The sequence below is a fragment of the Trinickia sp. genome, from assembly GCF_057351765.1.
Window position 1 is genome coordinate 115,343 of record NZ_JBMRBK010000041.1, and the last position, 41,563, is coordinate 156,905.

The 41,563-nt window shown below is 64.6% G+C and carries 33 protein-coding genes, 1 tRNA gene, 1 pseudogene and 1 riboswitch (1 of these 36 only partly in view); of the genes and pseudogenes, 26 read left to right on the plus strand and 9 right to left on the minus strand.

Annotated features, from left to right (window positions below; genetic code table 11):
* Together ACO1XS_RS11660 and thiC are read right to left on the minus strand one after the other, a co-directional pair.
* On the minus strand, positions 1-882 hold the 5' portion of the coding sequence (locus ACO1XS_RS11660) for a DMT family transporter (protein WP_331573389.1). It extends 48 nt beyond the left edge of the window; the window shows 882 of its 930 coding nt (coding positions 1-882); the start codon lies at positions 880-882; its stop codon lies beyond the left edge, outside the window.
* A gap of 214 nt (positions 883-1,096) precedes the next feature.
* Positions 1,097-3,028 (minus strand): phosphomethylpyrimidine synthase ThiC, encoded by a 1,932-nt coding sequence (thiC, locus tag ACO1XS_RS11665; protein ID WP_331573391.1) that lies wholly within the window; start codon positions 3,026-3,028, stop codon positions 1,097-1,099.
* A gap of 84 nt (positions 3,029-3,112) precedes the next feature.
* A riboswitch (TPP riboswitch) is annotated at positions 3,113-3,237 on the minus strand.
* 331 nt (positions 3,238-3,568) lie between these two features.
* Here thiC and ACO1XS_RS11670 point away from each other — a divergent pair.
* Complete coding sequence (locus ACO1XS_RS11670; protein WP_486390749.1) at positions 3,569-4,462, plus strand: EamA family transporter; 894 nt, start codon at positions 3,569-3,571, stop codon at positions 4,460-4,462.
* Between the two features lie 240 nt (positions 4,463-4,702).
* Positions 4,703-5,500 carry a DUF4397 domain-containing protein gene (locus ACO1XS_RS11675; protein WP_440560509.1) on the plus strand — a complete coding sequence of 266 codons (798 nt, stop codon included), beginning with the start codon at positions 4,703-4,705 and terminating at the stop codon, positions 5,498-5,500.
* A gap of 40 nt (positions 5,501-5,540) precedes the next feature.
* Here the strand turns inward: ACO1XS_RS11675 and ACO1XS_RS11680 are convergent, their stop codons facing one another.
* From ACO1XS_RS11680 to ACO1XS_RS11710, 7 genes are all read right to left on the minus strand, one after another.
* Complete coding sequence (locus ACO1XS_RS11680; RefSeq protein ID WP_331573397.1) at positions 5,541-6,740, minus strand: MFS transporter; 1,200 nt, start codon at positions 6,738-6,740, stop codon at positions 5,541-5,543.
* A gap of 8 nt (positions 6,741-6,748) precedes the next feature.
* On the minus strand, positions 6,749-7,576 hold the full coding sequence (locus tag ACO1XS_RS11685) for a phosphodiesterase (RefSeq protein ID WP_486390750.1): 828 nt from the start codon (positions 7,574-7,576) through the stop codon (positions 6,749-6,751).
* A gap of 38 nt (positions 7,577-7,614) precedes the next feature.
* Entirely contained in the window at positions 7,615-8,688 is a 1,074-nt protein-coding gene (locus ACO1XS_RS11690; protein WP_486390751.1) for an ABC transporter ATP-binding protein, read from the minus strand.
* A 20-nt stretch (positions 8,689-8,708) separates the two neighbouring features.
* On the minus strand, positions 8,709-9,593 hold the full coding sequence (locus ACO1XS_RS11695) for an ABC transporter permease (protein ID WP_331573402.1): 885 nt from the start codon (positions 9,591-9,593) through the stop codon (positions 8,709-8,711).
* 7 nt (positions 9,594-9,600) lie between these two features.
* Positions 9,601-10,425, minus strand: coding sequence for an ABC transporter permease (locus ACO1XS_RS11700; protein WP_331573404.1), 825 nt, complete (start codon positions 10,423-10,425; stop codon positions 9,601-9,603).
* 96 nt (positions 10,426-10,521) lie between these two features.
* Entirely contained in the window at positions 10,522-11,499 is a 978-nt protein-coding gene (locus tag ACO1XS_RS11705; RefSeq protein WP_331573419.1) for an ABC transporter substrate-binding protein, read from the minus strand.
* 183 nt (positions 11,500-11,682) lie between these two features.
* Entirely contained in the window at positions 11,683-12,726 is a 1,044-nt protein-coding gene (locus ACO1XS_RS11710) for a substrate-binding domain-containing protein (RefSeq protein ID WP_331573406.1), read from the minus strand.
* A 243-nt stretch (positions 12,727-12,969) separates the two neighbouring features.
* Between ACO1XS_RS11710 and ACO1XS_RS11715 the strand changes: the two genes are divergently transcribed.
* The 24 genes and pseudogenes from ACO1XS_RS11715 to ACO1XS_RS11830 all read left to right on the plus strand — a co-directional run.
* Positions 12,970-13,800, plus strand: coding sequence for an undecaprenyl-diphosphate phosphatase (locus ACO1XS_RS11715; protein ID WP_486390752.1), 831 nt, complete (start codon positions 12,970-12,972; stop codon positions 13,798-13,800).
* 112 nt (positions 13,801-13,912) lie between these two features.
* A tRNA-Arg gene (locus ACO1XS_RS11720) sits at positions 13,913-13,987 on the plus strand.
* 120 nt (positions 13,988-14,107) lie between these two features.
* Positions 14,108-14,278: pseudogene (locus ACO1XS_RS11725) on the plus strand (integrase); the annotation flags it as partial.
* Positions 14,279-14,384: 106 nt separating this feature from the next.
* Positions 14,385-15,113, plus strand: coding sequence for a DUF3800 domain-containing protein (locus tag ACO1XS_RS11730; protein WP_486390753.1), 729 nt, complete (start codon positions 14,385-14,387; stop codon positions 15,111-15,113).
* A 753-nt stretch (positions 15,114-15,866) separates the two neighbouring features.
* Positions 15,867-16,532, plus strand: coding sequence for a response regulator transcription factor (locus ACO1XS_RS11735; RefSeq protein WP_331573412.1), 666 nt, complete (start codon positions 15,867-15,869; stop codon positions 16,530-16,532).
* A 15-nt stretch (positions 16,533-16,547) separates the two neighbouring features.
* The gene (locus tag ACO1XS_RS11740; RefSeq protein ID WP_486390754.1) at positions 16,548-18,488 is read left to right on the plus strand and encodes an ATP-binding protein; all 1,941 of its coding nucleotides are present in this window, start codon (positions 16,548-16,550) and stop codon (positions 18,486-18,488) included.
* Entirely contained in the window at positions 18,469-18,828 is a 360-nt protein-coding gene (locus ACO1XS_RS11745; RefSeq protein WP_486390755.1) for a hypothetical protein, read from the plus strand. The genes ACO1XS_RS11740 and ACO1XS_RS11745 overlap by 20 nt, the downstream gene beginning before the upstream one ends.
* 26 nt (positions 18,829-18,854) lie before the next feature.
* Positions 18,855-22,604, plus strand: a complete 3,750-nt coding sequence (locus tag ACO1XS_RS11750; protein ID WP_486390756.1) for a hypothetical protein — start codon at positions 18,855-18,857, stop codon at positions 22,602-22,604.
* A 96-nt stretch (positions 22,605-22,700) separates the two neighbouring features.
* Complete coding sequence (locus tag ACO1XS_RS11755; protein WP_486390757.1) at positions 22,701-23,849, plus strand: anthrax toxin-like adenylyl cyclase domain-containing protein; 1,149 nt, start codon at positions 22,701-22,703, stop codon at positions 23,847-23,849.
* A gap of 179 nt (positions 23,850-24,028) precedes the next feature.
* Entirely contained in the window at positions 24,029-25,045 is a 1,017-nt protein-coding gene (gene tssA, locus ACO1XS_RS11760) for a type VI secretion system protein TssA (RefSeq protein WP_486390770.1), read from the plus strand.
* A 46-nt stretch (positions 25,046-25,091) separates the two neighbouring features.
* Positions 25,092-25,658, plus strand: coding sequence for a type VI secretion system contractile sheath small subunit (gene tssB / locus ACO1XS_RS11765; RefSeq protein WP_331571070.1), 567 nt, complete (start codon positions 25,092-25,094; stop codon positions 25,656-25,658).
* 26 nt (positions 25,659-25,684) lie between these two features.
* Positions 25,685-27,193 (plus strand): type VI secretion system contractile sheath large subunit, encoded by a 1,509-nt coding sequence (tssC, locus tag ACO1XS_RS11770; protein ID WP_331571068.1) that lies wholly within the window; start codon positions 25,685-25,687, stop codon positions 27,191-27,193.
* A gap of 99 nt (positions 27,194-27,292) precedes the next feature.
* The gene (locus ACO1XS_RS11775) at positions 27,293-27,784 is read left to right on the plus strand and encodes an Hcp family type VI secretion system effector (RefSeq protein ID WP_331571066.1); all 492 of its coding nucleotides are present in this window, start codon (positions 27,293-27,295) and stop codon (positions 27,782-27,784) included.
* Positions 27,785-27,887: 103 nt separating this feature from the next.
* A complete protein-coding gene (tssE, locus tag ACO1XS_RS11780; protein ID WP_331571064.1) occupies positions 27,888-28,409 on the plus strand; it encodes a type VI secretion system baseplate subunit TssE in 522 nt (173 codons plus the stop codon).
* Positions 28,406-30,304, plus strand: coding sequence for a type VI secretion system baseplate subunit TssF (gene tssF, locus ACO1XS_RS11785; RefSeq protein WP_486390758.1), 1,899 nt, complete (start codon positions 28,406-28,408; stop codon positions 30,302-30,304). The genes tssE and tssF overlap by 4 nt, the downstream gene beginning before the upstream one ends.
* Positions 30,289-31,308, plus strand: coding sequence for a type VI secretion system baseplate subunit TssG (gene tssG, locus ACO1XS_RS11790; RefSeq protein ID WP_486390759.1), 1,020 nt, complete (start codon positions 30,289-30,291; stop codon positions 31,306-31,308). The genes tssF and tssG overlap by 16 nt, the downstream gene beginning before the upstream one ends.
* Before the next feature lie 11 nt (positions 31,309-31,319).
* Complete coding sequence (gene tssH / locus ACO1XS_RS11795; RefSeq protein ID WP_486390760.1) at positions 31,320-34,052, plus strand: type VI secretion system ATPase TssH; 2,733 nt, start codon at positions 31,320-31,322, stop codon at positions 34,050-34,052.
* 43 nt (positions 34,053-34,095) lie between these two features.
* Positions 34,096-34,485 carry a DUF4280 domain-containing protein gene (locus ACO1XS_RS11800; protein ID WP_331566975.1) on the plus strand — a complete coding sequence of 130 codons (390 nt, stop codon included), beginning with the start codon at positions 34,096-34,098 and terminating at the stop codon, positions 34,483-34,485.
* Between the two features lie 60 nt (positions 34,486-34,545).
* Positions 34,546-36,489: a type VI secretion system Vgr family protein gene (locus ACO1XS_RS11805; RefSeq protein ID WP_486390761.1), complete on the plus strand. Its 1,944-nt coding sequence runs from the start codon at positions 34,546-34,548 to the stop codon at positions 36,487-36,489.
* 8 nt (positions 36,490-36,497) lie between these two features.
* Complete coding sequence (locus ACO1XS_RS11810) at positions 36,498-36,764, plus strand: hypothetical protein (protein ID WP_486390762.1); 267 nt, start codon at positions 36,498-36,500, stop codon at positions 36,762-36,764.
* On the plus strand, positions 36,757-37,371 hold the full coding sequence (gene tssJ / locus ACO1XS_RS11815; protein WP_486390763.1) for a type VI secretion system lipoprotein TssJ: 615 nt from the start codon (positions 36,757-36,759) through the stop codon (positions 37,369-37,371). The genes ACO1XS_RS11810 and tssJ overlap by 8 nt, the downstream gene beginning before the upstream one ends.
* Positions 37,358-38,698 (plus strand): type VI secretion system baseplate subunit TssK, encoded by a 1,341-nt coding sequence (gene tssK, locus ACO1XS_RS11820; RefSeq protein ID WP_486390764.1) that lies wholly within the window; start codon positions 37,358-37,360, stop codon positions 38,696-38,698. The genes tssJ and tssK overlap by 14 nt, the downstream gene beginning before the upstream one ends.
* Positions 38,680-40,023 (plus strand): type IVB secretion system protein IcmH/DotU, encoded by a 1,344-nt coding sequence (gene icmH, locus ACO1XS_RS11825; protein WP_486390765.1) that lies wholly within the window; start codon positions 38,680-38,682, stop codon positions 40,021-40,023. Before tssK ends, icmH begins: the two co-directional genes overlap by 19 nt.
* A 102-nt stretch (positions 40,024-40,125) precedes the next feature.
* The coding region (locus ACO1XS_RS11830; protein ID WP_486390766.1) for a type VI secretion protein IcmF/TssM N-terminal domain-containing protein at positions 40,126-41,563 on the plus strand (1,438 nt) is incomplete at its 3' end.

Sequence of the window (41,563 nt, forward strand, 5' to 3'; positions counted from 1 at the left end):
ACCCGTGGCGAGGGCCGTTCCCACGAGCACGATCGCACAGCCGGCGAGCATCGCTGGCGAGACCGCTTCGTGAAGAAAGAGGGCGCCCCAGAGAATGCCGAAAACGGGGATGACGAACGTGACGGTCATGGCACGGGCGGGACCCGCCACGTTGAGCAAATGAAAATAGATGAAGTAGGCAACGCCGGTGCAAACGACGCCGAGGCTCAGCACGGCGCCCCAGGCGCTTGCCGAGACGGAGTGCGCGGGCCACGTGGCGATGGCGAACGGGATCAGCGCGAGGGTGGACCCGACCATGCTGCCCGTGGCGATGGCCATCGCATCGACGCCGGTCAGGCGGCGCTTCGTGTAGTTGGCGGCGATGCCGTAGAGGAGGGCTGCGCCCATGGCCGCGGCGGCTGCCAGCGCGGTCGCGAGCGGCGTGGGGCCCAGCGCGTCGTGACTCGAAGCGATCTGGTCCCAGACGAGCGTCACGACGCCCGCAAAACCGATAGCCATCCCGAGCGTACGCAGGACGGTCAGCCGGTCGCGCAGCCAGACGTAGGCGACGAGCGCGCCCCAAAGCGGCGTCGTCGCGTTGATGACGGAGGTCGTGCCGGCGGTCAGCGTGAGCTCGGCGAACGCAAAAAGACAGAACGGCGCGGCCGAATTGAGCACGCCCACGACGAACAGCGGCCATGCGCGCGCGCTCAATACGCGCAGCACCTCTTGCGGGGCGCCGCGCGCGACGGTCATGCCGAGCAGAAATAGGGCGCCGATCCCGACGCGCAAGGCCATGAGCGGCGCCACGCCGAATTCGGCGACGCCGACACGAATGAACAGGAACGACGCGCCCCAGACGGCGGCGAGGGCCAGAAGCTGCACGAGATGGCGGGGTTTCATCGAATGGAGCGCGCGTCGGCGCCTTCGGCAAGAGGACGAGCGGGCATGTTACCTCGGCGGTGGCGCCAGCGCCCGGCACAGCGAATGAGACAGCAAGCGGTACGGTTGAGCCAGCGGGATGGCGAGGCCGGTCAAAGGGGCCGAAGGGTGCAAAACGAAGGGGGCGCGAACACCCCCTTCGTTTATCCGGCCGGCAGACCGACTCGATAGGACCTTATTGACGCTGATAGATCTCCGCGCCGCTCTTCACGAATTCGACCGCTTTCACTTCCATGCCTTTTTTCAGTGCGGCCTCTTCGGAGACACCCTGCGCCGCCGCGAACTCGCGCACGTCCTGCGTGATCTTCATCGAGCAGAAGTGCGGGCCGCACATCGAGCAGAAGTGCGCCACCTTTGCCGAGTCCTTCGGCAATGTCTCGTCGTGGAATTCGCGCGCCTTGTCGGGATCGAGGCCGAGGTTGAACTGGTCTTCCCAGCGAAACTCGAAGCGCGCCTTCGAGAGCGCGTTGTCGCGCACCTGCGCGCCCGGATGACCCTTCGCCAGATCGGCCGCATGTGCCGCGAGCTTGTACGTGATGATGCCTTCTTTCACGTCGTCCTTGTTCGGCAGCCCGAGGTGCTCCTTCGGCGTCACGTAGCACAGCATCGCCGTGCCGAACCAGCCGATCATCGCGGCGCCGATGCCCGACGTGATGTGATCGTAGCCGGGGGCGATATCGGTCGTCAGCGGTCCGAGCGTATAGAACGGCGCCTCGTCGCACCATTGCAGCTGGAGATCCATGTTCTCCTTGATGAGCTGCATCGGCACGTGGCCCGGGCCTTCGATCATGACCTGCACGTCATGCTTCCAGGCGATTTGCGTGAGTTCGCCGAGCGTCTTCAGCTCGCCGAGCTGCGCTTCGTCGTTGGCGTCGTACACCGAGCCGGGGCGCAAGCCGTCGCCGAGCGAGAAGCTCACATCGTACGCCTTCATGATTTCGCAGATATCTTCGAAATGCTCGTAGAGGAAACTCTCCTTGTGATGCGCGAGGCACCACTTGGCCATGATCGATCCGCCGCGCGAGACGATACCCGTCATGCGGTTCGCCGTGAGCGGCACATAGCGCAGCAGCACGCCCGCATGAATCGTGAAATAGTCGACCCCTTGTTCGGCTTGCTCGATCAGCGTGTCGCGGAAGATTTCCCAGGTCAGGTCCTCGGCCTTGCCGTTGACCTTCTCCAGTGCCTGGTAAATCGGCACGGTGCCGATCGGCACGGGGCTGTTGCGCAGGATCCATTCGCGCGTTTCGTGAATGTGCTTGCCCGTCGAGAGATCCATGACGGTATCGCCGCCCCAGCGAATCGCCCACGTCATCTTGTCGACCTCTTCGCCGATCGAGGAAGTGACAGCCGAGTTGCCGATATTGGCGTTGATCTTCACGAGGAAGTTGCGCCCGATGATCATCGGTTCGCTCTCGGGGTGGTTGATGTTGGCGGGAATGATCGCCCGGCCACGCGCGACTTCCTCGCGCACGAACTCGGCCGTGATCTCGCGCGGCGCATCGGCGCCGAAGGCGGCGGCCCCAAATGCCTGGCCCGGGTGCTGACGGCCCATCATCTCGGCGAGCTTCGTGCCGGTCGGCCCGCTCGCGCGCAAGCTCTCGAGGTACTCGGCGCGCCGCTGATTCTCGCGAATCGCGATGAACTCCATTTCCGGCGTGATGATGCCGCGACGCGCGTAATGCATTTGGGTCACATTGGCGCCTGCCTTCGCGCGGCGAGGCGTGCGGTGAAGACCCGGAAAGCGTAGTTGCGCGGTGGCCGGATCGGCTGCGCGCTCGCGCCCGAACGCGCTCGTGAGCCCCGCAAGCGCTTCGGTGTCGCCGCGCGCCTCGATCCAGCGCTGCCGCAACGCAGGCAGGCCCTGGCGGATGTCGATCTCCGCCTGAGGGTCCGTATAAGGGCCCGAGGTGTCGTAGACGTAGATCGGCGGGTTCTTTTCGCCGCCGAACGCGCTTGGGGTATCCGACTGTGTGATTTCGCGCATCGGCACACGGATGTCCGGCTGCGAACCGTTCACGTAGATCTTGCGCGAGTTGGGCAACGGGGCGACGGCAGCCGCGTCGACGCGTGCTTCCGCTGAGATGAATTTCGGGTTGGCGTTCATGCAAATCTCCTGGCATAGGGTTGCTAAAGCAGGAGCAGGAGACGGAAGGGAGGTCGGGTGATCGAGGCGTCTGAAGGTCCAGCGCGGTCAAACCCGTACGCTTCCCTGCGCTGGCATTATCCAGATCAGGTTCAAAGGGTGTTTCTCACCCGCGCGCATTCTCGCATCGATGGATGCAACAACACGACGCAGGACCCCCGCGTTAGCACCGCAGAAGATACAACGGGACGGCGGGCTTGGCAACCGGGCGAAATCCGTGCCTGCGAGCCCTTCGCCCCGCGTCATTGTGCCCAAGCGCCGGCGCGGCGCGCGAAACACGTGACCGGGCATAATACGGGGACCTGTTCGGCGTGCGTTCGTTGGCCGCCGTTCGCCGCACAATCGATACTGGCCCGCAATCGCCGTTGCGCCTCTGATCACCTCTATGTCTTTCCCTGTAGCCTGCGAGGCCCGAGCCGTTCCTGCGCATTGTGCGCCGGCCGGCGCGATTGCCGGCGCGGCTTGCGCGCCGTCACCCATGCGAAGGGCGAGGCCGCCCAGATGAGGTTGCTTCGCTGGCTGCCGCGCTCCCGCGTCGGGCGCATCGGGCTTGCGCTCGCTGCGGTCTACCTCGCCTGGGGCTCCTCTTATCTCGCGCTGCATGTCGCGCTCGAGTCGTTTCCGCCGCTTTTGCTGTCCGGCCTGCGCAATCTTTTTGCCGGCATCGGCCTGTTCGTGTTCGCCGCGCGCCGCGCGAGCGCGTGGCCGACATTCGTGGAGGTCCGCAATGCGGGCATCGTCGGCACAATGCTCGTCGGCCTGTCCAGTGGGATGCTCACGTTCGGCATGAAGAGCGTGAGTACAGGCGCCGCCGCCGTCATCATCGCAACGGTGCCGCTTTTTGCCACTATCATCGCCGCGATCGCGGGGCGGCCCGTGGCACGGGGCGAGTGGGCCGCGATTGCGCTCGGGCTTGCCGGCATCGTCGTACTCAACCACGGCAACGCATCGAGCGCTCCGGCAAGCGGCAGCATCGTCATTCTCATGGCGGCGCTCGCCTGGGCCGGCGGTGCGCACCTGGCCAGCCGGCTCGCGCTGCCGGCCGATCTTTTTATGTCCACTGCGCTGCAGATCGGGCTCGGCGGCGCAATTTCGACGGCCGTGGCCTGGCTCGACGGCGAGCGCGTCGTCCAGGCCGGTTTTTCGGCGATCGCCGCCTTCGTCTATCTCATGCTGATTGCGACGATGCTCGCATACGTGGCCTATGGTTTCCTGATCCGCCACACGAGTCCCATCGTCGCGAGCAGTTGCATGTACGTGAACCCGATCGTGGCCGTGGCGCTCGGGGCCTTGATGCTTGGCGAGCCCGTCACCCGCTGGACAGTAATGGCGACGCTCGCCATTTTGCTGAGCGTCGCGCTCTCGTTCTGGTTCGATCGCCGCCGCGCGAGCTGACACGGTAATCTCGATCACCGTTGCGCGAAGGCCTGCGCTTGGCTGCCTGCGCGCACCTGCGCCCGGGCGTCGTCCGACTCGCCGCGCTAAACGTCGCAAGGTCCGCACCGGATATGGCGCCCTGGCATTCGTCTGTTGAATGCCGCGACGCTCACGCCCCGAGCGGCATACCGTTTGCTCCCTGAAAGTGCCAACACAACAAAAGGTAAATCAGGCGTGTTCCATTTCAGAGGTGCAACCATGAGGGTGATCAAAGGCATTGTCGCGTGCATTGGCGCGGCGCTCCTGCTGGCGGCGTGCGGCGGCGGCTCCGGCGACGTGGGCCAGGAACTTGGACTGCAAAATCCGCTGATGCATTTCATCAACGCATTCCCGGCGGGACCCAATCTCGATCTGCTCGTCAACGGCACGGCGCCGTCGGGGCAGACGAACGTTCCCTATAAGGGGGTAACCAATCTCACGAATGTCAACACCGGCAGCACCGTCGTGGCCTATACGGCGACGGGCACGATGTCGCCGCAGCTCGCATCGGGCACGTTCCCCGACGTCGCCAAAGGACACGAGTACACCGTCATTGCGCTACCGAGTACGAGCGGCTACGGCATAGGCCTGATCGACGATCCGTTCGACAAGGGCCTGCTGTCCTCCAAGGCGCGCGTGCGTTCGTTCAATGCGTCGGCAAACGCGTCGAATCTCGACATCTATATCGTCGCGCCCGGGACTCCGAGCGTCGTGGGCATGTCGCCGACGATGGCCGGCGTCTCGTACGGCAACGCCGTGCCGCCTTCGGGGCAGGATTCGAGCTATCTGTCGGGCGGCACATATATGGCCATCGTGACGACGGCGGGATCGAGCACGCCGATCTACGAGTCGGCGCCGTTCTCGCTCGGGAACAATGCGGACTGGCTGATCACCACCGTGCCCGCGAACACCTCGGTCAGCGCGCTGACGAACCAGCAGATTCATCTGCTCATCGCGCAGGCCGGCAATACATCGCAGCCGGCGATCGAATTGACGAATGCGTTGACAGGCCAGTGACGCGCGCGGCTGCGCGAGGACGGTTCCGCTTCGCGCAGCCCTAGCCGGCGGTTTTGCGCCCAGGGACATGGCGCGCCGCGGCGACGAGCGCGAACGCGAAGCCGGCCGCGCAGGTGCCGGTCCAGCCGAAGCGGCGCCAGGCCAGCGCGCTGGCCGCCGAACCGGTCGCGCCGCCGATGAAATAGCAGACCATGTACACGGTGTTGACCCGGCTGCGGGCATCGGCTTTGAGCGCATAGATGCGCGCCTGGTTCGAAATCTGCGCGGCCTGCACGCCGATATCGAGCACGATGACGCCGACGACCAGTCCGACGATGCTCGTCGCGGATAGACCGAAGACGACGAACGACAGCGCGACCAGCACGATCGAAAGCGAAATCACGGCGCGCGGCCCCCGCTTGTCGGCGAAACGGCCGGCGACAGGCGCCGCGAGCGCGCCGGCCGCGCCGACGATGCCGAAAAGACCCGCGGCCTGCGGGCCGAGATGAAACGGCGCGCGCGCGAGCAGCAGCGTCAGGACCGACCAGAACGCACTGAATGCAGCGAAGAGCGCGGCGCCCGTCAGCGATGCTTCGCGCAGCCCCGGGAGGTCGCGCGCAAGATGCCACATCGAGCCGAGCAGCTTGCCGTAAGACAGCGTGGAGGTCGGGCGGCTCTTCGGCAACCGCGCGATGACCACGGCAGCCAGCGCCAGCAGCGCGACTACCGAAGCCGCGAAGACCATCCGCCAGCCCAGATACTGAGCGATGAATCCCGCCGCGGTGCGCGCGAGCAAGATACCCAGCAAAAGGCCGCTCATGACCGTGCCGACCGCATGACCCCGTTCGGCCGGAGGCGCCAATTCCGCCGCGAACGGGACGGCCTGTTGCGCGATGGTGGCGAGCACGCCGATCGCGAAGCTCGCGACAGCCAGGATGGCGAGCGTCGGTGCGAGCGCGGCCACGCTGAGTGCGAGCATGAGGCCGGCGATCTGCATGAGGATCAGGCGCCGGCGATCGAAGCGGTCGCCGAGCGGCGCCAGCAGCAGCATGCCGGCCGCGTAACCGAGCTGAGTGGCCGCCGGCACCGCGCCGACCCACGCCGCCTCTTGCGCGTAGCTGGCGCGCAAATCGTCGAGCAGCGGCTGGTTGTAGTAGATGTTCGCGGCCGACACGCCGGCAATCGTCGCGAGCAGCATGAGCAGCCCGCGCGAATAGTGGCGCTCGGGCTCGTCGCGGGTCGAATCGGCTGAGGCGGACACGAGCGGGTTCAATCGATGAGCTTGCCGCTCGGTTCGTAAAACGGATAGGGACCCGCGCCCTCGTCGATATACGCGTGATGCGAGACGAGCCCCGCCGCGCGGGTGTACTGATGCAGTGCGAATGCGGCAGGTTCGAGCCGGAACGCCGACGGTGCGTTTTCCCGCAAGTCGAGCGCCACCTGATGTGCGGGAGAGGGCACCGACATGGCGATCGTACCCGCGAAGCGCGTGACGATCGGCCGATGCACATGCCCGCAGATCACACGCTCGATATTGTCGAAGCGGCGAATGATGTCGGCGAGCCGGGTACTCGAGGTTGGGTCGAGTCGCTGGCGATCCATGTGGTCGATACCCGAGAGGAACGGCGGATGGTGTAAAGCGACGACAACGGGCTGCGCACGCGCCGCTTCGAGCTGTGCTTCAAGCCATGCGAGGCGTGTCTCGTCAAGCATGCCGCCGCTTGCGCCGGGTGTCCTCGAGTCGAGCGCGACAAGCCGCAGCGGACCGACATCGACGGCGTACTGCAAGAACGTCTCCCCCGTGTGCAGATAGGCGTGATCGTCGAAGACCTCGCGCAGCGCCTCGGGTTCGTCGTGATTGCCGATCAGCAGGTAGTAGGGGATGGCGAGCGGCGCGAGCAGCGAGCGCAGGTGCCGATATTCCTCGACGGTGCCGAGGTCGACGAGATCGCCCGTGATCACGACGGCCTTCGGGCGCGGCGCCAGTGCGTTGAGCCGCTCGATCGTGCGCGCAAGCGCTGCGGCGGTATCGACGCGCCGATAGGCCAGCGCGCCGGGACGTTTGATGTGTAGATCGCTGATTTGAGCCAGCAGCATGACAATCCCGTGATAAAAAAATATTCGTACCGACGTGCTCAAGGCAGCGCGATGAGCCCGTCGGAGTTCAGTTCGATGCCGACGGCATCGCCGGGCGTGAGTGGGAAGCGGCCGCCCGCATCGATCACGAGCGCATCGGGCGCGGCGCCCGTCACGGTCACGCGGGTGCGTTCGCCGAGGAATGCAACCGTTTCGACGACGCCGCGCAGCGATGCCCGGTGGGGTGCCACGAGACGCGCATCCTCGGGGCGGAAGAACAGCTCGACCTCATCCGCATGAGTCGCGGCGGCTGGCGCACCGCCGCCGCTCGCGATCGATGCGGGCAGCACGATCGAACCGCCGAGGGTGTTCAGATGCCCGTCGTGGCGATGACCGGCGATCCGGTTGAGCGTGCCGACGAAGTGCGCGACGTGACGCGTCTCGGGACGGTAGTAGATATCGCGCGGCGTGCCCACTTGCTCGATGCGCCCGGCGCTCATGACGACGATGCGGTCGCCGAGTTCCATGGCTTCCGCCTGATCGTGCGTCACGTAGATCGTCGTCACGCCGAGACTGCGCAGCAGCGTATTCATTTCGCGACGCAACGTGTCGCGCAGCTTTGCATCGAGTGCCGTAAGCGGCTCGTCGAGCAACAACACGCGTGGTTCGCGCGCGAGCGCACGCGCCAGTGCGACGCGCTGACGCTGGCCGCCGGAGAGCTTGTCGATCGGCTTGTCGGCGTGCGCTTCGAGCCGCATCATCGCGAGCAGTTCGTCCACGCGCCGGCGCGCGAGCGAGGGCTCCGTTCTGGCGATGCGCAACCCGTAGCCGACGTTTCCCCGCACATCGAGATTCGGAAACAGCGCATAGCTTTGAAAAACCATGCCGACTTGCCGGCGCTCGATCGGCAAATGGGTGACGTCGTCGTCACCGAACGCGACCGTGCCGCCCGCATCGGGGGTTTCGAGTCCGGCGACGATGCGCAGCGTCGTGGTTTTGCCGCAGCCGGACGGCCCCAGCAGCACGACGGTCTCGCCAGCCTCGATCGTGAGGTCGATCGGCTCGAGAACGCGCGTGAGGTTAAACGTTTTCGCACAGTGCGTCAGCGTGATCGGGATGGTAGTGAATTTCATCGCGGCGAACGAGAGGAGGGTTAGCGGCGCGCGCCGGCACGCTCGCGCAGCGCGCGCTGACCGGTCGCATCGAGGCCGAGCCACTGCATGGCGACGAGCAACGGCATCGTCATGAGAAAAAAGACGATCGTATAAGCGCTGCCGATTTCGATACGCAGCGAGGCGTAGGTGTCGGCGAGCCCGACGGGCAGCGTCTTCGTCAAGGGCGTGTGCAGCATCCACGTGAGGTTGAATTCGCCGATCGACAACGTGACGACGGCAAGCGCGCCGGCCACGATCCCCGGGCGCAGGTTCGGCAGCACGATGGTTGCGAAGCGCTGCCAGAACGTGGCGCCGAGACTGGCGGCGCCTTCTTCGAGGACGCGTAGATCGGCGCTCGCGGCGACCGCCGCGACGGCGCGCACCATGAACGGCAGCGTGAAGACGACATGGCCCGCGACGATGAATGCGGCGCTCGTGCGAAACGGCGCATAGCCACCATAGACGATGATGAGGGCAAGTGCCGAAGCAAGTCCGGGCAGCGCGACGGGCAAGACGAGCAGTTCCTCGACGATGCGCGCCGCGCGCGTTTTGCTGCGGGCGAGCGCATAAGCTGCCGGCACGCCGGTGAGCAGCGTGATGACAAGCGTGGCGGCTGCCACTTCGAGCGAGAGGAAGACCGACGCGTGATACTGCGCCCAGACCTGGGCGACCCAACGCAGCGTCAAGCCGCTCGAAATGCCCCGAAAGTAATTGACGGTCAAGCCGGCCATGATCGACATGACGACGGGCACCACGAGAAAGGCCGTGAGCGCAAGCGTGACGGCCCATTGGCCGAGCGCGAGCAGATGCCGCGCGCCGATGCGTCGTGCCGTGCCGCGCGTGCCGCGCTTCGTGTCCGTTTTCGTATCGACGAGTGCGCTCATGCGGGCCTCACGCGGTGGCCGCGACGGTCGAGCCCGTCAATCTGCGTGCGAGCGCGAGGACGAGCCACGTCACGAGGCCGAGCACGATGGATAACCCGGCCGCCGTCACCATGTTCGCGTTGAGCGTGAACTCGGTGTAAATCGTCATCGGCAGTACGTCGATGTCTGTCGCCAGCGTGAACGCCGTGCCGAACGCGCCCATTGCCGTCGCGAAGCAGATCGCGCCGGCGGCGATGAGCCCGGGCGCGAGACCCGGCAGTACCACATCGCGCGTAACCTGCCAGGACGACGCACCGAGCGAGCGCGCAGCCTCCTCGAGCGCCGGATCGAGCTTCGTCGCCGATGCCATCACGGTGACGATCACGCGCGGAATCGAAAAATAGAGATACCCGCAAAAAAGGCCGGCCATGGAGTATGCGAAGACCCATTTGTCGCCCGTGAGCTTTTCGGTGAGCGCGCCGATGAGCCCTTGGCGGCCGGCCAGCATGATGACCATGAAGCCCACGACGACACCCGGAAACGCGAGCGGAAAGGTGAGCAGCGCGACGAGCGTGCCTTTTCCGGCGAACGTGCGGCGCGCGAGCAGCAGGCCAGCGATGACCGACAGTACGAGCGTAGTGAGCGTGACGGCTGCCGACAGCGCGACGGTTGCGCCGAGACTGCCCATGTAGCGCGGGTTGGCGAGTAGGGCGCGATACGTTCCAAAGGCGTGCCCATTGGCGCTCACCTGGGCGAGCACACCCATTGGCAGCAGCCAGAAAGCAAGGAAGATCGCGAGCGCAGGGGCGACGAGCGCGATACGCCAGTGCAGAGGGAAAGTGATGTCTTGCATGTCGAAAGCCGCGGTGAAGCGGCGCCATACCGCCGCACGGGCGTCGCGAAGAGCGGTGCGGCGCCCGTGCCGGATTGCCTGTGCGCGTCAGGCGCGTTATCTCGTTTTCAAGTAATCCTGACCGAATTGCTGCTGCTTTTCCGCCATTTTCGCGAAGTCGACCGTTTTGGCGCGCGCGTATTCACTGGCCGGCAGGAATTTGGCGGCAGCCTCCTTGCTCATCGCGCTCGCGCGTACCGGGCGCAGGTAGGCGTTGGCCCAAAGCCGCTGGCCTTCGTCGGACAAGACGAAGTCGAGCACTTTCTTGCCGTTTGCCTCGTGCGGCGCACCTTTGACGAGACTCATGACATAGGGCACCGTGATCGTCCCTTCCTTCGGGATCACGAAAGCCACGTTCGCGTGGTCCTTGTATTCGGCGCGATAAGCGTCGAAGTCGTAGTCGATGAGGATCGGAATCTCGCCCGAGAGCACGCGGGCATAAGCCGTTTGCTTGGGCACGATCGGCGCATTCTTCTTGAGCTTCTCGAACCAATCCAGGCCCGGCTTGAAGTTATCGAGCGTGCCGCCCAACGCCTGATTGACCGCAACGGCGCCGGCATAGCCGACGAACGCGCTCGACGGATCCAGATAGCCGACCATGCCCTTGTATTCGGGCTTGAGCAGATCGGCCCACGATTGCGGCACCGGCTTGCCTTCGAGCGCATCCTTGTTGACGAAAAAGCCGAGCGTGCCCGAGTGGATGGCGAACCAATAGCCTTGCGGATCCTTCAGCCCCGCGGGGATGTCGTCCCAATGGGCGGGCTTGTAGGGCTGCACGACGCCCTTGTCCTTGGCCTGGAACGCCGACGATACGCCGAGATAGACGACATCGGCGACGGGGCTTTTCTGCTCCGCGATGAGCTGCGCGATCGCCTGGCCCGAGTTCTTGTTGTCCGACGGCACGGTGATGCCCGTCTTTTCCTTGATCGCCTTGAGCTGGCTGGCCCAATCGGCCCATTCGGGAGGGCAGTTGTAGCAGATCGCGGTCTCTTCGGCCTGCGCCGTGGCTGCGAACGACAGTCCGAAAACGCCGATGGCCGCGGCGCTCGCGACGGCGAACCTTGCGAGTCTTGCCCGGACGGAAGCGGGACGACATTTCACGTGAGGTCTCCTTGCATGCAAACAGAGGGAAGGACGAAACACGCGCCTCGCGTGTCAAGCGAAGCGCGTCGTTCGAACGGATGCGCTCGATGTACTGGACGTACTCGATGTGCCCGGTCAGACGGCGGGTCGCTCCGGCAAGGAGGAGCCGCCGGTACTCGACAGCGCGCCGATCGTTCCGCCCATGCGCACCGAGTGCGGGAGCTGCAGCGAGAGCGATTCGCCGTCGTCGGCCCCTTCGATGCGGGCCATGAGACGCCGCCAGGCCGTGCTGCCGATGTCGCGGTTTGGCGTGCAAACGCTTGCGAGCGGCGGCGCGAGCAGCTCGCCGATGGCGAGGCCGTCGAAGCCGATGATCGACATGTCGCCCGGCACCATGAACGAGGCGCGCCGCAGCCCGCGCATGACGACCATCGCGAGCAGGTCGTTGCTGCAAAAGAGCGCTGTGGGGCGCTGCGCCCCCGAGCTCAGATGGGCCAATACGGATGGCGCGAGCTCGTCGGCATTGAAATCGACTTCGAGCGCCGGTGCCGGCGTGAGTCCGGCACGCAGCATCGCCTCCTCGTAGCCCCGAAAGCGCAGCCGCGCCCGGTCCGACTCGGCGAGGGTGCCCGCCAGCATGACGATGCGTTCGTGGCCGTGTTCAATGAGCATGCTGACAGCGTCGAACGCCGCGCGGCGATTGTCGACCGATACCGACGGCCGTCTCACGGTGTCGTTGTGCATGAGCACGTAGCGCATGCCGTCGCGGTCGAGCTCGTCGAGCAGCGGGTGGGTATCCGCGTCGGCCACGGTGAGTACGAGCCCTTCCACGCGCTGCGCGAGCAGCGTCTCGATGGCATGGCGCTCGCGCGCGGCGTCGTACTGAGTGGTCATCAGCATGAGCCGGTAACCCTGGCTGGAGGCGAGATCGTCGATGCCCTGAAGGCATTGCGCGAACACAGGGTTCGCGACCGTAGGCAGAACGATCCCGACGAGGCGCGTGCGCTCGCCGCGTAACTGGCGACCGAGGGGGCTTGGCCGGAATTGCAGTGCCTCGATCGCCTCTCGAATTTTCGCCAATGTCACACGGTTGACCGTGTGCGGTGCGTTGATTGCACGCGACACCGTCGCGATCGAGAAGCCGGCGTAAGCGGCCACATCCTTGATGGTATGTTTCATCGCAGTGGGTACCGTCCCGGTAGAGCTGAGGGATGAAAACGTTTACGGTGCAACGATTATCCGAGCCGATTATGACTGACACGTGACGTTTTTGGTCACATTTTGATCGTAAAAAATGGAGGCTGCCGCTTGGCGCGGCCTTACCCGATGGGCATAATCGCTCGCGCTTCATGCGGGCGCCCGGCGGTCGAAGGCCCCGTTGCTCTATTTTCACCGTTTTGTCAGCAAAAAAGGAACCAACGCGTGACACTTGCCTTTCTGATTTTCCTGAGCGTCCTGCAGGGCGTCACCGAACTTTTTCCCGTCAGCAGCTTGGGACATACGCTGCTGGCGCCCGCGCTGATGGGCATGCACATCGATAAACACGCGCCGCAGCTGATTCCGTTTCTCGTTGCGCTGCACCTCGGCACGGCGCTCGCGCTGCTTTGGTACTTTCGCAAGCGCTGGGTAGCGCTGTTCGCGGGTTGGTTCGCCATGCTGGGCGGACGCCGCAACGACGAAGGGCACATGATGTGGGCGCTCATAATAGGCACGATTCCTGCGGGAATCGTCGGTCTGCTGCTCGAAAAGCGTCTGGAGCGGGTATTTCACGATCTGAGAATCGTGGCGGTGGCGTTGATCGTGAATGGACTGTTGCTTTGGGTGGGCGACCGGCTGCAGCGTGCCCGGGCGCACAGGCCGCCTGAAGCGCTGACGTATCGCCAGGCGTTTTTGGTCGGGCTCGCGCAAGTCGGGGCGCTCGTGCCCGGTTTTTCGCGCAGCGGCCTCACGATGATTGCGGGCAACGCGGCTGGGCTGACGGCCGAAAAGGCGGCGGAGTTTTCGTTCCTGCTCGGCACGCCGATCATTTTCGCCGCGGGGGTGTTGGAACTGCCGAAATTGTTTCATGCGCCCGGCCAGCTCGCCGACGCGGCGCTCGGAGGTGTCTTGACGGCCATCGCGGCCTATCTGAGCGTGCGGTTCCTGATGCGGTATTTCGAAGGCCGGGGGCGGCTTGCGGCGTTCGGTGTCTATTGTGTTCTTGCCGGCGCGGCATGCCTGATCTGGTTTTTGACGCATCCGCAGCCGGTTTGAGCGAAGGGGCGGGCGGGGCGGCCGACGGTGAACGGCGGCCCTGCGGCCGTTCGGTTATAATCTCGCCCCCGACGTAGGCACCGCTTGCGTCGCCGTACAATAACGGCTTCGCCTCCCCATAGTTCAACGGATAGAACACGGGTCTTCTAAACCTGAAATCGAGGTTCGATTCCTCGTGGGGGGGCCAAATATCATCCCAACGTTTCCCGTCGTCTACCAAAAAGCCTAGCCCGTCTCGAGACAGGTGTGCGCCGGGCGAATTCCTTCGAGGCGATCGCGAGCGCATGGCACGAGGCGAAACGTCAGCGACCTGCAGAGGCGCCTGGCGCTAAAATTCATGACGCTGATATTTGTACGCACGGGCGAATTGCGGCATGCGGAGTGGCGCGAGATCGACGAGGCCAAGGCGGAACGGCGCATTCCTGGCGAGAAAATGAAGATGCCGTCGCCGCACATCGTGCCGCGGTCGACGCAGGCACGCGGGCGATTCGTCAATTGCGCGAGCGCCGCCGGATGATGCAGTGGTGGTGGGGATTATCTGGAGCATCAAAGCATCGGCGCACGGTCGATGCGCGAGGATGAACGTGAATAGCGACTACATTGTCTTTGTCGATGAAAGCGGGGACCACAGCCTGACGTCGATCGATCCTGAATATCCGATTTTCGTGCTGTGCTTTTGCGTCATGAAGAAGGCCGACTACGCCGACACCGTGGTGCCGCGTCTCAAAAGGCTGAAATTCGAAACGTTCGGGCATGACTGTGTGGTACTGCATGAAATCGATATTCGGCGCAAGCGGGGATATTTCTCGCAGCTCAGCAGGGAGCCGCGGGAGGCGTTCATGGGCGCGCTGACGCAGGTCATCGTCGATACGCCGATGACAGTCGTCGCGGTGGTTATTGATAAGCGAAAGCACAAAGAGAAGTACATCAACCCATACAATCCGTACCACATTGGGATTCAGTTCGGACTCGAACGAGTGCGGCATTTTCTGCGCCTCAATGGCCAGCACGAATCGCTTACCCACGTGGTGTGCGAGGCGCGAGGTGCAAGAGAGGACGCCGATCTCGAATTGGCGTTTAGACGAGTTTGCGACGGCGGTAACAGCTCTAAGAAGCCCTTCAACTTCGACGTTGTGATTTGCGACAAGAAGGCTAACTCGGAGGGGCTGCAGTTGGCCGATTTGATGGCACGCCCGATCGGTCTGCATGTCCTCCGTCCCGACCAACCGAACCGCGCCTACGACGTACTGTCGGCGAAATTCTTCAATCCTGGGACGGTCGTTGCCGGGAACGGCTTAAAAGTATTCCCCTAGAAAAGCGAAAGGCCCCAAGGTAGTCCCTGGAGCCTAGCGCCGGCCGCGTAGTCGCAACCCATTTATGCTAACAAGTCTACTTCGTAGCGCCCGGGCGCGTCAAGCTGGCTAGACATCGCCGCCCAGGCCGCCCCACGCGGCTTTCTCACGTATGCAGCGCGACTTCCGCCGGATGCTAGTGGGAATGGGGAGAGCCTCTTCCGTACTGCGGATGCATGCGCGGAGCCGATGCTCATCGAGCTCGTCGACAACGTCCCACCGATAAAAGCCTCAGGGATTCAGTGGTCTGCAGTGCGATTCCCCCGAAAAGCCCGCCTCGTGCGGGCTTTTTGATTACCCATTTCGAATCGATCGAGATTCGGTACGAGAACCCGCAAATCGCCTATCACAGAGCCTAATTGAGATGGCTGGTAATTAAAAAAATCAGACGAAGAGAAGTGTAGTTGCGATTGGAATATTGAGATAACTCAAATCTATTGCCCGGTGCAGTCCCGTCCGTTAGAATCGATCGCCCATGCCAATCAGCATGATGAAAGGCGTGCGATACGCAATGCGGCACGAATATCGTCTTCGCGTCAGCGAGGAAATGAGAAATTTCGACGATGCAAATCGAAGTACATCTGGCATACATCGTCATCTATATATTTCAGCATTATTAGAAGTCAGTTTTTCATTCATTCCAGATCGACGGGCAATTGAGAATCGATGGTCGTTTGCTCGAATCGACTAAATAGTTGCCGAGGGCACAAGCGCATGCAGTCCAGAAAAATCCTGTTGTTATCCCGACCGAAGCATCGAATACGTGTTGTGCTGCTCGACGATCATCCAGTCGTCGCGCTCGGCGTCGAGACGTTTTTGCGAGGATACGCCGACTTCGAAATCGCACAGACCGTTTATTCGGCCGATGCGCTCTTTGCCGCGATCGAATCCGACACGTTCGACGTCGCCTTGGTCGACTTCTATCTGCCCGACGACCGTCTGGACGGCGCCGCGTTTATCCGTCGCCTGCGCGTTCTGGCTCCGTCGCTCGTCATCGTCGTGCTGTCGGCGGCGCGCAGCGCCGACGCCGAGTGCGTCTGCCATCGCGCCGGTGCCAACGCCTTTCTCGAAAAGGCCACGCCATTGCCGCTCATCGCGGATGCGGTACGCGAGGCGGTCGGCTCGCCGCGCAAGTTCTTTGCCGCGCGCGACGGGAGAATCGAGGCCATCGTGCCCATGCCGCGCGAAGATACGCTCTCATCGGCTGAGATGGAAGTACTGCGCTATATCGGCGAGGGGCTTTCCGTCTCCCAAACGGCCGAGCGCCTGCGCCGCAGCAAAAAAACAGTCAGCACGCACAAGCGCAGCGCCATGCGCAAGCTGCAAGTCGCCGACGATCTCAGTCTCGCGCTCTATCTCAAAGAGAAATTCCGCGCTTGAGCGCGGACCCAACGCATGAGCTCGGTCTTCGATGAATTGCGTCGCACGATGCGTCGCGCTTGGATTTGCCTCCTCGCTGTACTCACTGTACTCACTGTACTCACTGTCTCGCATGGCGCGGTGGCCGGCGCGCAAGCTCCCGAAGCGGCGAATAGCCCGCGCCTCGTGGACACGGCCTATCGGCACCGTGCTAGCGTACTCGACGACAGCGCCAAGTTCGCACTGACCAAGCGCGAACGGAATCGGATTGCCGCGCATCCCTTCATCCGTGTCGGTGTCGAACGCCTCAACCGGCCTTACGACCTCGTCGACGACCAGGGCGAGTGGCAAGGTCCTGGCGCGGTACTGCTCGTCGGATATGACAAGCGGATCGTCATCTGCATCGCAATCATCTCGGCGGTGCTGGTGATCGTCGCGCTGACGCTGCTGCTGTTGGGCTATTGCCGCATGCGTGCGGCCCGGCGTATCGCGGAGGCGGCTCGGCACGAAGCCGTCGAATCGCGCGAGCGGGCGCAGGCGGCCGATCGGGCGAAGTCCGCGTTCGTCGCGATGATGAGCCACGAGATTCGCACGCCGATGAACGGGATCATCGGCGTGCTGGATCTTCTCGAGACGACGCCGCTCGCGCCGGAGCAGCGCCGCTATCTGGATGTGGCACAGCGTTCGGGGCGCCTGACGTTGCGTGTGATCGACGATACGCTCGACTACCTGAAAATGGAGCAGGGCGCGCTTTCGCTCGAAGCGGCCCCGTTCGACGTTCATCGCCTCGTCGCGACTTCGATCGAACTACATGCACCGCTTGCGGCCAGCAAGGGTTTGCCGCTTTATCTCGCGGCGATGCCGCATTTCGATCGTCTCGTGATCGGCGACGAGGCCCGCTTGAACCAGATCCTCACCAATCTGCTCAGCAATGCGATTCGGTTCACGACTCATGGTTCGGTGGTACTCGAGGTGCGGCACCGCGTCGAGCGCGGGCGAAGCTTGCTGCAGTTCGTGGTGAGCGATACCGGCTGCGGCATCGCCGAGGCCTACCGGCCGCACCTGTTCGTGCCGTTCACTCAGCAAGACCGATCGACGACGCGGCGCTATGGGGGCACGGGCCTCGGCTTGTCGATCGTGAAGAAGCTCGTCGACGCGATGAACGGCACGATCGACGTGTGTAGCGTGTCTGGGGCCGGTACGCGCGTGGATGTACGCGTGCCGCTGCGATGGGGGGCGCTCGTGCGGCACTGGCCGCGGCTCGATCAGGTACGCGTGAGAATGCGCGTGCCCGTCCCGGCAATGGCGGTCGCCGCGCGGGCGGCGCTCGCAAAACTCGACGTGCGTCGTGTGAGCGCCCAAGACGGTCCCGTGGATGCCGATGTCGCGCTCGATACGGCCGGCGCGTTCGCAATTGGCATCGAGGGGGGCGAAACGCGCCACCTGCGTTCGATCGACGAGCTGAGTGGCGCGTTGCAAGCAGCCGCATCGCGCTCAGGCGGTGACACAGAGGCCTCGTCCGCACCGCTGCCAACGGCCGTGCCGTCACCGCTTAAAGATTGGGCGGAAGCCGGTGTCCTGGTGGTTGAGGACAACGAGATCAATCGCGAGATCATCGTGCGCCAGCTTGCCGCGCTCGGCATTGCCGCACAGGGAGCGTCCGACGGCTTCGAAGGGCACGCGCTATGGACGCGGTGGCGCCCGCGCTTCGTGCTGCTCGATTGCCATATGCCGGGAATGGACGGCTATACGCTGGCCCGGCGCATCAGAGGGCTCGAGGCCGAAGTCGACGACGCGGCGAATCCGAACCGCCGTACGACGATCGTCGCCATCAGCGCGAACGCAACGCCCGACGACCGGCGAGCCTGCCACGACGCGGGCATGGACGACTATCTGTCCAAACCGATCACTCGGCAAAAACTCGCCGCCGTCTTCGAGAAATGGAGGGAGCGCACCGATGCGGGCATGCGAGGGTGATTCCGACACGCTCGAATGGACACAGCTCGAGGCGCTTTACGGCAACGCCGAATTCGCGAGCCTGATCGAGCGGGCCCGAGCATTACTGCGCACCGATATGTCCGAGTTCGAGCGCATGCTCGAGGAACGAGCGTACTCGAGCGCATCGCAGCGGTTGCACCGAATCAAGGGCACCGCGTCGTTTTTTACCTGCGACGAAGAGGCGCTTGCCGCGCTTCATGCCGCGGAAAAGGCCCTCGCGCTTGCCGACCCGAAGTTCATCGATCTCACGTTGCCGCGCGCGCGGCGCGCGATGGAAGCACTGGCCGGGGCCTTCGAGGCGCGGCGCGTAAGAGGTTGATCGTCTATATGGAGTGGGAAACCCCGATGTCGTTTTCGGTTGATGTGTTGTCGCACCTGTCGCATTCATCCACTGTGTCCGATTCCGGCGCGCTCGCCGAACCGAACGAAGCGCACGAGCCTGTCGACGCGCGCGACGAGCCGCGTGCCGAAGGCGCCCGTCCGGTTCTGGCCGATGGCGTACGCGAGCAGCGGCTGCGCCGCGCGATCGAGACCGAGGCGGCCGGGGCGGCCCATGCCCAAGTCGCGTCGACGACGCGGGGCGTCAGCGAGTTCGATCCCTATGCCAAGGTGGCCCGCATCGACGCATCGCTGCGGCAGTGGATCGACCCGGCCAAGGCCGCTCTGTATGCCGATCGCCCAAGTGATCTGCTGCAAGGTGTCGCGCGCCATTTCCATACGTGGATACCGCTCGATTTCGATGCGCGGCCCGGCTCGCGCAAGCTCGCGGACGAGGCGATACTCGACGCGGCCGCCGTGCTTTATCGGCGCTTGCATGACGATGCGTCGATGGCGAGCACGGCGGCCTCGCCCGCAATCGACGAGTTGCGCAGCGCGTTTGCGAAAGCACTCCGGGAAGACCACGCCGGACAACGAGCGCTGGCGTTGTTGTTACCCGTGCCGACCACAGTTGGACGCACTACGCCCTTTTTCGATGGATTCGCGCTGCGCAATGGACAGCGCATGTCGTTCGAGAGCCTGCTCGATTCGGCGGATGTCAGTGCGGACCCGGTCTTCATGCTGCTGAGCCCTCAACAGAAGCGCAGCCTGCTCGAGCGCAAGTTCGAACAAATCGGCGAGAGCGTCTTCTATCCGTTCGGTACCGCCCAGCACTCGATGGCGACTGCCGTCGAGCGTATTCAGCGCTACCGCGGCCAGCCGGTTCCGCCGAAGCTCGACGACGCAGCGACGCTTTTGAAGGCATTCCAGCAGATAGAGGACGAGTGGACCGCCGCACCCTTTTATCCGACTCATCCCCGGTTGCTTTTCGCGGCTCATCTCGCCCGTAGCAACGACATCGTCGTCTCCGACGCGGCCAACTTCGTGCTGCTCTATCGCAATTGCGTCGAGGCGTGGGCGGCCGAGGAACTGGCACGCCGCAACGAAGTACCGATGGAATGGATCAACGCCCACCTCTCCAAGTTCGCCAGGCAGGGCAAGGCATGGGACGAGCAGGGCGACGCCGCCGCCACGGCGGCAATCGAGTCGCTGATCGGTGCGCTGCGGGAGGCGGCCGACAACGACGGACCCGTCGGAGACTTCGCGCGGAAAGTGACAGCCGATGGCGCGCTGGGCGCACAGCGGATCGTCGTGGGCGACTGGACCGCGCGCACGCAGGCGCTGACTGAATACGGCAACGAGCGCCTGCTTGCGGTTTTCGGCACGCCGCCGTGCCTCGAGCGCGCAGAAGCGGCCCGCGTCATCCTGCGCGGCACCGGATTGGCCGACGACGAAATCGAAGACGAGCGTCGCTATACGATCGGCGGCGACAACCCCAACATCGCGAAAACAGCGTTCGGCAACCGCATCGACGAGTTCCTCGATCGAGCCGACTGGAGCGGTCTCGTGGGTTCGCGAATGTCGCTGCCGGGCGGCGTTCAGCTCGTGCCGCGCGATGCGTTGCAAGCGGCCGAGGAAAAATTCAACGCCGCACTGCCGTCACACCCCTGGGTCGTCGCGCGCGCCAAGGAAAAGCTCTGGGAGCGTGCCGAGCCGCTCACAGCCGGTGCCGTCGAGCAGGAGGCCGCACGGATCGCGAGCACGCTTGCGGCCGAAACGGAGCAGCACCGCGCGGCCGTGCGAGGCTTCGAGACGTGGATCAACACCGTGCCGGTCGCGGGCTCGCTCTACAACATCGAGGAGGGCGTGCGTCACAAGGATGCCGCTCAAGCGGCGCTCGGCCTCGTCTTTCTGGGCGTCGATCTGTTCGACCTGACGACAGGCGCGGGCGGCCACGCCGGCGCTGGCCGGGCAAGCCATCCTGTCGTCACGAGGCTGGGGCGTGCGGTTGCTCGCACGGATGGATCGATAATGGAACTCACGGTGCATCCGTCCGTGGCCAGAGCCGCCGCGGACCATGTCGATATCGGCCTGCGCGACAGCAATATTCCCGCCGCCTATGGCGAACTCGCGCAACGCGTGCGCGCGGGCGAGCGCCATGTACGGTGGCGCGAGCTCGATATCGTGCACCTTGCCGACGAGGACCAGATCGTGCCGATCCTCAGCAAGGATGGGCTCGCCTACGAAATCGATTGGCACACGGGGCGGCGCACGCGGGATCGACGCGTGATCGAGCGGGATCCCGTCACCGAACGGTACTACACCGATTTGGACACCGGCCTGAATGCGCGATCCGATGCGGCCGTCGCGAATCCGCAAACGCGTATTACGGTGCAGAAGGTCGAGCGGGCGCTGGGACGTGCCAACGATATCGAGCTGCGCGATTTCAAGCGGATTCTCTCCGAAAACTTCGAGATCGAATCGCGGGCGGGTGCGGAGCGAGCGTTCGACGTCGATGCGTTTTACGAAGCGCTCTTTCGGAGGAGCCCGACGTTTCGACGACTCGCGAATCGCTTCGACGACGAACAGGCAAGTGCGCGCAACGACGCGGGACCGGACTGGAAAAAATGGACGATCGTCGTGGGCGAGGCGAACCCGCTCGGATCCCCGAGGAAGGTTTATGCGGATTTCACCGGCAAGCGAATTTTCATGCCGAACGACAGCGACATCCTCGCTATGAGGTATGAATCGCCAAACGGGCGCGAACCGTGGACGCTCGAGCAGGCCTATCTGCGCGAAATGATCCATGCCTTCACCGGCGAGGCCGATCCGGTGCCGGCCGTGGGCCTGCTCAATCGTGGCTCACCGGTGTACCTGACGGACAAGATCTTGAGCGAAGCCGGTTATCGAATCCCGGAGCAGATCATGAGTCCAGTTACCGATTTTTCGCCCGACCCGGAACAACTCGCAGCGTTCGAGGCTCATCGCGATGCGGCCCTGCGTGCCGCGCAGGCGGAGGACGCGTATCTGGATCCGATCGTCGATGCGGGACGTGGGCCCGTGTCGGACGACGCACGCATCGGCGAAACGCCGCTGCTTTCACGTGCGACCGTGCGCGAGGCCAAGGCGATCGTGGACGCGATGCCGGCGGAGGAAGACGACGTCTTCCTCTCATGGCACGACTTCGAAGCGCAGTTCGAGAAGCGCTTTGTCTTCGTGACGAGCCCAGGGGGCGCCAACGAGGTACTTCGAGCCGATGCGCAGGTCTTGTCGGACTTCTATCGCCGGCTCTATTGCGAGAGCGAGACGTTTCGCCACCTGCTCGCGCATGCGCCGCGCACGGACGCCGAGGGCCAGCTGCTGCAGTGGAAAATCATGCTCGATAGTCGTGCGCCGGCCGATGCGGTGCTTCAAGGCGCGTCACGCAACGAGCCCGGCGCGGTGCAACGTCGGATCTATTTGGATGACGACGACCTGCGGTATCTGAGCGATAGCGGTCTGTGCAATGTTGAATTCGAGCGCCAGTTGACCTATGAGGTGGTTCGCGCGCTGGGCGGCTTCGAACTGCTGACGACTGGCGAAGCCGACCTCAATCGCGGCGCAGCCGTCTATTTCACTGACCGGGTGCTCGAGGAGGCAGGGTTCCATTACCCGCGTCAACTCCTGGCGTCGCTCGCTCTTGCGGGCGACGACGAGGCGCTGGCTCGCCTGCTGGCCAGTCGAACCGCGGCCCGGCGCGCCGCGGCGCTCGAGGATCGCTATCTGCAACGCGTGTGAGAAACACGCTCACTTCCAGAATAATCGCGTCGAAAGGTAATTCGGTCTGATTTCCAATGCTTTCCCTTGACTTCGATAAATCGAATGGGGAAGGCAATGAGTCTATTTCCGGAATACGATGCGACCGCGGGATTTCACCCTCGGCACGTCGAGTCGTTCAAGCAGGTCAGCATCGAGTTGCGCATGGTCATTGCGTCTCGCGAGTTGAACCCGCTGTGCACCGATTTGATGATGGAGGGCTACGCGGCGAAGGGCTTTCACATCAAGGCGAAGACGTGCGACTGGGGACCGATGGCGGGTTTTGTCGCGCTCGATCCGCGTTTCACGAAGGCGTCGCAGTCCCTCGCAAAGCAGGAGGCAGCCGTCCTCCAGGCCGTGGCGGCCGGCGTGGGCGCCGTGCCGCTCGTCATCTCGGCTTCGCGGCTTTCGACATTGTTCGCAAGAGGGGTGATCGAGCGTTCGGTCTCGGGCGCTGCATCGGCTGCAAGCGCGTCGCTCGTCGAGGTCACGGCACGACAGGGCGGCGCGGGCGATACGCGTTCCTTTTTTCTTGTCCCAACGGAAGGCACCGCGAAGTGGAGCGTCTGGTATCGGCCCGATGCTCCGCTATCCCCCGCGCTTGCGCGGGCGCGTCTTGCCAAAGATCTGCCGGTCGGACGCACGGCGCTCGACGCGCTCGCGGCGAAAGGCTGCGAGCCGCTTTACGGGCTGACGAATCCACGCGCCGCCGGCCGCGCTGTGCGCGACAGGGACGCCGTCTGCGGCGACTACGACCTCTGGTGCGTCTTTCCGCACGCGAGTCTCGCGAGCCCCGGCGTGAACGACCGTCCCATGCCTCGGGCGACATTCGTGTCGCCGAAGATCGGTGGTGCCGTAAGACAACTGGCGCATCAAGCGGCGCTCGTGTTCGCGAACGATGCGGAGCGTCAACGCATCGCGGCGGCGATGGGCGATCCGCATCTGGGCAACATCTCCTTTGCCGTCGACCGCATTCGGCGAAGGCTCAACGCGGTATGCCGACCGGGTAACGATGTCGTCATGCATGGCGACTACGGCGGCTTCGCGCTCGGCGAAATCGACTATCCGTTGATCTTCTTCATTCCGCATGCCGCGAGCGGGTTTCGCCGCGCCGAGCACCGTGTCGCTGCGAGCCAGCCCGAACTGCAACGCCTGTTGCGAGATATCAGACGGGATGGATTCCGCGTTGAAGCCAATCCCGCATGGGCGCTGCCCTCCTGGCGTTAGGGCGTGTACGAACTTTCCTGGCCATCGCACCGCGTGAGCGCGGTTCATTTTGAGAAGTTTCGCAAGGGCAGGGCCAAGCAAACCGAGAACAATGGCTCACAGATCGCGACACGCCATGCAATGCACATCCGACATGTCGACGCGCTCACCCCTTTCTTCCGATGCGTACGTTGAGAACCATGTCCCTGCTCGATATCGATGCAATGTTGGCGGATGTTTCTTCCGAGGCGCCATGCGGTGCCGATCTCGAGTATTCGCCTGAATACGTCGAGCTGGCGCGTCTCGTCGAGGGCTCGCCGGATGTTCAGTACGGCCGGATGCATCTCGAGGCTGTCGAGCCGGACTGGAAAGCAGTCAAGACGCGTTGCGCATCGCTGTTCTCGCAAAGCCACGATCTGCGACTGGCCGTATGGCTCACGCGCGCCTTGCAATCGCTGTCGGGATTCGCGGGCCTGGAGGCGGGGCTGGCGCTGATCGAGGGCTTGCTCGCGCGCCATTGGGACCACTTTCACCCGAGGTTGGACTCCGACGATGGCAACGATCCGACCGCACGCATCAACATTCTCGTCGCGCTCGACGATCAGGCCGGACTCGTGCGCGAGGTTCATACCGCGCCGCTCGTTCAATCGTCGATGCATGAGGCGTTCAGCCTGCGCGACCTCGATATTGCCGCCGGCGAATGGGCGGCACCGCCGGACGCAAAGCCGGCCGATGCAGCCGAAATCGAGGCTGCTTTCGCAGCGTGTCCGTTCGACGCGTTGAGCGCGACTCAGCTCATGCTGGCGACGGCATGCGAGCGCATGGCGAAGATCGACACCCTGTTGACCGCGTTTGTCGGGCCTAGTCATGCCATCAGTCTGAACCGTCTTCACCAACTGTTGCGCCGCGCCGCCGCGGCGGTGCAGGAGCGCCTCGTCCGCCATCCCGGGCGTCCGGTCGTCGTGGCGGACGCGAACGAAACGGCAAGCGCCGCCTCGACGGCCACATCGCACGACATCGTCAATCGGGTCGATGTCGTACGCATGCTCGACCGCCTATGTGCGTATTACGAGCAAAACGAGCCTGGCAGCCCGGTGCCGTTGTTGCTGCAGCGTGCACGACGCCTGGTCAATCTGAGTTTCATCGAGATCGTGAGCGACCTGTCGCCCGCGGGTCTGGGCGAAGTCAAGCACTTAGCCGGTATCGAGTCGCAGTAGCGCCTGCGCTTCGTCCGGTCCACTCACTCTTATGGAGATCGATTCAATGGCCAAGGAAAGCAGTCAGAAGTTTCTTGCACGTACGCGCCCGCCGCGTGTGCAAATCGAGTACGACGTCGAAATCAACGGCGCCGAAAAAAAGGTTTCGCTGCCGTTCGTCATGGGCGTCATGGCGGAACTGTCGGGACAATCGGTCGAGCCTTTGCCGTCTGTCGCCGAGCGCGAGTTTCTCGAGTTCGATACCGACAACTTCGACGAGCGCATGAAAGCGATCAAGCCGCGTGTTGCCGCGACGGTGCCAAACACGTTGACGGGCGAGGGCCATCTCGGCATCGATCTGACGTTTGGGTCGATCGACGATTTTTCCCCCGAGGCGCTCGCTCGCAATATCGAGCCGCTGCGCCGGCTCTACGAGGCGCGAGGCCATCTCGCCAATCTGCTTCGTTACATGGACGGCAAGGTCGGCGCCGAAGACCTCGTGGCCAAGCTGCTTGCCGATCCGGATCTGATGCGTGCACTCGCCGCCAAGTCCGACGAGCCCAAGCCCGATGAGCCCAAGCTCGACGAGCCCAAGCCCGAGGGACAGGCCGAGGCCGATAGTCCCGCCGCCTGAACGCAATCTTTTAAAGGAATTCAGTCATGACAGACGTCAGTACTGTAGAGCAGAACGCCTCGCAGCAGACCGTCACCGAGACGATCGAGGCCGGCGACTTCTCCCGGCTTTTGCAGCAGGAGTTCAAGCCGAAGACCGACAAGGCGCAAGAGGCCATCGAAAACGCTGTGCGGACCTTGGCCGAACATGCGCTCGCGGACACCGCACTCGTCTCCACGGACGTGATGAACACCGTCGAAGCGCTGGTGGCAGCGATCGACAAGAAGCTCACCGAACAGATCAACGAGATTCTGCATTGCGAGGCCTTCCAGAAAGTCGAAAGCGCATGGCGCGGGTTGCACTACCTGGTCAGCAACACCGAAAGCGACGAGCAGCTCAAGGTCCGCGTGATGAACGTATCGAAGACCGAGCTGTACCGCACGCTGCGCAAGTACAAGGGTTCGGCATGGGATCAGAGCCCGCTCTTCAAGAAGCTTTATGAACAAGAGTACGGCCAATTCGGCGGTCATCCGTACGGTGCGATCGTGGCCGATTACTACTTCGACAACAGCGGCCCCGATGTCGACCTGCTGAGCCAGATGGCGAAGATTTGCGCTGCGTCGCACGCGCCTTTCATCGCAGCCGCGGCGCCTTCCGTGATGCTGATGGAATCGTGGGGAGAGCTCGCCAATCCGCGCGACATCGCGAAACTGTTCGAGACGCCGGAGCACGCCGGATGGCGGGCACTGCGCGAATCGGAGGATTCCCGCTACATCGGATTGACGCTGCCGCGTTTTCTGGCGCGAGCGCCGTATGGCGCGAAGTCGAACCCCGTCGATTCTTTCGATTTCGAGGAAGACACGGCCGACGGCGACAGCAGCCGCTACGTATGGGCGAACTCCGCCTATGCGATGGCTGCCAACATCAACCGCTCGTTCAAGCACTACGGCTGGTGTACCCGCATTCGCGGTATCGAGTCGGGCGGCGCCGTCGACGATCTGCCTGTTCACATCTTCCCGAGCGACGAAGGCGGGATGGCCTCGACCTGCCCGACGGAAATCGCCGTCAGCGATCGTCGCGAAGCCGAGCTCTCGAAGGCGGGTTTCCTGCCGCTCGTACACATGAAGAACTCGGGCATGGCGGCGTTCATCGGTGCGCAGTCGCTGCACAAGCCCGCCGAATTCGACGATCCGGTGGCGACCGCGAATGCGAGCCTTGCCGCACGGCTGCCTTACCTGTTCGCCTGCAACCGGTTTGCGCACTACCTGAAGTGCATCGTGCGCGACAAGATCGGCTCGTTCAAGAGCCGGGAAGACATGCAGCGGTGGTTATCCGACTGGGTGATTCATTACGTGGACGGCAGCCCCGAGCACTCGTCGAACGAGACGAAGTCGCGCCGGCCGCTGGCCGAGGCGAGTGTCGTGGTCGACGAAGTCGAGGGGAATGCCGGGTATTACACCGCGAAGTTCTTCCTGCGTCCGCATTACCAGCTCGAGGGTCTGACAGTCTCGCTGCGGCTGGTCAGCAAGCTGCCTTCTGTCGAAGGAGGGGCTTGACGAGGCCGGCGCATCGCGCCGGGAAGGCCTCGATAAGCACCCGCGAGCCTGAGGTTCGCGGGAATTCAGTATGGTCGAAAGACCTCAAGGAGTTGAAAGATGGCAGATAACGGTATCACGATCCTGCTGGACGGGATCAAGGGCGAGTCCGGCGAAGAGAAGGCCGCGCTCAACGTCATGAACTGGAACTGGGGGATGAGCAATTATCCCCAGGACCGGTCCGATGGCGGTTTGTCGGCAAGTACGGCGCAGGTGAGCGGCATCAACTTCCAGAAGCAGTTCTGTGCGGGTTCGCCGATCATCATGAAGTACTTGACCACCGGCTCGCACTTCAAGACGGCCAAGCTCGAGATGCGCAAATCGACCGGTGCGGAAGCGCCGGAAGTATTCCTGACGGTGGACCTGACGAACGTCTTCGTTGCGACCTACACCACGGGAAGCGATGGCTCGACGGATGAAATGATCGAGAACGTGTCGCTCGTCTTCGAGACGATGCATATCGACTACCGTCCGCAGCAGACCGACAAGGGTACGCTCGGGGCCGCAATTCCGTTCGACTACAACCGCACCACGAAGAAGACGAAGCTCTGATTTAGCAACGTCTGCGCCGCCGGCTTCGGCTGGCGGTCCCGCGTTCGTCTTGCCGCGGCTCCCGCGCGGGCCGCGGCCTTCCACCTCATGGACCTTGTCACTCATGGCCGAACTCACAGCGAAGGACCGTCTGCAGCCGGCACTGCTGGACCGGCTGACCGACGATGCACCGTCGAACCCGTTCGAGGCTCGCGAGCGGCGCGTGGTTTCGGCAAAGCAATTGCGCCGCGGCGTGCTCCGCGATTTATCCAATCTCCTCAACGCAACGAGACTCCCTGGCTACGAGCCCAAGCGTGGCGATGGCTGCTCGGCGATGGGTCGCACCGTGTTGAACTATGGCTTGCCTGATTTCACAGGCAAGGCGCTGTCGAATCTCGACTCGAACGAGATATCGGATTGGATCGCCGAGGCGATTCGTTCGTTCGAGCCGAGAATCGTCAGCGATAGCGTACGGGTTCGCGCATTGCCTGACGAGGAGCGCACGCGTCCGAGCGCAATGGCCTTCCTGATCGAGGGCGACCTTTGGATGCAGCCCTATCCTGAACGCCTTTATTTCCGCACCGAACTCGATGTCGAGGACGGCGATGTCAGCGTGCGCGGACTCGACGGATCGAGCGCGCGATGAATCCCGTCCTGCTCAAGTACTACAGCCAGGAACTCGCGCATCTGCGCGAGATGGGCGCCGAGTTTGCGCAGGCGTTTCCGAAGGTCGCCGCACGGCTCGGCCTCGAGCGCTTCGAGTGTGCCGACCCCTATGTCGAGCGTCTGCTCGAAGGCTTCAGCTTCCTGGCGGCCAGGGTGCAGATGCGGCTCGACGCGCAGTATCCCCGCTTCGCGCAGCATTTGATGGAAGTGTTGTTTCCGCAGTATCTCGCGCCAATTCCGTCGATGGTCGTCGCGCAATTCGCGCCCGACTTTTCGCACCCGAGTCTCGCCCGCGGGGTTCGCGTGCCGCGGCACACACCGCTCGTCGGACAGCTCGACAAGCACGACACGACGCGATGCGAATATCGGAGCGCACACGAACTGACGCTGTGGCCCCTCGAGCTCGTCCACGCGCGTTATGCGCCCGACAGCGGGGCGCTTGGCCACGTCTCCGGGGCCCGATCGCCGCGGCCGCGCGCGGCACTGCATCTGCGGTTTCAAGCACATGGCGTGGACGCGGTGAGCGCGTTGCCCCTGGATACCCTGCCGATCTACTTGCGCGGAAGCGACAACGCAGCCGTACGCATCTACGAGCAATTGACGGGCCATGTCGTCGGCGCGTATGTCGTGCCGGTCGGCTCGTCGGTACCTTGCGCGGTGTTGCCGGCGAATTGCGTGGTCCCGACGGGTTTGTCCGACGAACAGGCGCTGCTGCCGAATGCCCCTCAATCGTTTTCGGGTTTCCGCTTGTTGCAGGAGTACTTCGCGTTTGCCCAGCGCTTCTTGTTCGTCGAGCTGCAAGGCCTGCGTCAGGCGCTGCGCAGTTGCGACGGGACGGCGTTCGAACTCGTCCTCTTGCTCGATGCGCACGACTCGACGCTCGAATCGACGATCGATACCTCGCAGTTCGCGCTGTACTGCACGCCGGCGGTCAATCTCTTCGAGCGCAGGACCGACCGCATCTGGGTGACCGACGAGCAGTTCGAATATCACGTCGTGGCGGATCGCACGCGACCGATCGATTTCGAAATCCACTCGATCGTCGGCGTCGACGGCTATCGCATGGGTGCGATGGAGCCGAGGCGCTTCGATCCGCTTTATCGCGTGCGCGGCGGCGAAGCGGGGCGCGACGGCGCGTACTACCAGGTGCGGCGCGAAACGCGGCTGCCATCGGAGCAGGAGCGCCGGCTCGGGACTCGATCGCGTTACGTCGGCAGCGAAGTCTATATCGCGCTCGTCGACGGCGCGGAGCAACACCTGCCGATCGACTTGCATCAGCTCGGGGTAAACGCACTGTGCACGAACCGGGACCTGCCGTTGCGCATGCGCGTGGGTGCGGGGGCGACCGATTTCGTGTGTGGCGAGCCCATGCCGGTCGAGTCCGTGCGTTGCATCGCCGGGCCGAGCGAACCGCGCGGCGCGCTCGCGCAAAACGACGATGTGGTTTGGCGTCTCGTCGATGGACTATCGGCCAACTACCTCCCGCTGACCGAGAACCTCGGCTTCGACGACGACCGCTCGGCGGCGGAGGCAAGGGCGCGCGCACTGCGCGATCTGCTGAGCCTGCATTGCAGGCAGGACGATGACGTCGCGAAGCGCCAGATCATGTCGATCGAGCGCCTGAGTGCGCGGCCCGTGACGCGCCGTCTACCGATAGCCGGGCCGACCGCCTTCGGCCGCGGCCTCGAGATCGCGGTCGAGTTCGCCGATTCGCCGTTTGCCTATGAGGGCGGTTTTCTCTTCGGTGCGGTGTTGCAGGCGTTCTTCGCCTTTTATGTGTCCATCAACCATTTCACCGAGACGGTCGTGCGCACGGCCGGCCGCGGCGAAGTGATGCGATGGGTGCCGAGAGTCGGACAATGCGCGATCCTCTGACGACGATGCGCCGCATCGGCGCCGCCGCGGCGCGCTTCGAGTTCATCGCGGCGCTGCGCCTCATCGAGGCGGCCTACCGCGACAAGCCGCGTATCGGTCGCGCACTGCGCGTGGCCGACGAACCGCTGAGGCTCAGTCAGAACGCCGATCTCGCGTTTCGCGGCAAGGAAATCACCGGAGCGGGCGTGTCCCCCGCGGGCGGCGTTCCGCGTGTGGCAGTCAACACGGGATTGCTCGGTCCGCAAGGACCCATGCCGCTGCATTTCACCGAGTACGTTCGAGAGCGCTGGTTGCGCGCCGGCGATGCGACATGGACCGCATTTCTCGACGTCTTTCATCATCGGATGCTGAGCCTGCTTTATCGGGCCCGCGTGGCGAGCGAACCCGTGATTGCACTCGATCGTCCGGACGACGACGCGTTCGCGCGCAGCGTCGGAAGCCTTGCCGGGTTCGGCCGCGCGACGCGGCGCGACGGCACGCGTCTCGATGCCCGGGCGTTGCTTTACTTCGGGGGCTTGCTGACCGGGCGAACGCGGCATGCGAGCGGGCTCGCGACATTGCTCGCCACGTACTTCGGCGTACCCGTTTCGATCGAGCAGTTCGCGGGCCGGTGGGTCGCATTGCCCGATGAGGCGTTGGCGCCATTGGGGTCGCGAGCCGCGGTCTCGCTCGGACAAGGACATCTGCTCGGACGCCGTATCTGGGACCGTCAGCATGGGGTGCGCATCGTCATGGGTCCCGTCGACGATGCGACGCGCCGGGTGCTGGAGCCGGGCACGCCCCAGTTCGCCGAACTCGTCGAATGGGTTCGTCTTTATACCGGCGGCATGCTCGACTGGGATGTCGAGATCCGCTTGAACGCCGATGTGCCGGTACCCATGCGTCTTGCGCGAAACACACGTCTTGCGCGCGAGACCTGGCTTGGCCGGTCGCGTTCCGCGTCGCGCGGCGGTTCGCCGTCGCTGCACTTTCGCGGCGACGTTGCAACGCCGTGCTCACATTGAGGGGATTCGTAATGGCAGAAATTCGTCGGGTGGCGCTTTTCGGCAAGCTTGGCACGCTGGCCTATCGCACGATCGAGAGCGGCACCGTCTTTTGCAAGCTGCGCGGCAATCCTAATGTCGAACTCGCGCACTGGCTGCACCAGATTCTGCAAGACCAGGACTCCGATCTGCATCGGATCGTGCGCCGCTTCGGTCTTGGCAGGGCGGCGCTGGCGCGCGATCTCACCGAAGCACTCGACGCGTTCCCGCGCGGTGCCGATGGTGTCATCGATCTGTCGCCGCGTGTCGAGGAAGCGGTCGAGCGCGCCTGGGTCTACGCGTCGCTGCTGTTTGGCGTCGACGAAGTACGCACGGGGCATCTGCTCGTGGGATTGCTCAAGACGCCGTCGCTCCATCGCGATCTCGTCGGCATTTCGCCGGAATTCAAACGCATCGATTGCGAGGCGTTGACTGGCGAATTCGACGCCCTCCTGCGGGAGTCGCCGGAAGCCTCTGGCAGCGCAGCGGGTACGTGCATCGACGCGGTGCCCGGGGAGGCGAGCGGTGCGATCGCGCCGGCGCCGATGGGCAAGCAGCAGGCGCTCGCGCGCTATACCGTCGATTTCACCGCGTTTGCGCGCGAAGGCAAGCTCGACCCGATCGTCGGGCGCAGCGACGAAGTCCGTCAGATCATCGACATCTTGCTGCGGCGGCGTCAGAACAACCCGATCCTCACGGGGGAGGCGGGTGTCGGCAAGACGGCGGTCGTCGAAGGGCTCGCCCAGCGCATCGTGTCGGGCAGCGTGCCGCCGCCCTTGCGAGGCGTGAGCCTGCGCGCGCTCGATGTCGGGCTGCTGCAAGCCGGCGCGAGCATGAAGGGCGAGTTCGAGCAGCGCTTGAGACAGGTGATCGAAGAGGCGCAGCAAGCTCGGCCACCCGTCATTCTTTTCATCGATGAGGCGCATACGCTGATCGGCGCGGGCGGCGCCGCCGGCACCGGCGACGCGGCGAATCTGCTCAAGCCGGCGCTCGCGCGCGGTACGCTGCGCACGATTGCGGCGACCACCTGGGCCGAATACAAGCGGTATATCGAAAAGGACCCGGCGCTCGTTCGTCGTTTTCAGCCGGTCGTCATACGCGAGCCCGATGAGCCGAAGGCGCTCGCGATGTTACGCGGCCTCGTGCCGGCGATGGAAGCACATCACGGCGTGCTCGTGCTCGACGAAGCGCTGCATGCCGCCGTCTCGCTGAGCGCCCGCTATATCGCCGATCGGCAATTGCCGGATAAGGCGGTCAGCCTCATCGATACCGTTTGCGCCCGTGTCGCCGCGAGTCACCATGCCACCCCGCCGGCGCTGGAACATGCGCGCGAAACCATCGCGGCACTCGAAGCGGAGCGCGAGTCGATCGAGCGCGAGACGGCTTGGGGTGCCGATCGCGAAGCGCGTGCGAAGGCGGTGGCCGAGCGTCTCGCCGCGGAACGGGCAACCGCCGAGGCGCTCGCCGCTCGTTGGCAGCGGGAAAGCGCGCTGGTCGAGACGATACGCGAGCTGCATCGGCGCCTTTGCGATCTGTCCAAAGTGCCCGAAGAGATCGAAGCAGTCGAGGCCGTCGAAGCGGGATCGTTTGACGCCGAAGCCGTGAACGAAACCCACGAGCCCAACGCCGCCCATACACAGCGGGAGGCGCTCGTTGCGCTCGGCCGCGCGGAACGCGAGCTGCGGGCCACGCAAGGCGACGCACCGCTCGTCATGGCGTGCGTGGACCGTCATGCGGTGGCCGCCGTCGTCCAGGATTGGACCGGTATTCCAGTGGGGCGCATGGTGGGCGATGAAGTCGAAACGCTGCTCGATCTCGCACGGCGCCTCGATGCGCGCATCGTCGGTCAAGCTCACGCGACAGCGCGCATCGCACGTTGCATTCAGACCGCTCGCGCGGGACTCAACCGTCCCGGCCGTCCCGTTGGCGTGTTTTTGCTCGCCGGACCGTCCGGCGTCGGCAAAACCGAAACGGCGCTTGCGCTGGCCGGCGAGCTCTATGGGGGCGAGCACAACCTCATCACGATCAACATGAGCGAGTACCAGGAGGCGCATACGGTATCGACGTTGAAGGGCGCACCGCCCGGATATGTCGGCTATGGCGAGGGCGGTGTGCTGACCGAGGCCGTGCGTCGCCGGCCGCATAGCGTCATTCTGCTCGACGAAGTGGAGAAGGCGCATTGCGACGTGCACGAGGTGTTCTATCAGGTATTCGACAAGGGTTGGATGGAGGACGGCGAAGGGCGGGTGATCGATTTCCGCAACACGCTCATCCTGCTGACCAGCAATGTCGGAACCGAACTCATGATGCGCGCCTGTGCCGATGCCACGTCCATGCCTTCTGAGCAGGATCTCGCGGCGACGCTGCGCGCCCCGTTGCTGCGCGTATTCGCGCCGGCGCTGCTCGGCCGGATGACGACGATTCCGTATTACCCGCTCGATGAAGCGGCGCTGCGCACGATCGTCGGACTTCAGCTTGCACGCGTGCAAGACCAGATGGCTAGCCAGCACGCCATTGCATTGAGTTTCGACGAAGGCGTCGTGACCTGGATCGTCGGACGATGCGATGAAAACGACAGCGGTGCGCGTCTCGTCGATGCAGTCATCGCTCAACGGCTGTTGCCGGAAATCGGGCAGGCGCTGCTCGCGCGGCAAAGAGGCGGAACGCGAATCGAGCGCGTGGAGGTGACCGTCGCCGACGATGCGATTCGGTGCACTTTTTTCTGATCGAAACCGACAGCCGACTTCGGTTGGGGAAAGGAGAATTTTCATGGCTCAGCAAGTCGTTGCAGGTGCAATGATGAAGTGCTCGTTCGGTCTCGCGCCTTCGGTGCTCAACGTGCTGCCGGAAGCGCGGGTCATCGTCGAAGGACGCCCCGCCGCGTCGATCATGGATTCGAAGCCGCTCATCAACATTCCGACGTTCGGGATGTGCAATGCGCCAACGAATCCGGAGGTCATCGCGGCGACGGCGGCGGCGCTCGGCACGCCCACGCCCGCACCCTGTGTGCCGGCGACGGTCGCGCCCTGGGTGCCGGGCGCGCCGAATGTACTGGCGGGCGGATTTCCCGCCCTGACGAACGAGTCCGTATGTATGTGCACCTGGCTGGGCGCGATCACGATAGACCTCGCGGGCAGCCTGCGCACGATGGTGCCGTAAGCGCCGGATCGGCGGGCGCCAAACCGATGAATCGACATTTCAACCGCGGCGGACACTGATATGGAGATCGAGCTCAAGAGCAGCGTGGGTGGCGACACCTTGCGTCTGGTCCGCATGCGTGGAAGCGAAGCGCTCGCCACGCCGTTCGAATTCGAGCTCGAGCTCGCGAGCGATGCCGCCAATATCAGCACCCATGACCTCGTCGGCACGACGCTCTCGCTCGCGATCGAGGCCGTCGGCGGCATGCGCGAGTTCAATGGGATCGTCGCGCGTGTCGGCCTCGTCGATTACGGTGTCGACGAGAGCGGCACACATCGGGTCGGCTACCAGGCGACGGTTCGCCCACGCCTGTGGTTGCTCACGCGCGGAGCGCACTGCCGCTTTTTTCATGATCTGTCGGTGCCGGAGATCGTCGGCAGACTGCTCGACGACTACAGCGTCGATTACGAAAGCCGATGTACCGCCAGCTATCCGAAGCTCGCGCACTGCGCGCAGTACCGCGAGACCGATTTCGACTTCTTCTCCAGGCTGCTGGAGCGCGAAGGAATCTACTACTACTTCGAACATCGCGGCGGTAAGGACATCCTGGTGCTCGCCGATGCGCCGAGCGCGCACGAGCCGATCGCGAACTACGGGACGATCTCGTTCCAGCCGTGGGTGACCGGTGGACAGCCGATGAGCGAGTCGGTCTATCGATGGTCGTTCGAAGAAGAGCTTGCGGCGGGCACGAGCGAGGTGAATGCGTTCGACTTCAAGAAAGCCCGCTCGAGCGAAAACCAGGGCTTGCTCGCACGTGCGTCGTCGAAGGAGGGCCGCAGTGCGTACGTACTCGCTGACTATTCGCCCGGCTATGCCGCGCAAAGCGACGGACATCGCTACGCTCAGACGCTTGTCGAGGCTCACCAGGCTCAGGCCGTCTGTGCAGTGGGCCGAGCCAGCGCGCGCGGAGTGCACCCCGGCGGGACGTTTTCGCTGACGGGCTACCCGCGCGCGGATCAAAACGCGGAGTATCTCGTAGTCGCAGCGGAGTATGAACTCGGCGCGATCGATGCGCTCGCATCGATGCCCGGTGCCGCGTCGTCCGAGCCGCTGTTCGACTGTGAGTTCGTCGCCATCAGCAAGGGCCGGCCGTATCGGCCGCAACGGCGCACGCCGCTCCCGCATCCGGGCTTGCAAACGGCGATCGTCGTCGCCCCCGAGGGCGACCAGACGGCTGCGAGCGCCTATGTGCAGGTGAAAGTGCAGTTCCACTGGGAGCAGTTCAACCCGCCCAAAGACAGCGAGCGCATGCAACGATGCTGGGTGCGCGTGGCGCAGGGCTGGGCGGGCAAGGCATGGGGTGCCATGTTCGTGCCTCGCGTGGGGCAGGAAGTGGTGGTCGCATTTCTCGACGGCGACCCCGACCACCCGCTCATCGTCGGCAGCGTTTACAACAGCACGAACGAGACTCCGTATCAGCTGCCCGCCAACAGCGGTGTTTCCACGATCCGGACGAAGGCGATCGAAGGTTCCGAGCGCAACGAAGTGCGCTTCAACGACAAGGACCTGCAACTGCTGTTGTACACCGGCGGCCGCCACGATACCTACGTCAAGAAGGACGACCTCACGTGGGTGGGAGGCTCGCAGCACACGATCGTGCGCGGCAAGCAATTGGTGAAGGTCGGCTCTCAACACCTGAGCGTCATCGGTTCGCAAAACGTGAAAGTCGATGGCAGCGCGTCGCTTCAGGCGGAGGCGAACGTGGTCCACAAAGCGGGCATGACCTACGCCGCGAGCGCCGAACTCGTTTCGATCTCGGGCGGTGCGACCGTTTGCATCGAAGCGAGAGCGTTGCTGACGCTCAAGGTCGGGGAGAGCTTCGTCGCGATCAGCCCCGCCGGGGTACAGATTTCGGGGCCGATCGTCGGCTTGAACAGCGGCGGCTCGGCTGGCTCGGGCGCGAATGCGTCGCCCGAATCGCCGAGCGCGCCGGACGAGGCCGACGACGGCTCGTCCATCAAATGAGGCCCGCCATGACCTCAACGCTTCCGGAAGGCGTCGACGCGCTCGATCCATTGCGCTCGACATCGCGGCTGTTGGCCGGTTCGCCGTTTCTCGCGCGTGGCGCGTCCGTGGTGGCCGCGCGCGACCCGCTCGGGCTCGGCACGCCTGCGACGGGTGGGGCCGTCGGAGAGGTGCCGAATGCGGCACGCGCCGATCACGCACCGCCTCAGCGTCAGGGTTTTCGCCTGCCGGTCTGCGAGCGCGCCACGCCTGCACGGGAGAGCGCAGATGAATAGCGCTCGGCGATGCCTGCAGGCGGTGACGATCGTCATTTCGGCGGCTCTTGCGGGATGTGCGAGTCCCGTTCCGCGCTCGCAGCCGACGCTTTCCGTGACGATTCATGCGTCGCCGACACTCAATCCCGACGATGAAGGTCGTCCGACGCCCGTGATCGTCCGGATCTACGAGTTGCGTGCGAGAGATGCGCTCGATCGCGCGACATTCTTCGAGCTGTACGACCACGATGCACGCGTGCTCGAGGGCGCGCTGCTGCGGCGCGCCGAGATCACGGTGAGCCCGGGCGAGACGGTGCCGCTCGTGCGTTTGCTCGATCCGGCGACGCGCGTCGTCGCCATCGTGGCGGCGTACGAACGCATCGACGATGCAAAGTGGCGCGCCTCGGTGACGCTCGGCAGCGCGGGCGCCGTCGAATTGACGGCGACGCTCGGCAGTTCGGCGGTGACGTTGGCCGATACGACACCGGCTCGTCCCGCGCCGAAACGCGGACTCGTGACGCGCTGGATGGGTCCGGTCTGGAAGGCCGCGACGAGCATGTTCGGGGGCGCAAACGAACGACCGCCGCCGAACGCGATAGGAAACGGAGATCATCATGACGTGGAATAACCGGGTGGTCTGGTCCGAGGGCATGCTGTTGCAACAGCAGCATCTTCAGCAGCAAGACCGCTACTGGCTCAGTCAGATCGATGCGCGCTGGGGCACGCGGCGGCACTACGGGTGGGGTTTTTGGAAGCTCGCCATCGACGAGGCGCAATTGGGCCTCGGCAAGGTGGCGCTGACGGCGTGCGAGGGCATCATGCCCGACGGAACCGCATTCGTGCTGCCGCTCGACGACGAGTTGCCGCTGCCGCTCGACGTTCCCGAGACGCGCCGCGACGCGCTGGTCGTGCTGGCGCTGCCGCTCAGGCGGCCCGGCGTGGCGGAGATGGCGAGCGAGCAGAAGACGGCCGACGAGAGCTATGCCCGCTACCGCCGCGAAGCGTGCGTCGTCGTCGACAACAACGAGGACTCGCGCGAAGGCACGGAGATGGAGGTGGGCAAGCTGCGGTTGTCGCTCGCATTTGCCGACGACGTGACGCAGGCGTATGCCGTGCTCGGCGTTGCGCGTGTCGTCGAGTGCAGCGAGGCGAACGGCGTCGTGCTCGATCGCGGGTATGTGCCGCCGTGCCTCGATTATCGCGTCGCCGGCCGACTGGCGGCGTTGATCGAGGAGCTGGCCGGCATGCTTCGGCAGCGCGGCGACGCATTGGCCGCGCGCCTCGCGCAGCCGGGGGCCAACGGCGCGGCCGAGATCGCCGATTTTCTGCTGCTGCAGCTCGTCAATCGCAACGAGCCGCTCATGCGGCATCTCGCCAGTGTCAAGGGCCTGCACCCCGAGGCACTCTTTCAGGAACTGCTGCAACTGGCGGGCGAGTTGGCGGGCTTCACTGCGAGCGGTCGCCGCGCGGCGATACCTGCGCCTTACCGTCACGACGCGCTCGCCGACACCTTCGCGCCGCTCGCCGACGAACTGCGTCGATCGCTCAGTCTGGTGATGGAGCCGCAGGCGGTCGCGATCGGCCTCGAGCAATCGCAGTTCGGCGTCAGCATCGCGCGCGTGCCCGATACGCGGCTGCTGAAGACCGCCGAGTTCGTGCTCGCGGTGAAGGCGGAGATGGCGACGGAAGCGCTCTCGACGGCGTTGCCAGCTCAAACGAAAGTGGGCCCGGTCGAGCGGATTCACGATCTGGTCAATCTGCAACTGCCGGGTGTCGCCTTGCGCAGATTGCCCGTGGCGCCGCGTCAATTGCCGTTTCACGCCGGCTATTGCTATTTCGCGCTCGACACGTCCGACGACTCATGGCCGCAGATCGTGGCATCGGCCGCAATAGCGCTGCATGTCGCCGGTGACTTTCCTGGCTTGGAGGTGCAGCTGTGGGCGATTCGACCATGATCGAGGATATGAGCCTGGCGCCGGCTCCCGCGTTGGAGCCCGCTGCGGGCGAAAGCGGAGCCGCCACGATGGCGGCCGAGAAACAGGTGGCGCCGCAAGAGACGCGTATCGATGCGGGGTTGCTGCCGTTATCCGAGGCCCATCGTCGAGCAGCGCTCGCATCGGGGCTGAATCCGCTCGTCGGTGCCGCGCACGCGCTCATCGAGGCAGGCGCTGCGCTGCGCGACGCACGCGCGGCCCATCCGCTGGAACCGCTGCGCGCGCGTCTCGCCGCGATGATCGAGACCTTCGGCGACGAAACGACCGCCAAAGGCATCGATGCAGAAACCGTTGCGCTCGCGCGTTACTGCCTGTGCACGTTCATCGACGAGACGATTGCCGCAACGTCATGGGGCGGTGGCGCCTGGGCCGCAAGAAGCCTGCTGGTGACGTTTTTCGGCGAAGCGTCGGGCGGCGAGCGCTTCTTCACGATACTGCACGGGCTTTCGCAGGAGCCGCGACGCCATCTCGATGCGCTCGAACTGCTGTTCGTCATCTTGTCGCTGGGCATGGCGGGGCGCTATCGATTGATGGCACGCGGCCACGCCGAACTCGAGCGCGTTCGGGACACACTGCGCCGCCTCATCGTGGCCGAACGCGGCCGTGCGCGCGCGCCGCTTTCGCCCCAATGGCAGGCCAATCATGCGCCGCTACCGCGGCGGCGGTACGTCAACGGCACGGCGCTGGCGCTATCGGGCGGACTCGTTTTTCTCGCCGCACTGGGAGCCGTATTCGACCACCGGCTGCAGGAGCAAGCGCAGCCCGTGATTCATTCGCTGCGCTCCGTGCGTCTTGCCACTGCACCGCCGCAGCCTGGGGCTGCACCCGCGGTGACTGAAACCGCCTTGCGCGAGAGGCTGAGCGCGCTGCTCGCGCCCGAGATTGCCAGCCAACGCGTGACGGTGGGCGGAACATCCGATCGTGCCGTCATCACGCTGCTCAGCGATGGCGTCTTTGCGTCGGGACGCGCGACGGTACGGCCCGACGACGTGCCGCTGATCCGGCGTATCGGCGCGGCGCTCGACGGCACCGCGGATCGCGTGATCGTCGTCGGTCACACGGACGATCGACCACCACTTGCGAGCGGGCAAAGCAACTGGCAGCTCTCGCTTGCACGCGCGTCCTCCGTCGTCGAGCTGCTGCGCGAAGAAGCAGGCAGGCCCGAGCGCTTTCTCGCGCAAGGACGCGGCGCGCTCGATCCGATCGCGTCGAACGATTCCGCCGCGGGACGCGCGCGCAACAGGCGTGTCGTCATCACCGTGCTTGCGCCGGGCGCGGCCTTATGAGTGCGCGACGGGCAGTGTCCGCCGCGCTTGTCGGAGATGAGAAAAGTGATCCCTCGCATAGTTGAACGCGTGAGCTGGCGTACATTCGCTGCGGCCTTGGCGATGCTCCTCGGACTCACGCTGATTTGGCATCAGGCGCCGCGCGTCGGCTACAACGGCCGCACCCCGTTTGCCAGCCCGTCGGCACGCGCGTGGCTCGTGGTTGCGCTCTTCGCATGCTGGGCGGCATTCGCGCTCGGGCGTTGGCTCGTGCAATGCCTGCGCGATGTACGCATCGTGCGCAAGGCGCCGCGCAACGAAACGCAGGACGATAGCCAGGCGCAGGCCGATGCAGCCGCGGCCGACACGGCAAGACGCACGCGGGCGGCGCTCGAGCGCAGCTTTCGCCGCGCGCTCGCGCTGATCCGCGGCAACGGGTTGCCGGGCGCCGGCCGTTGGCGCGCGCGCAAGCTGCCGTGGTATCTCGTGCTCGGCGAGCACGGCACTGGCAAGAGCGCGATGCTGGAGGCGAGCGGGCTCGAATTTTCGCATGAGCGTGCGCTTGCGGAGGTCGACGACGATCTTGCGCCGTACCGCTGGTGGCTCGCCAACGAGGCGATCCTCATCGAAGCCTCGCCGCACGGGGACGACGCGAACGACGGCTGGCAAGCGTTGCTGCGCAAGCTCCGGCAAACCCGGCGGATGCGCGCGATCGATGGCGCCATCGTCACGGTCGACGCAGGATGGCTGGACGACAGCGCCGCATCGGCGCGCGAGGGCCGGGCCGCATCGATACGCGAGCGCATCGATGCGATGCATCGCACATTCGGCATTCGCTTTCCGGTTTATGTCGTCGTGACGCGATGCGACCGGCTACCGGGTTTCGAGCCGTTTTTTGAATCGCTGGACGAGGGAGCGCGGGCTCAGGTGTGGGGCACGACGTTCGAGGTCGATAGCGACGCGGGCTCGCCGCTCGCATCTTTCGGCAGCCGGTTCGATGCGCTCGTGCGCCGGCTGCAGGCGCGAGTCGTCGAATCGTTGCCGTCGTCCGGCGAACCGGGGCTCAGTGCGCCGATCTACGGATTTCCCGTGCGATTCGCTGCGCTCGGTCAGTCGTTGCGCGGCTTTTTGCAGGAGGCGTTCGGTGCGTCGCCGTACATGGACGACGCCATGCTGCGCGGCGTCTACTTCACGGCGGCTCCGCCGGCCGCCTGCGAGAGTCGTGGCGAGCGCAGCGGCCGGCGGCGCGGCTACTTCATCGAGCGGCTTTTGCGTGAAGTCGTGTTTCGCGAGGCAGGCCTCGCAGGCCGGCGGCTTCCGTCGACGCGCCGGCAGCGCGTCGCGCGCCGGGCGACTTGGGCCGCTATCGCCCTTGGCACGCTCGTTGTGGCTGCGTGCCTCGCGATCAGCTACGAACGCAATCTCGCATCGATAGCGGCCCTCGAGCGCGCGGACCTGAGGTTGACTCAGCTGGCCCGCGTCGGCGTGGACTCGGACGCGCCGGCTTCGATGCTGCCGGTGCTCGATGCCGCGAGGAATCTGCCGCTCGGTTATGCGCAGC

What these genes read in the sequence shown, in the direction of transcription:
- ACO1XS_RS11810 (WP_486390762.1), top strand. Translation starts at nt 36,498, where the DNA reads ATGACCTCAACGCTTCCGGAAGGCGTCGACGCGCTCGATCCATTGCGC.
- ACO1XS_RS11710 (WP_331573406.1), bottom strand. Translation starts at nt 12,726, where the DNA reads ATGAAACATACCATCAAGGATGTGGCCGCTTACGCCGGCTTCTCGATC.
- ACO1XS_RS11695 (WP_331573402.1), bottom strand. Translation starts at nt 9,593, where the DNA reads ATGAGCGCACTCGTCGATACGAAAACGGACACGAAGCGCGGCACGCGC.
- thiC (WP_331573391.1), bottom strand. Translation starts at nt 3,028, where the DNA reads ATGAACGCCAACCCGAAATTCATCTCAGCGGAAGCACGCGTCGACGCG.
- ACO1XS_RS11690 (WP_486390751.1), bottom strand. Translation starts at nt 8,688, where the DNA reads ATGAAATTCACTACCATCCCGATCACGCTGACGCACTGTGCGAAAACG.
- tssK (WP_486390764.1), top strand. Translation starts at nt 37,358, where the DNA reads ATGACGTGGAATAACCGGGTGGTCTGGTCCGAGGGCATGCTGTTGCAA.
- ACO1XS_RS11685 (WP_486390750.1), bottom strand. Translation starts at nt 7,576, where the DNA reads ATGCTGCTGGCTCAAATCAGCGATCTACACATCAAACGTCCCGGCGCG.
- tssC (WP_331571068.1), top strand. Translation starts at nt 25,685, where the DNA reads ATGACAGACGTCAGTACTGTAGAGCAGAACGCCTCGCAGCAGACCGTC.
- ACO1XS_RS11805 (WP_486390761.1), top strand. Translation starts at nt 34,546, where the DNA reads ATGGAGATCGAGCTCAAGAGCAGCGTGGGTGGCGACACCTTGCGTCTG.
- tssG (WP_486390759.1), top strand. Translation starts at nt 30,289, where the DNA reads ATGCGCGATCCTCTGACGACGATGCGCCGCATCGGCGCCGCCGCGGCG.
- ACO1XS_RS11700 (WP_331573404.1), bottom strand. Translation starts at nt 10,425, where the DNA reads ATGCAAGACATCACTTTCCCTCTGCACTGGCGTATCGCGCTCGTCGCC.
- ACO1XS_RS11675 (WP_440560509.1), top strand. Translation starts at nt 4,703, where the DNA reads ATGAGGGTGATCAAAGGCATTGTCGCGTGCATTGGCGCGGCGCTCCTG.
- ACO1XS_RS11750 (WP_486390756.1), top strand. Translation starts at nt 18,855, where the DNA reads ATGTCGTTTTCGGTTGATGTGTTGTCGCACCTGTCGCATTCATCCACT.
- tssB (WP_331571070.1), top strand. Translation starts at nt 25,092, where the DNA reads ATGGCCAAGGAAAGCAGTCAGAAGTTTCTTGCACGTACGCGCCCGCCG.
- tssJ (WP_486390763.1), top strand. Translation starts at nt 36,757, where the DNA reads ATGAATAGCGCTCGGCGATGCCTGCAGGCGGTGACGATCGTCATTTCG.
- ACO1XS_RS11670 (WP_486390749.1), top strand. Translation starts at nt 3,569, where the DNA reads ATGAGGTTGCTTCGCTGGCTGCCGCGCTCCCGCGTCGGGCGCATCGGG.
- tssA (WP_486390770.1), top strand. Translation starts at nt 24,029, where the DNA reads ATGTCCCTGCTCGATATCGATGCAATGTTGGCGGATGTTTCTTCCGAG.
- ACO1XS_RS11740 (WP_486390754.1), top strand. Translation starts at nt 16,548, where the DNA reads ATGAGCTCGGTCTTCGATGAATTGCGTCGCACGATGCGTCGCGCTTGG.
- ACO1XS_RS11755 (WP_486390757.1), top strand. Translation starts at nt 22,701, where the DNA reads ATGAGTCTATTTCCGGAATACGATGCGACCGCGGGATTTCACCCTCGG.
- ACO1XS_RS11775 (WP_331571066.1), top strand. Translation starts at nt 27,293, where the DNA reads ATGGCAGATAACGGTATCACGATCCTGCTGGACGGGATCAAGGGCGAG.
- ACO1XS_RS11745 (WP_486390755.1), top strand. Translation starts at nt 18,469, where the DNA reads ATGCGGGCATGCGAGGGTGATTCCGACACGCTCGAATGGACACAGCTC.
- ACO1XS_RS11800 (WP_331566975.1), top strand. Translation starts at nt 34,096, where the DNA reads ATGGCTCAGCAAGTCGTTGCAGGTGCAATGATGAAGTGCTCGTTCGGT.
- ACO1XS_RS11735 (WP_331573412.1), top strand. Translation starts at nt 15,867, where the DNA reads ATGCAGTCCAGAAAAATCCTGTTGTTATCCCGACCGAAGCATCGAATA.
- tssE (WP_331571064.1), top strand. Translation starts at nt 27,888, where the DNA reads ATGGCCGAACTCACAGCGAAGGACCGTCTGCAGCCGGCACTGCTGGAC.
- tssH (WP_486390760.1), top strand. Translation starts at nt 31,320, where the DNA reads ATGGCAGAAATTCGTCGGGTGGCGCTTTTCGGCAAGCTTGGCACGCTG.
- tssF (WP_486390758.1), top strand. Translation starts at nt 28,406, where the DNA reads ATGAATCCCGTCCTGCTCAAGTACTACAGCCAGGAACTCGCGCATCTG.